Here is a 57,671-nt window from a genome sequence, read left to right on the forward strand (position 1 = left end):
GCTGCCTTCCATTATCCACGCATTATGAATACAGCCACTTACTATGCGAAGAAATACTACTATTGGTCGGTACTAACGCTCCTGCACTCAAGAATGTGCACGCTGTTAGCGACTATCCGCTGATACCTCAAATCACTCGTCCTCAGTTGTGGGAGCAATTTAAGGCGGCACATGCAGTAGAATCAACCGTTACCTATCACTCTGTAGGCTTTGAACATTTTTACCTAGCTTACGAAGCCGTCAAAATGGGAAAAGGACTCGCCTTACTTCCTGATTTTATGGCGCAGAATTCTATTTTAAGAGGGGATATCCAACATATTCTCAACCTAACTTTACAGAGTGGTTATGGTTATTACGTGATGATCCCGAATTATCGCCTATCGGCTAAGAAAGTGGCGGCGTTTTACGAATGGTTGAAGAGCAAACTAAGCTAATATTGTTTTCTTGAAATGCTTTTGGTAAACCAAAACAACTCAAAGACTTCAGTATCTGTCTGCTCCAAATTGTGGCATTCTCATTAACACTGTTTCAAAAGGATAAATGGATTGAAAGATATGGACAGCAATTCGCCCAAACTCTCATTACGTACCATTGAGCCAACGGATTACCCTGAGCTTGCAGAACTAATGGACTTAGTGTTTCCTGATGTTGGCGGCTCATGGCCACGGCTGACTATTATGGATCTCATTCATCAGTTTCCTGATGGCCAAATATGTATTGAAGATAACGGCAAAATAGTCGGTGCAGCATTGACCATTAAAGTGGACTACAACCGCTTTTCTCTTCCTCATCTATATACCGACATCATTACCGAAAACAACGTCATACAGAATCAAGTAACCGGTGATGCAATGTATGGTCTCGATGTATTTGTCCACCCGGACTATCGAGGGCTACGTTTAGGTCGACGTTTGTATGATGCGCGTAAAGAGCTTTGCCGGAGTAAGAACTTCAAAGCAATTTTAGCCGGTGGCCGCATCCCGAATTACCACAAATATGCTGACGAATTGAGCGTGGCTGAATACATCGACAAGATAAAACGCCGTGAGCTTCACGATCCTATTTTGTCTTTTCAGCTTGCAAATGACTTCGATGTAAAGCGTATTATGCGTGGTTACTTGCCAGAGGATAGTGCTTCTAAAGGCTACGCAACTCTACTGGAGTGGGATAACTTTTTCTACGAAGAGGATATTCAATCCGTCCATGATGTAGAAAAAACGCTGATTCGTATTGGTGTTGTGCAGTGGCAAATGCGCGCCATGAATGACTTAGAGGACTTGCTCGATCAGGCTGAGTTCTTCATTTCTTCTCTTGCGAACTACAAAGCCGATTTCGCCCTATTCCCTGAATTCTTTAACGCGCCGCTGATGGGATTGCAAAACGACCAAAATTCCGTCGAAGCAATTCGCTTTTTGGCTAGCTTTACAGAAGAGATCAAAAACCGCTTCTCGCAAATGGCAGTCACCTACAACATCAACATTATTGCTGGCAGTATGCCCGTCATCGAGGATGGCAAGTTGTATAATGTGGCCTACTTGCTGCAACGAGATGGTGAAATAAACGCTCAATATAAGATCCACATCACGCCCCATGAGCAAAAAGACTGGGTGATCGACGGTGGTGACAATGTTCAAGTGTTCGAAACCGATGCAGGCAAAGTCGGCATACTGATTTGTTATGACAGCGAGTTCCCAGAGTTGGGAAGAATGCTCGCCGAGCAAGGCGCACAAATTGTGTTCGTTCCTTTCTGGACAGACACAAAAAATGGCTACCAACGAGTACGAATCTGTTCCCAATCACGAGCCATCGAAAACGAATGCTACGTTGCAATTGGGGGCAGTGTCGGCAACTTACCTCGTGTTGATAATGTCGATATCCAGTACGCACAATCTGCCGTATTCTCACCGTCGGATATCTATTTCCCACACGATGCGACCTTGACAGAAGCAAGCGCCAACACCGAAATGATAATCTTCGCTGATGTTGATTTGACTAAGTTGAAACAGCTTAATACCGAAGGCTCTGTCACCAACTTACGTCATCGCCGCCTTGATTTGTATGGCGCATTCACCAAAGCCAAAGAGTCATAAGGATCTCCCTAGTTCGCCGCTACCAAAGAGCGTGGCGGCGAGTAAAGCCAGCTGCAGGTTGATTCTGCGCAATTATCAGAGGCATGTCAGTTTTTCTCAACGGTGAGAAACAAGAATTGACCCAATAGGACATTCGGAGTATCACTCCAACTTCGTTCCGCTTTTATTAGGGGAAAGCTTTTGGAACATATTAACGAACTTCTCATGTCAATGAAGCCTTTGCTGGAGCAATACGGCTACGTTGCGCTGATTGTCAGTATATTTCTAGAAGGGATAGGTATCCCGATGCCTGGTCAATCACTGATGATCGCGGCATCTTTGCTCTCGTCAGAACAAGTCATGAACCTAAGTATGGTAATGATGGTATCGTGGCTGAGCTGCTTTTTTGGTAATACCTGTGGCTACTTAATCGGTTATTACTTTGAGGGGTGGTTAGATAAAAAAGGCTACATTTCCGGCCCGAAGATGCAAACGCTTCAATTGACTATCCAGAAATACGGCCCTACGTGCTTGGTCGTCAGCCGCTTTATTGAAGGAATGAAGCAATTTATGCCTCTTGCATGCGGTATCGCGAAAATGCCACGTAGAGAGTTTTTGCTCGGTAACGCCCTCGCGGCGACGGTTTGGGTATTGGTATTCAGCTTGTTAACTCACTTTGCATTTGAGCATTTAAGCGTGTTGAGCAACCTGTACACCGAATACAAATATCTGGTATGGGCATTTGCTGCTGTCTTATTTACGTGGATGGTTTTAGGTATTGTTAAACGCAAAAAAGCCAAATCAATGCAATAACAACAGTCTCTTCATTAACGCATAACTAAAGCTCGTGGTATCAGTGAGATACGCAACACGAGCTTTTATCTTTTTCTTTACGTGTAAAATTTAAACAGCCATTTAGACGTCTAGACGTTGACAATGTAGAAGTGTGATATTAGTCTGCTCTTCTCTCTTATCATTAACATTGTCGTTTACATGTCCGGTTCCCAACAAACTACTAAAACAGTTGCACCGTCTGCGGTCGCACTGATCCCATTAATTGTATTCCTTGCGCTATTTATTGGCGTAGGCACTTACTTATCTTTGCAAGGCGTGGAATTTGCCTTCTACCAGCTGCCTGCACCCATCGCGGTGTTACCAGCCATCATCATTGCGTTTCTTTTAAGTAAAGAGAAACTTAACCGCTCAATCGAACACTTCATGCGTGGTGTTGGCCACCCAGACATCATCGCAATGTGTATGATCTATCTGCTTGCAGGTGCCTTTGCTGCGGTAGCAAAAGCCTCTGGCGGTGTTGATGCAACAGTGAACCTTGGTTTATCCGCTATTCCAACCAGCATGATTTTACCGGGCATTTTTCTGATTTCTGCTTTTATCGCAACAGCAATGGGGACTTCGATGGGTACCATCGCAGCCGTTGCCCCCGTAGCGTTGGGTATTGCTGAATCAGCAGGAATGAGCTTACCGTTAACCGCAGGCGTTGTACTGAGCGGCGCTATGTTTGGTGATAACCTTTCTATCATCTCTGACACCACCATCGCGGCGACACGCTCTCAAGGTTGTGAGATGAAAGACAAGTTTAAAGAGAACATTCGTATTGCTTTACCTGCGGCGTTGATCGCGATTGCAGTGTTCGCTTTCAACAGTACTGCGACTCAAGTGCCTGCAACTGGCGATATTGAGTGGCTAAAAGTCTTGCCGTACATCACTATTTTGATCCTAGCGGTATCTGGTGTGAATGTGTTTGTGGTTCTGTCGATTGGCATTCTTTTGGCTGGCGGCGTGAGCTTGGCATCGATTGACAATTACGGACTAACTAATCTAGCCCAAGACGTATACAAAGGCTTTGGTAACATGCAAGAGATCTTCTTGTTATCCATGCTGATTGGTGGCTTGAGTGAACTGATGCGTCGCCAAGGTGGTCTTGCTTTTCTAACAAATTTCGTTAGTAGCCTTATCCACGCGTTTGGCTCTAGCCATTCAAAACACGCGAACAGCCGCGCAAGTGAGCTAGGTATCGCGGGCTTGGTTTCTATGGTGAATGGTTGCACGGCAAATAATACGGTCGCCATCATCGTATCGGGTAGCGTGGCGCGTCAGTTGGCGGAAGAGAACAATGTCTCTCCTCGTCGCTCAGCAAGCTTGTTGGATATTTTCTCGTGCGTGGTACAAGGCATTTTGCCTTACGGCGCGCAAGTATTGTTGCTAGGCTCAGTATTTAACCTTTCTCCATTAGAAGTGGTTGCCAACTCTTACTACTGTTTCGCGCTGGCAATTGCAGCCATTGTGGCGGTGTTTATCAAACACCCAGCACGCCAACCTGCAGTGCAAACCGAAAACTAACGACAAATACCAAAAAGGCTCCGATGGAGCCTTTTTGCTTTCCGTTCTTCTTTATTTTCCTTGCTTCAAACAGATTCACTTTAAAACTGAACGCAAACTTTGCGCACTGTGTAAAGGAATCGCGAAGCAATGCGCCACATCGCGTAGAGCTTCCACCTGAGCCGCGTTACTGATTGCTAATTCGCCTGCCACATCGAAGTGGTTATTCTCAAACCCCACTCTCACATCGAATCCAAGTAACATCGCACTCGCTAAACAGTCTTGCTCTCGCGCACCAAAAGCACAAATGGCACATCGAATTTCTTCCTCGTCAAAACGCGCCAAATTCAAACCTCGTAAATCCCATGGCGAAGACTGTTGAGTTTGGTGATAACGCCCTAACACCACTAATGCATGCTGATACGTTTTAGGTAACACGCCCGCATCGCGTAGTTGGAAATAACGTTCAATGTCGGTTGTATCGTAGAGAATAATTTGGCTCACGATGTTGTGCTCTGCCAACCAATGGAAAAAGACATGCCCTTCTTTCTCACTTGCGCGATCGGGGATTAACTCCCTCAATGCGAAAGAAGCCGCTTCAGGTTTCACAGCTTTGACTAACGCCCTCTGTTGTGGCGGAGAATATAAACCCACCGCTTCTGTGGTGAGCTGAACCATCAAGGTTTCTCCCACCGCTTCTTTCACGGCATGGTAAATTGCCATGTTGTCGTCGATGTCTAATGAATGACATCCGTTGGCGTCTCTAGCATGCAAATGGATCATGGCAGCCCCTGCCGTTTGACAAGCGATAGCCTCTGCAACCAGTTCGTCTTTTGTCATGGGTAAGTTGGCGTGATCGTACTTAGTTTTTCTAGCACCGTTTGGGGCCACGATAATGGCGATAGGTTCTCGCAAATATTGGTTTGCTACTTCCATGTCTCCGCCACCTCTTTTAACGTCAGTGAGAGTTTACCGACTAGTTCATCAATATGATGAGACTGAATAATGAATGGCGGTGCGAGCAAAATATGGTGTCCATTAACGCCATCAATCGTTCCGCCCATTGGGTAGCACATTAAGCCATTTTCCATTGCTCGCTGTTTGATGCGTTTGTCTGCCAATGTGGCTTTACTCAGAGGCGCCTTGCTTTCTTTATCCGCCACCAGCTCAATGCCAACAAACAAGCCTTTACCACGAATGTCGCCAATGTACGGTAAATGGGCCAATGCAGAAGTAAGCTCATTACGCAGCAAAGCACTTTGCCGATTAACCGCCGTTAATAAATCATCTTGGAAGATGGTTTGAATGGTTGCCACGGCAGCAGCGCACGCCACAGGGTGCGCCATAAAAGTATGACCATGTTGGAAAAAACCGCTTCCATCAGCAATAGCTTGATAGACTCGATCATTCGCAACCACCGCGCCAATAGGTTGATAACCCGCACCAAGCCCTTTAGCCATACAAACCAGATCGGGCTCTGCCTCTTCTTGCTCAAACGCAAAAAAACTGCCACTTCGCCCAACGCCACACATGACTTCATCCAAGATCAATAACACATCGTATTGGTCGCATATTTCGCGAATACGTTTGAAGTAACCTTGAGTCGCAGGCACAGCTCCAGCGGTGGCTCCCACAATAGGCTCGGCGACAAAAGCCATGACATTCTCAGCCCCCAGCTCAAGAATTTTTGCCTCTAGTTCATTCGCCGCTCGCAATGAGTAATCCAATTCCGACTCATGACTCTGCTGATAACGATAAGCATAGCAAGGGGCAATGTGATGACTCGGATGCAAGATGGGTTTGAACGGTTCACGTCGCCATTCATTACCACCGACCGCCAGAGCTCCCAACGTATTACCGTGATAACTTTGCTGACGCGCGATGAATTGCTTCTTCTCTGGCTTACCTGATTCTACAAAATACTGCCGCGCCATTTTTAGTGCCGACTCCACCGCTTCTGATCCGCCACTGACTAAATACACATGGTTGAACTGCCTAGGCATTTGCTGACAAATCAATTCCGCTAGTCGCTCACTGCTGTCACTAGTAAAAAATCCAGTATGAGCAAATGGCACTCGCTCGATCTGTTCCAACATGGCTTTTTTAACGGCGTGATGACTGTGGCCAAGGTTTGATACCGCAGCACCACCACAAGCATCGAGATACTGCTTTCCATGCTTATCGAATAGATAAACACCTTCACCTCTATCGATGATTGGTAGCGTGGCATGGCAATGACGGTGAAATACGTAAGACATTTGAGTCCCTTCCAATGTGTAATACTTGCACACATCATCAGGAACAAACCCAAACGTGACAAGAGAATAAATCTCACCCTCTATGAGCTTTTGGAATACCACAAACCAAAAACACCAAAACCCTTGATATTTAAACAATAAAATAAAAATAGGCCAGCTTTTTTAAAGGCTGGCCTATGGGTAACCCAAAGCTAAAAACAGAATCGTTTTACGCGTTTAGTGCCTGTTCTAAATCGGCTAGAATATCGTCAATATGTTCAATACCCACCGATAAACGAATCATCTCTGGAGACACACCAGCTTGTTTTTGTTCTGCTTCGCTCAATTGACGATGAGTCGTCGATGCAGGATGGCAAGCCAATGATTTTGCATCGCCAATGTTCACCAAACGCTTAAAGATTTTCAAAGCATCATAAAAACGCACACCAGCGTCATAACCATCTTTTAAACCAAACGACAAAATCGCAGAAGGCTTACCTTTCATGTATTTTTCGGCGAGATGGAAGTGTTCAGAACTTGGCAATCCGGCATAACTTACCCAACTGACTTTGTCATGCTGTTCCAAGAATTCAGCCACTTTGAGTGCATTCTCAGTATGGCGTTCCATACGCAGCGGTAACGTTTCTAGCCCTTGCATAAGCATAAATGCATTCATCGGTGATAATGCCGAACCGGTATTACGCAATGGTACGGTACGCGCGCGCCCGATAAATGCCGCCTCACCAAACGCTTCGGTATACACCACGCCGTGGTAAGAAGGTTCTGGTTGGTTGAAAACGGGAAAGCGGCCTTTGTGCTGCGCCCAAGGGAATTTACCGGAATCCACAATCACGCCACCCAATGTGGTGCCATGCCCACCAACGTATTTAGTGAGAGAGTGAACTACGATATCCGCACCGAACTCGATGGGTTTGCACAGCACTGGTGTCGCGACGGTGTTATCCACAATCACAGGCACGCCTTGTGCGTGAGCAAGCTCCGCCACACGTTCTAAATCAATGATATTACCCGCAGGGTTACCAATGCTCTCGCAGTACACCGCTTTGGTATTTTCATCAATTAACTCGGCCAAACTTTCTGGCTTGTCATCTTTAGCAAACTTCACCTGAATACCTTGATTTGGGAGCATGTGCGCAAACAAGGTATAAGTACCGCCATAAAGTTGCGGCGTAGAAACGATGTTATCGCCCGCTTGCGCTAAGGTCAGAATTGCATAGTTAATCGCTGCACTCCCCGCACTCACGACCAATCCAGCAATGCCGCCTTCTAACGCCGCCATGCGTTTTTCCAGAACATCGTTAGTCGGATTCATGATGCGAGTGTAGATATTCCCCGGCACTTCCAAGTTAAACAGATCAGCGCCGTGCTGCGCGTTGTCAAACTCGTACGCGACTGTTTGATAAATCGGCGTCGCGACAGATTTAGTGGTAGGGTCAGTTTCGTAACCAAAATGGATGGATAGCGTTTCGTCTTTCATGTTCTTCCCTGTCTTTCATCACTCAAATAGCGGCAAGCAAAGCACTTACCTTGCTTAAAACTTATATTGCCCAATTTTTCAACAAATAACGTAGGGATGAATCACAGAGATAAAACGCTAATTCAACTGTCCAAGTAACCAGTGACGAAACGTTTCTGTCGCATTCGTACGTGTGTTCATGATCAAGTAATACCCTGCATTGGCAGGAATCGGTTTGAATGGAGAAACCAAACGCTCTGTCGTCAATTCATCCTCAATCAGTGCCATTCGTGCCATCGCAATCCCAACGCCTGCTTCGGCTGCAGACATCGCCATATCCGTTCGATTAAAAAAGTGTCCGATATCGGTTTTAAAATCCAACCCCATCGCTGACGCCCAATATAGCCACTCATAGTCACGCGTCGCTTTTTCCCATGGCATCGCATCGTGTAGTAGCGTCGCCTCTTGCCATTGCTTCACTGGCATTGAGTTTTTTTGCTCACCAAACAACGTTTTTAGCCAGCCATGATCCTCAAGGTATTTTGGACTCATCACCGGTAGCAGATGCTCATCCAAAATCAGCTCCGCGTTAGCATTTCTATAAGGATGAAGACCATAGTCAATTGCGACGTCATAGTCTTTTATCTCACTATTTACCAGCGCACCTTCCGCAAAGATTTGTACTTGGATATCCGGATTATCATGATGGAAGCTTTCGAGCTTTGGGACTAACCATTTGAAAGCAAAAGAAGGCGTCAACTTCAAACGAATTTCATTGGTTTGCTTTTCTACTTTGAGCTCATCAAGCAATTTGCTCAGTTCCGAAAAGTGAAACTGCGTCGCTTGGTGTAACTGAGTGCCTTTTACGGTTAAACGAATACCGCGAGAGTGGCGTTCAAATAAAGTAAAACCTAATAACGCTTCCAAATGAATAATTTGTTGGCTTATGGCACCAGTGGTGAGGTGTAAATGTCTTGCAGCACCAGTAAAGCTGTTGTACTCCGCGACTTGGCTAAATAAACACAAACCACTTATCAGATTACTTTTCATCCTTGAGCCTATAGTTTTTCTAAACGCTGTGTGTAATTTATATCGATTGTTAACAAAAGGTAAAGAAAAGAAACTGAGCACTCTGATAAATGTGTGGAGTGCATCAATGGAAGTCATCGTATTAGGCAGCGGCGTTATCGGCTTAACCTCTGCTTGGTATTTATCTCAAGCAGGCTATCAAGTTACCGTCATTGACCGCCAAGCAAGCAGTGCCATGGAAACGAGCTTCGCCAATGCCGGGCAGATCTCATATGGCTATTCTTCGCCTTGGGCTGCGCCTGGTGTTCCTGTTAAAGCCATTAAGTGGTTAATGGAGGAGCATGCTCCACTTAAAATCAAACCCACTCTGAATGCCGACATGATCCGCTGGGCAAGTAAAATGGTCGCGAACTGCACCCTACCTCGCTATCAAGTTAACAAGGCTCGCATGCTTTCGATCGCCAACCACAGCCGTATTTGCTTAGAACAGTTACGCCAAGAACACGCCATTGAGTATCAAGGACGTCAGTTTGGGACCTTGCAAGTATTCCGAACACATCAACAGCTGCAAGCCATTGAAAAGGACATGCAGCTCCTTGAACAAAGCGGAACCCGATTTAAGCTAATGGACGTCGAACAATGTATTGAACAAGAGCCAGGGCTTGCACTTGTGAAAGACAAACTGGTTGGTGGCTTGCATCTACCTGATGACGAAACGGGCGATTGCCATCAATTTTGCCAACAACTAACGGAGCTTGCTAAGGCACACGGTGTCCGGTTTGAGTTCGATACTGAAGTAAGCAATTGGGTTACAGTAGGCAAAAAGATCATAGGTGTCCAAACGAACCGAGGACAATTTAAAGCAGACCAATATGTGGTGGCCTCTGGCAGCTACTCTACAGCGCTACTCAAGCAACTCGATATTGATATTCCGGTCTACCCTGTCAAAGGCTATTCACTCACCATCCCGATGGAAGATGAACACTTCTCTCCTCGATCTACTGTGATGGATGAAACCTATAAAGTCGCTATGACTCGATTTGATGACCGAATTCGCGTAGCTGGCACCGCAGAATTAGCAGGGTTTGATGCTTCCCTTCCACAAAAGCGCAAAAACACCATCGAAATGGTCATCCGTGATCTTTTTCCTCGTTGTGGTGACTTCAGCCAAGCTGAGTTTTGGAGCGGCTTTAGGCCAATGACGCCTGATGGCACACCAATTATCGGCGCGACTAAATACGATAACCTTTTTACTAACACCGGACACGGAACTCTGGGCTGGACGATGGCTTGTGGTTCAGGTCAATTGCTAGCAAGCGTAATGAAAGGTGAAAAAGCAAAAGTGATGGATAATGCGGAGCTTAACCTTTGTCGTTACGCCTGAGCACATGACTGAACAAAAAACAGGCAGACACTTACTCCACAAAATGCATAACCATTGGCATTTTTAACTCATCAAAATCGCAGCACATTTAAATGACAATGTGCTGCATAATTAATCATCAGGCAAATCTTCTACCTAAAAGGAGCAAATAAGCAACAAGAACCAAATTTTAACAACTACTCTCCATTCTGTGTTCATCATCACGCTACAAAGGATTTGTAGCTAAAAAAGTTAACAATTGCATTACATAAAGGGTAATGTATTGTGTGAAAAACAACCACAAACACAACTAACAGGGAAAATACTCATGCAGTCATTAGTTGATTTTCTGAATGGAATTATTTGGAGCCCGGTACTGATCTATTTGTGCCTTGGCGCAGGTTTGTTCTATTCAATCATGACGCGTTTTGTACAAATTCGTCACTTCTTTGAGATGTGGCGCTTATTACTTTCAGGGAAGAGTTCAACAAAAGGGATATCATCATTTCAGGCACTTGCCGTTTCACTGTCTGGCCGTGTAGGTACAGGTAACATTGCTGGTGTTGCTGCTGCTATCGGTTTCGGTGGCCCAGGCGCCGTATTCTGGATGTGGGTCGTAGCCTTCTTTGGCGCTGCAACCGCATACGCAGAATCAACACTTGCACAAATTTATAAAGAAGAAGACGAAGGCGAGTTCCGTGGTGGCCCTGCTTACTATATTGAGAAAGCAATGGGACAAAAATGGTACGCTTGGATCTTTGCTATCGCGACCATCTTTGCTTGTGGTGTTCTACTTCCTGGCGTTCAATCGAACAGTATCGGTAACGCAGTAGAAGCCGCATTTGGCTCAGGTGACATGATTGAAACCGCTATTGGTACCTTCAGTTTTGCTAAAATTTTCACTGGTACGGTTGTTTGTGTCATTTTGGCTTTCATCATTTTTGGTGGCGTAAAGCGTATCGCGAACTTTACCCAAGTCGTTGTGCCATTTATGGCGTTAGCTTACATCATTACTGCGTTTGTCATCATCCTTCTAAACATTGGTGAGGTTCCACGCATTTTCGGCATGATCATTGGTGACGCGTTCACACCAATGGCAGGCGTTGGTGCAGCAATCGGCTGGGGTGTAAAACGTGGTGTCTACTCCAACGAAGCAGGTCAAGGTACTGGTCCTCACGCAGCAGCAGCAGCGAGTGTTGATCACCCTGCTCAGCAAGGTCTTGTTCAATCTTTCTCTATTTACATCGATACACTACTTGTGTGTTCAGCAACCGCGTTCATGATTCTTATCACTGGCGCGTACAACGTAAATGGTGCGATTGAAGGTACATTCCTGGTTCAAAACCTACCAGCGGATATTGGTGCAAATGGCCCTGTGTTTACACAGATGGCGATCGAAAGCGCACTACCTGGCGTGGGTAAACCATTCATCGCAATCGCTCTATTCTTCTTCGCGTTTACGACCATTCTGGCTTACTACTACATTGCAGAAACGAACATTGCTTACATTCGTCGTACGTTCAAAGTAAATGGACTGATGTTTATTCTGAAAGTCATCATTATTTCATCCGTGTTCTACGGAACCGTGAAAACCGCCAACTTAGCATGGGCGATGGGTGATGTAGGTGTAGGACTGATGGCGTGGCTAAACATCATCGGTATTTTGATCATTTTCTTTATGTCGAAGCCTGCACTCAAAGCACTGAACGACTACGAAGAACAACAAAAACGTGGTGTGACCGATTTTACATTTAACCCTGTTGCACTGGGCATTAAAGGCGCAGATTACTGGGAAGATAAGTACCGACGTAAAACGGGTAAAGCTCCAACGGCAGACAGCAATAGCGCAGAAACTGTTGAGCAACCATCAACATAGCGTTATCACATAAATAAGAAAAAGCAGTGGTCCGATTGAGGACATAAAAAAGGGGGATTAACCAATGGTTAATCCCCCTTTCTTCATTATGAGTAGCAGCTTAGGCGATAACCGCTTCAACTTTACGAGCGATTTTTGCTTTACCTACAGGTAACACTTCACGACCAAATTCGTTGTTCAGTACTTGTGCCATTGCGAAGTAAATTGCACTTGCGCCACAGAAGATACCCTCGAAACCAGCGATAGCACCGATCACTTCGCTACCAGTGAAATCACGAGCAGCAAGCAAGAAGAACAGGATAGTTAGAGAACCAAATACCACTTGCTTCGCTGTTGGGTAACATAGAGAACCAATGAACATGAAACCAGTGAAGATGCCCCAAAGCGCTAGGTACCAACCCATAAAGCTTGCAGGGCTTGCAGGAAGACCCATGTGAGGCATTACGATTAGACCAACCAATGTTAGCCAAAATAGACCGTAAGAAGTAAACGCAGTTGTGCCGAATGTATCACCGCGTTTAAAGCACATGATGCCAACGATTACTTGGCTAAGGCCACCGTAAAAGATGCCCATCGCTAGAATCATAGAGTCAATTGGGAAAAATCCTGCATTATGAATATTGAGCAGAATAGTGGTCATACCGAAACCCATTAGACCTAGCGGTGCTGGGTTAGCCAGTTTTGTCGACATGTACAAATACCTTTTTTCAAAAATGTTGATAAAAAATGCGCGCGAATTTTAATGGGCTGCAGAACAAAAGAGAAAAGCTGTTATTGAAAACTTAGATTCCATAAATAAACCACTACATATATAAAAAAAGACCCTGCAAAAAAGCAGAGTCTTTATAGATGGTTAGGTTGTTTTTTACTCGATCACTGACAAGAAATCTCGTCCCAGAACCAGTTGCTTTGCGTTGGGCTTTCCCACACTCCTGGGCCATTTTTCGCAACAAAACATTTGTTTTGGTACGTCACTTTATCGCCGTTAGCGACTTGCGTTACACCCGGCTCCCACTGAATAAAATTGCCTGTCACTGGTGGTTCTGGCTCGGTTACTGGCGGCTCAGGTTCTGTGACGGGCGGCTCTGGCTCAGTCACCGGTGGTTCAGGTTCCGTTGTAGGCGGCTCCGTAGGAGTGCCTGAAACCAGCTTCCACGGGTCTCCTTTCGTTGGCTCATTACCTTGTGACCACCATTTCGCTTCGTAAACAGCACCTTGGTAAGAAACTTGATCACCCGTGTTATATACTTTGCCAGAATCCCAAGCTGCCACACCACCTACAGGCGGCTCAACCGGATCCACTGGGTCTAACTTGTCAACTACACGAACTTCTGGCCAACCCGCATGAGATTGGTAGAAGTTAGTTACACATTTCTCATAATCACCCGCAACTAGCGCAGAGTAAGCCGTTTGGAAACCAACAAGCTCACATTCAAATGAGTGACCTCCAGGACGATCTGAGTAGTATTTCCAGTTACCATCCCAGTTGGTGTAAAGCACGTCTGTCGCACCATTTAGATTTAAGCTGCCGTAAGGCGTCTGCTGCCAACAGGTATTGGTCTCATCGGCTTCAATTGGAATTTGATAATGAGCGGCAAGTCCTTCCCAATAGCGAATACGGTTAACAGGTTGACCTTTATCCTTGTTTTGCTCACCACACTCAATACCACCATTGATCACGTTGATGGTGGTACCAAAGCCGTAACCAATGCCAGCATCAAGCTCACGCTGTGAAGGCACCCAAGTACGGTCAATCACATGTAGCATTGCAGGTTTCGGTGCTTGTGGGGTTAGGAAGAACCAGATAGCCGATGCTAAGTTCAGCCACGAATCCGCAACCAAGCCTGGATTTTTTAGCAATACAGATGCATCACCATCAAACATCACTTCAGAGAACGCGCCATAGTTAAAATGGTAAGAAAGCTGTTTTGCACCACGTCCAAAGTAACCTTGTCCAGGTTCACATGGCCAGCGTTTGTTTTGCCAGTCATTTTGACCACAACCTGTTGTGTAACCTTCTTGCCCTTCAGACCATCCCATTTCTCGCACATGAACCAAAGCTTGCTGCCACTCTTCCAACCCTAGCGGATTATCCGATACGTTATCGATCGAAATATGGCCACCGGTTTCTTGTGCAAAGTGAGCAAACGCTGTCACGATCGATTTTTTACAAATTGCATCCGAATCACGACCGTCTGTGTACTCACCACAGAATGCAGGGAACTTACCAATTGCACGTAGGAAACGCGTGTAAGTGTATTCAGGTGCCGCCATTTGAGTCAGGAAGTCCCACTCACTTTCGGGGAATACACGCTCTACACGCTTCACGTTTTCTGGGTTGGTTGTCGCCCCTGGAACAATCGCTTCAACTACTGAGTTCGGGCGTGTCTCTAATGCTTGTGACCAAATGGCATACATAGGATCAGAAGTTTTGCTTTGCTCTACGGCTTGAACGTCACCACGAGCAATAACATAACCATTCGGATTTTGCGGATCGGGCTGAATATTCATACTCGCATTCACTTGTGCTGCTAAGACACAACTCAATGCAAGAGGAAGATGTTTGAGTGCAAACATGTCTAGTCTCCGGATTTCAACAATACAATATACGAGGAATAACTAGACATATAGTGGATCATATATACGAAACACCGAGCCAAGTACGTTGATTCTGCGAGACAAAATGAATAAATAGGTCCTCACACACATTTTGTCACAAGAAAAATGTTACCTTGACTCAAAAGAAAAGCGGAGACCCTGTGAGCCTCCGCTTTGTGATGTTTCTCTCTTTATTGTTCTGCCGAAACCACCTCTAGCTTCGCGGTTGACTTTTGTTTAGACAGCACAAAATAAACCACACACTGAGAAATAATTGCGGCAAGCACAATCACTGGTGAGGCGTTGATTCCAGCTAAAAGAAAACACCCCAATGCGATCATTCCATTGAGTAATGCGTAAGGTAATTGTGTACGGAAGTGCTCATACTGTTCACACCCCGCTCCTGTCGACGACAAAATCGTAGTTTCAGAGATGGGAGAACAGTGATCGCCAAACAAGCCACCAGATAATACCGCACCAATACAAACCAACAGTGGTGCATCAATCGCGACGGCAGTTGGGATCACTAATGGCATCATGATGGCAAACGTCCCCCAAGATGATCCCGTAGCGAACGAGATAATACCGGCCAGTAAAAACGCAACCGCTGGCAATAACCAGTAAGGGAAACCGGCTTGAGCTTGTTCAGCAATGTATGCAGCTGCACCTAATTCTTTCCCAACCGAGCTAAGCGCCCAAGCCAATACCAGAATCACCGCCACTGACATCATGTTTGACATCCCTTTCAGATAAACCTGAATACCATCCGAAAGCTTTCTTACGCCATAAAACGCCATCAGCGCAATTAAAGTGAAGGCCGCGAAGAAATATGCAGAAGAAAGTGCAGCCCTAAACGTTGATCCTGCCACTTTTTGAAATGGAAAACCGTGTGGCACGAGGATGGTACATAGAACCACCAGCATAACGAGCAAAGATGCCCATACAAAACTAGATTTTGCATTTTTATGCGTAAACACATTCATAGACTCCTGCACTTTCCCAAAGTCGGAGCCCTGCTCTGCTAGTTGTTCAGCCTTCGCCATCGGTCCGAAATCTAATTTGAAGAAAGAGACAATCGGCACAATCGCGATCGCAAGAAAGGCGTAAAACTGATACGGGATCGCACCAATGAAAGCATCCCAATCACTCATACTGACATTCAGGGCAGTAAACTCTTTTTGAATCAATCCCATGATGTAAACGCCCCATCCGATAAAAGGGAGCAAGATTGCGACGGGAGAGGAAGTCGAATCGATAATAAAAGCTAATTTTTGGCGTGATACTTTTAACTTATCAAATAAAGGGCGAAAAACAGGGCCAACAATCAGTGGTGTACCAAGGTCTGAGAAGAAAATAACCACACCACCGAACCATGCGGACAGTTGAGCTTGGCATTTACTCGCAACCCATTGAGTAACCTTTTTAGCAAACGCCACACCACCGCCAGATTTCTCCATCAAGGCAACAAAGCCACCAATAAAGACCAAGAGCAAAATGACGCCCGCATTGTAGCTGTCAGTTAATTGCGGCAGTAGATAGCTTTTCATCAATGCACTAAACGAGTCTAGTGGCCCTTTTTCGACAAATGTCCCTTCAAGCATAGCGACACCACTCACCACACCGGCGAATAAACCAACAACGACATTTCTTGTGGTCAGCGCGAGGAAAAGAGTAATAAGGATGGGAATGAGAGAGGTAACGTCAGCCTGTTCCATAGCAATACCATTTATGATAATTAAACAATTAAAATGAATATATATTTAATTTAACCGCATGTATATATCTCTCAAAAAAAAGTTGAGCCACCTCTTCACAAACTTGAAGTACAAAAAAACCAGCCCGAAGGCTGGTTCTTATAAACTCAACTGTCTAGAGGAAAATTATTCCCACTCGAATATCAATGAGAAGGAAATAAGTCTATATAACAGCTAGTTAGAAAAGTGGTCCTTGTCGATACCATCATCGATACCATGCTCAGAATTTTTTTGTTTTTTTGCTACTCGTCGACGCTTTAGTTCGGCTTTAGCCCAGGCGGAGGATTCTTGCATATCACGACGAAGCTCTTGTATCTCTTCAACACTAAGCCGTCGCGGACCCGAGGTAATTCTATCCATCTTGTGCCTCCAACTTGTCGCTGTACATTTTAGATAGCGTATCAAAATATGAGTTACCAGCAAGAAATCTTGGGGATGTTTTTAGATTATTTTTCATACACATCTTGAAAGCTATACGCAGTGCCCAAAGATTATACAGCGAGGAATAACCTCATTAAAAAAGGATTAAATCATGGGTTTGAAACCAGGACCAAAGCCAATAGCCAAGTCGACCGGCAAGCCAGATAAACGTCGACGGGACAATAAAAACACCCCAGGAAACACTCCGGGCCTAAAGCCGAGTAAATCCTCTACTAAGTAACGCTACCTCAATTTAGAGTCAGGTTAAGTCGCACTGACTCTTGTTCTAAAATCTACAACATATTCTGTTCCGCTTAAACTTAGCAGAAGTTGCCAATTTTCCGGACAAGAAATTTAAACAGGCTCATTACGTTGAGCCTGTTTAAACATATTATTGCGAGGCAAGATCTGCCGAACAAGGTGTGATCCCTCCTTGATCGTTAATTAGTGCACGCGTTTGTTTAGCTGTGAGCACAACCTTAGTTTTTGAATCTTCATATACTTTACCTAGTGCGATGACATCTGATGATGTGTAAACCTTTTTATTTGGACTATTTTCCGTCATTTGAAGCGCTATTACGGATGGGCTGACACCTTCTTCTAACATACGTCCTGCACGTTCTGTAGTGTGACCAGCTCGTGCGCTAGGACTAGAAACTTTTTCTATTCCATCGTTTATCGAGTCAATAACGGTGTTGATCATATCTGTCATGGTTCATTCCTCATCTTTACCCCTAATCATGAAGCGTTCATTTACACGCCGGACTATAAGAGTTTTGTTTACTATGGATTAGCAAGTTAAGCACAAGCACGACCCTATAGTTCCCATTAGTGAAAAGAACAGCGTCAGTCAAAAATGGTATACTACGTGTGCAAAATAGTCCTAACTATCATTAAAATCACTCTATTGAGCTTGATAGTTATCCTACATGATAAAAGTAGACGAGCTATATACGCTCTAAGGGCATAATTAAATATCCCTACATTTCCCTTAATAGGTGTCGAGAATGACGAAGAAAAAATTGCATGGTTCAGTGATAAACAATTGGTTTAGAGAGTTAGATGCCGTTATCCGGCACGAGATTTTAAGTTATATCGTGGATCGCAAGGCTATTGAAGAAGGAAACTTGATGTGGGATGGCATTGATTTCATCAATAACTTGATTGCTGGTATGGACTGCACCGAAGATTACATTGACGCATTGCTTGATGTCGAAAACGATGAAGAAATTCTAGAGTTCGAGAGCTTAGCGGGATCGTTTTCAGGAGTGCATCAGGCTGAACGATTTCTCGAAGAAAAAGACTTTCTGATTCAAGTCATGGACAGCAATAACCTTGAGGAGCTTAGTTTTGAAGCACAGTACCGACTGGCCGTCACTTATCCATTGGCAAAGGAGACTGTAAAGCATTACCTCAAAACGATGAATAGCCATGAAGTGCCAAATTGCCTTCGCGCGTCAAAGCTGAATGAAGAGTTTCGTATTAATGACTTATGGCATACCAACGACCTCGCCGAAATAGTAAAATATCATATTCATGTGCTCGACAGAGTAACCAAAAAAAAAGACATCAAGCGGGAAAAACCCTCATTAGTGACGTCCGTTAAAAGGAATCGCTACATAGATATTTACCCTATTAAAGGTCGCAATTCTTTAGAATTGAATACAAGCTATAAATGGGATGTGATTAAAGAGCTTGGTGAGCCCCATCGTACAGAGGTATTGGCGTATTGCAGTGAGTTGGTTAACGTATATATGCACCACTTATCTTGTGATGGACTTGCAAACGATAGTCTTAGTCCTGATCATAAATCCCTACCAATACCACCGTCAGAAAAACTATTAGTGACTCGTTACGATCGCTATTTGCCAATATTGATTGGCCTTTACTGTATCAAGAATGAGCATCGATACAAGGAAATTGAGGGGCGCGAGTGGGAGGTAGAATTCGAGAGTTTTCGAGATTTCGTCGAACACGATCTTTTGGTCAATTTTGAATGTCTATATGAGCGCTACGTTATATATGCAAATGATCCGATAAAGACAGAAGAAATCGACATAGCGTATTATGTAAACGCTGTTTTATCGAGAAGCGTAAAGGCAAGTATTGCGGCAGCAAGAAAAGAAGTAGACCAAATAGAGATGGAATATTTTAAGTCCATAAACTCGTAAAAATCATACAGTCAGAAATACATTCAAGAAAGAGCAATATTAGATCATGCGTTTGAAAACAGAACCAAAACTAATTGCCAAATCGACTGTCAAGATAGCTCAACGTCGACGTGAGACAAAAAACCACCAAGTAACACTCCGTATCTAAAACCTAGTTAATCCTCAAATGATACGAACCAAATCTCCTCTGTAAATCCACAATGATTTCCGCCGGTTCTACATTTCTCAAAACTCATAACGCGTTATGTTGCCACTTTAATATGCTCACAATTTCATTAATCTGATACATCATGGCATAATCTTATTAAATCATGTTAACTCTAAGTACCAGAGTTTAATTAAATTTCTTTTTACACAGCTCGCATGTCAGCCAGGACGATCACTAGTAGCCATGTTTAATAAACTCACAGATAGTCGATTTTTCTATTGCTCTAAAGAAAAAATAAAGTCCTTTTTGAGGAGTCTTAAGTTCAACTTTTGGTGTACGCTCTCAAGGACAGTTTGGTCAATGGTCTCATTTTCTTTTAAAACTTTAGTAAACTGGATAGCTCATCCAGTCTCTACCTTTTTCGTAGTTATTATGCAATTAATTTTGGGGGCTTTGTTAGGTGTTCAATTCGGTTCTGCCCTGCAAAATATTACAAGTCAGAACTCCAGCTACTGGTATTTTCTTCCAGAACTTTGGAAAAATATACGACCAGAAATACAATCTATAGCTATTGTTGTTGTTGTCATATCATTAATTAAGGCGTTTGCAGATGCATTTCGTTCGCTTATCGAAAGACAAACAGAAAAGAAACGGATAGAGCAAGAACATTTGGTACCATCAGGACAGTACTTTGTGACAACTTATGCAGATACTGTACGAGAAGTCTTAAATTATAGATATCTGATTAATAGTAAAGATAAAGAACCATTAGATGTTATTCATGACACCCTCAACCAAATTCGACAGTTAGCTGCAAACTATGAAGATTTAGCAACAGACACGGTTAGCATCAACTTGATGCTATCGATGAGAACAGATGAATCAGAAAAACAAGTTGAAAAAAACTGGAAAAATGTGCATATGTTTTTTGATGGCGCAAGCGCAAAAGCAGCATGTGCTCAAATTGATGGTGTGTTGATACCTATTGCTGTAGCACACAAAGATGCAACTACTTTGTTTCTGGGTGAAGGAAGAGTAAAAGAAAACCCACTTCTACTTCCGATAGTTGAGAATGATGCCAACACAACAAAAACAAAACAACGGGTGATCGGGGCACCTAAAGCATTTTCAACAAACCACCCACAATACTATCCAAATTTCTTGAGTAGCGTTGATGATTGGCTATTCAGAGAACAAAGAAGGTATATTAATAGCGAACAAGCTGAATTACTGTATAAATACTATCTTGATGATGGATCTGCACGCTCATTACTATCAATTCCTATCAGCTCAGCCTATCAACAGGTAGATGAGAATGACCACGAACTTGAAGGTAAGACAACGAACTTAGTTTTGAATATTTATGCCAGACATGAAAACCTTCTCAGAGGAAACCCCAGTATTTTCATTGGATTAGCACAACCGTTACTAGATACCATTTCTTATGCCCTCGATATCTGGATGCTACGCCTCAAAGTACAGGAAACTGAAAATAATGACTCTGATTAATCTTTAACATATAATTAGACTCATTAAGTAGGAGAACAATCATGTCAGAAAAAAAGACAAACGAAAAAACTGTAGTCGTTATGGTTGTAAATGATGATGGCTCCCAGACAATAAAACGCGTACCTAGTTCAAGTACAAAGAAAAGCTCTTCCCGTCTACGTAAAGCTCCATCTAAAGCTTTAAGCAGAGCTGTGTTTGGTTAATAGAGTTACCTACTCACTAAGCTGTTAACTTTAAAGCTTAGCTACATTCATTTTTCAAGTCGCCTACTCCAAGGTGGTATGTAGAAATGCGGGCCGGTGCACCATCACTGGCCCGTGTGCTTTCTAACTACTTGCATCGGCCAAACGGCCAGCGTCTCATTTTATCGATTTGATCGACCAATCTCGTCATATCCTTGTAAGCAAGCCCGGCTAACCGGTTTGGGAATACCTCAATTTTGTCGGCAATAGCTTTCATCTTCGGGCCGTATACTGTGTTGTGCAGCCACTGTCCTAAAAAATAGAAGGCCAGCATCACAATGAACATCACGGCGAAGAAACCAAATACCTCCGCAAGGTTTTGGGGTGGAAAGTTAAACTCCATAATCAGTAATCCTTATCTAGTTAGGCCATACGGCCTTTTTAACAAAGTTGGCAACCTATTCGTTACGTTCCTGCTGTTGTTCTTGGGAATACGAAACGTAGTCCTCAACGTCGAAGGTGTGCTTTTCCGGGTCACGCTCTTGCCACTCAGCGTGTGCTTGGCGAGCTTCTTCCTGGTCCTCACAGGATAGGCCATCAAAGCCGCCGGTTTGATTCATCCAGCCAGTACCGACACCGCCTAAGTTGTCGTTGTCAAATGCAGGGGAAGCGTCGTCAATCGTCCTCCTTATCGCCGTCATCCCCGTCATCTTTCGTGCTGTTTCGGATCGAGCTGGCTAAACGGCCTCCGGTAGTGTGGCCAAGTCTTTCTCCGACCATATCCCCCATTCCCTTCATCAAATTCGCGCTAGTATCCGCTGCAATACGACCCGCTTTTACAGCGCTACCTTTAAAGCCGCCGCCAGAGGATTCGCCATTACTAGAAGATTGACCGGAAGCTTGGGAGAAGGAGCCAGCCTCGTCAGTATCACAGCTACCGCTAAATGCACTGCTAAGGCTCGACATCACGTCAGCATTGTTCGCTACGTTCTCACCTGCTTTTGCAAACGCTGCTTGAATAGCAGACGCACCGCCAGCGGTAGCCATTGCTGCACCGGCAGCCATACTACCAGTGGCAACAGCCGCTCCGGCCATCGCACCAGCACTGATGCTGCCAGCCCCCGCCGCCGCGCCGCCTCCAGGAACTAGGCTAGCAACCACATTGGGAACAGAGTGAATAAGCATTACGAGAACCAGTGAAACGACAAAGATCACCAGCAGTTCACGCATAGGGGCGTCATTGGATAGATCAGCATAAAAACCGTCCATAATCGACATGGCAATGCCAATGAGCAAAGTCATTGTCATCAGCTTCAAAGCAACGCCCAATACGCTTTTGAAGTAGTTGATTGCTATATCTGAAGTCCAACGCGAACCACCAAACCCCAGCACGAAAACACCGGCATATATCAATATCCAAGCTGTTACCAAAGCCAACAACACATTAGCCGCCACAACCGCCATACATGCCAAAATTGCTAGCGTGATGAAGAAGATAGACAAGTTATCTATAGGATTTGTGAAGCTGTAGGACTCACCTGCTTTAACAATAATGTCGAAAGCAATGCTAATAGGCTCTGAGGGGGTTAGGTCTCTCGGAAGGCCACCGGCTTGAGCACCGATCGTTCTCAACGAGTCGATGATTGACGTCGCAAAGTCCGGGCCGTTTCTGAGTAACCAGAGGAAGAAACCAAACGTCAGGATAAAGCGCATAAACTCGGCAAAGAACTCCCTCATATCAGCTTGTTTAAGGATTAAAGTCCCGCCAGTCCAAACAAGAGATATAGTGCCCAACGTCCAAAACAGCCACACGGCATGGTTTGTAATTACCGTACTCCAAGTGGCACTGGCGATCATGAAGCGCATAGCCACCTCATCCAAGACACCATTAGGCTCAATGGCCGCCGACGCAGTTTGCGAGGTAAGTAAAACAGCTAGTAGCATCACAAGTCGAATGCATATCTTGCTCATCATTAGAACCCCTTATTCTTGGAGCGATCCGCGTGCTCGCCCATATTCCAAAGACAGTTCCCTTCTTCCCTCTGCTCTTTCGTCAGGCTCGGGTTATTACAGTGGATCGTTGTAGACTTTGGCCCTCCATCTTCACCACACCCTACCAGAACGAAAGAGACCAACACGCTGACGATAAAAACTCGAATGATATTATTCATGATTAGAACCCCCTGTTTTTTGAACGGTCGGTTGGATCTCCCATATCAAATAACCTTTCACGGGACGCTTGATATTGAGCATCGCGATCGGCTTCAGCCTGCATTCGAGAACCAACAGCATTCTGCTGAGCAATCAACAAGCTACGGATTTGAAGGAGTTGGTTGGCTTGGTTACTAGCAAGCTGGTTAGCATAGCCAATAGCAGCTAACTGACCATCAGCTCCCTGGGCAGCTGACTGTAATCGGTGCAGCTGACGAGCGTCAGCCTGCAAGTTTTTATGCTGTAGCTTCAAGCCTTCAAAGAGAGCATCGTTGGCTGTTTTCTGGGATTCGGACGCCAAGCGACGGTTTTCTTCCATCCTCGCTTGCTCTGCAGGCGTACAACCTCCAGATCCATTGAAGCAAGGTGAACTGCGGTAGTAGGCCACATCCTGGAATTTGCTTAGGTAAGCATCAAGGCTACCAAGCTGGTTTTGATAATAAGCAAGCGTATTGGTGGCATGAGTTAAATCATCAATCGTCGATTGCGCCTGGTCCCAAATATAAGCCGCTGGGGCCATCGTGTTTTGCAGCTGGTTTTCATACTGCTGCAACTGAGTTTGGTACTGTTGGATCTGCTTGGCTGTTTGAGTGACAGACTCCATTGCTGACACAATATTTTGTGTCAGGTTCGTTCCATCAACAACCGGAATCCCAGCTACTACTGGTATGGGAGAGATAAGCGCTAATGAAATAGCAACCGTAGGTATTTTAGCCGCTAAAATACGTATTTTGTTCATGATTGAGTGCCCTTAGTATTGTCGTGACTAAGTTGCACCCACCAACCTGCATCGGCCTAAAATCTATAGATATCAGCCTCTACCCCTACTGAAAATCAGCGGTGAATGTGGACCTCTACAAAGATAGGTTGTCACTTTCTATCCTGGCGTCCGACCTGCGCGACACCTTAAAAACGCGCGGCCTTAGAGCTTTGAAACATAGGTGTCATTCCCCTTAAAACTGGTTAGGAGTCCAAGGGTTAAAATCGAGAATTAGATACCTCGTAGAGCAAGATGTCGTTGAGCCCGAAGGTGCGAATAAGTAATGAGTGAAATAGGAACCATCAACTTGTTGGTGGGCCTACTTCACCTATCTTGCCCGCACTTCGGCACTGTTTATCCATGTTTTGCTATCTGTATATTTCTGCAAAGACGATGAATCTTGTCTGTATTTGTATGTATATGTCTGAAATCACATGGGAAAGGCTTGTAATATTATTTCGATTCCAAATATATCCCGCCCCTCAAATGTCAATAAATGTTGAAACGCCAAGAAAATTAAATATTAAAGAAATTAATTTTCAATAACTTAAAAAACTCCCATGCCGCTCAAATCCGTTCTATTGACCGTTTCAGACATGTATAAATCAGCAGCACAAGTCAGTGTTTCATAAACTACATTGTTCCAATTTTCCAATTTCGAGATTCAAACCTCTCAATCTTTACCAAATTATCCACTGTGTTTTGCGCTTAACTACAGGTTATTTTTTTATATAGGTAAACCTACAGGAAAGTACTATAGGAGGTTCCACAACCATCTGTTATTTAAAAACTTTTTGGCCTTTCTCGGGACAGAACATGCGCACTCCGGGACAAAACATGCGTAAACCGGGACAAAACATGCGCAAAACTCCCCCTTTAAAGCGGGACAAAACATGCGTGGATAACTTTCTAATTTCCCAGACTTACTAACACCTAAAACGATGGTGTATACAGTTCCATTATGCTTCAATATCCCGTTCAATCTGTCGTTTTGTCCGTCGAGGTACTTGAGGAGCACTTGGCTTCAAAAGTAATCCTTTTTCGGTTGGAGTAGCATCTAGTTCTGGCCATGCCTGTTGTACCTTTTTAAGTCCACCATTGAACCGTCGTTTAAAGTCTTTGACATTGGCGTAATTCGCTCCCAATTGTCCCATCAAACCTAACCAAGGGATAATTGTGGCTCGCTTTAAATAACTCACCCGATAAGTCGCCCAGCAATATATATCTACGGCCATCGGAGAACGCTTAATCAACCGCAGAACTCTCATATCCAAAGGGACAGGTTTATCTGTAATAAGTTGAAAAAACTTAGGCGATAGTTCCACCCAAGACTCCCCTAATGAATCTTGATCGGATTGCTTTGTACTCCACCAAATATGGGAAATATCAGCAACCCTGGCTCCAGTTTCATCTTCACAAATATATCCACTTTCATCATTTAGTTCTGTATAACTGACACTGATCGTAGTTTTGAACAACCGCCGCATTTGGTCCCTAAAGGGGTCTATTGGCCCATTTTCTCCCCCACTTGAACGTACCCCTAGTTTTTTCATAAAACCTCTTTGAGAATCTCCCAGTTCAAGCTTGCGTGCTTCCTGTTCAGTGATATAACCATTGTCCAGTTTTGACTTATTTCTCACAGCTTGTGTACTTACCCAAACCAAGAGATAGCGTGCATAACAACCGAAAGGCAAACCTACAGATGATGGTGCCATCATGTGCATTGTAAAATTACCATTCTTCCGGCTCCACTCATTCGATTTTGGATTGCTGTGCGGCATGGTTGCTTGAATCAGAAGTCGAGCAATAAATCCGAGTTCATTAGCCTCCTGAGCACTGCATTCTTGAATCTCTATGATGGAGTCTACGTAGCTCGATCTCACCTCAACTTTTGTTTTACGACGCACTACTGGAACATTTTTTTTATTGTTTGATACAAGGAACTCTGTATCCATAAAATCTTCAAACGACATATTGATTACTGACTACCAAAAAAAGCCCGGTCTAGCTGCTTTGAATGCAGACCTGCGTTTTTCTTCTATCCAGTTTTCAACCTCCGCGAGATCCCACGCCACACTGCGGCTAGTAAGTACTATTCGTCGAGGAAACTCTCCCCGTTGCTCCATGTTGTAAATAGTCCGATCAGACAAAGGAATCATCTTGAGTAGTGTCTTGCGATTAATCAGGGTTTTATGTGCCAGATCCTGCATGTCTTTGCCTCCTCTTTGTTACTGAGACCTGACTATGCCAATATTTTTTAAACTCTGGATTGGACGTTTTGGCAGATTAAGTTGAGCCTTCATTTATTTTCATATTGAAAAAGGACCAGCTACCAATAAATGCAACTAGTTGCTATTATATTCATCACGTAACCATTAGTAACATGACACTGCAGTATGGGGGGACGGGAGTGGCAGATGGAATATGCTGAAATCGAAAAGGAAGCGAGTGATCGCTTAGGTACATACTTTATATCTGTGTGGGAAGATTGCGACGCCTTTGTCGCCGATGGCATACGGGAGTTTCGAGAGCGTTGGGCAAACTACACCGTACATTCAAGAAGAAAAGACCCTAGAAGCCATTTGAAAGGTGTTCTGGCCCACGACAAGCTAGAAACAGATAAACTCCCTATTGGAGATCTCATCTTAGAAGTTCTCGATCCCAAGGTGTCGGCGTTCCTTAGCTATCTTCCTGAGAGTCATTTTAATTTCTTTCCAAATCCCTATCTGAATATTGATCGCTCACCCTTGCCACGTTCAAAAGCTAAATTGACCATGACAGAACGAGTCACACGTGAGATGTCTCTTAAATATGGCTCCAAATTTAAAGAAGATACTCCATTAACCAATCTAGTCATGATGATGGGATTTAAAAACGCTCATGATGTGATCAAACAGCAACTACGACATTTTGAGAATACTGAGCATCAATATCGGCCTATAGATTTTAGGTTTCAAGCAACCGTAGATAATCTGCTCGAACTATTATGGCTGCTTCACCTGACACCTACGCGATTTAAACAACATAGTGCCGACACCAAACTTAATGCACGACGAAAGCAAACCTACTGTGAGCTATGTGGCCAAAGAAATGAACTCGCAGAATATTTCTATAAGCTAGACAACAATATGCCAAATGATGAATATCAGATAGATGATCATAACGAAAAAAATCCTGACAACAAGAAAAAACTGCAGCTCAGCCACCGGTATTGCTCTCGCCATAAACCGAAAAACATAGATGGCTGCACTTGGAATTCGACATACAAAAGTGCTCTGAAATCAAAGAGCCAATTTGAGAAGGAATTGCGACGATTGCAGCTTCACATTCTCAAAGTCGAAGAGCTTAAATCTGTATCAGGAGATGAACTAGTTGACCAGTATTTCTACCACTTCCTCCAAGATAAATCCGTAACCCAAAAGCAAGCTGACGTATTTTTCCATTACATTAGGAATAATTTCGAGTACCCGATAGAACTAAAGGGTGAAACAGAAAAACTCATTAATGAAGCAGCAGTGAGCTTGACTGGAGCTGGTACAACTCTTGGAGCAGATGATGAAGGAGCTTTACGTAATATAGCCCGAAGAATGGTCGATTCAAGACTTACTGACAATAAGAAAAGAATGCTAGCTCTGAAAAAGCAAGACCGAGGCCTTAGTCAGAAAGCGATTGCTCAAAAACTAACTGAACTTGGTAGTAAAAAAATAACTCCCCAAGCTGTGTCTAAAGCACTAGGAACTATTCGCGATGAGTTTCTCTTACCACGCTAGAAGAACTGACAGAATTTTAGCGGCTAAAATTACCATTCTATAAAATTAGCAAACAGGGTTGACAAATAGGCCACCCAAATTTATTCTATCCATAGTGCAGATGAAATCATCTGTAACGCTCTTTCAAAAGTTACCTTTATTGTGAGCCTGACATATGGCCTAACAGCCGTTCATTTGTAGCAATTCAAAATGAACTATCTTTCCAGCCCACATGAGGATTCATATTGGCACGCGGTTGTCATGAGCCAAAGCTCGAACCGAACGTCGATGGTCCTTATCGCTTAGTTGAATAACTTTGCTGATGGCAGGGGAGAACCAGAGATACACTTCTCTGGGGGTATTGGTTGGTTTGTCTACTGTATTTCTATTCGGCCACGATGTGCAAATTGGCAGGGGGTACATCCTGTATCCGATTAGTGCAACTATATAAGGTAATATATATGAACTTGAAAGAATCGATCGAGCGTCTTAAAGAGGCTCGTGAAAAATGCGTTAATACAGTAGACAAAAGCACACTTGAGAAAATCGATAATTCTATCGAGGAACTTGAGATAATGAGTAAAGTGGCAAGTAAGCCCAACAAAATGAAGTGGTTGTCAGTGGTTGTTCAGGTATTGAGCTTGATAAAATTGGCGGCTGGTTTCATTGACTTGGAGTAACAAAAGCTCACTAACTCTGTGCAACCAGCCAAATAAATCCTCCAATATTTAAGAGATATAATTATGTTAGCTATCGGTAAAACTATTAAAGAATTCAGACAACTACGTGGATTGTCTTTAAATCAGGTGGCTGAAGAAGCTAATATGGATAAATCTTATTTATCCAAAATAGAAAATGAAAAGCGAGATCCTTCCCTATCATCATTATCTCGAATCAGTAAAGCACTTAACATTCCTTTAAATATACTGATTTTGATGTGTGAAGAGCCCTCAGATAGTCCTTTCTCTGAGTTTACAGAAAGTCTAAAATCAATAGCGAGAGAAATCGTAAAAAGTGAACCTACGGCCTAAATACACACAAAAACCAATTGGTAGTATCGAAGCTTTAGCTAATTTATTGAATTTAACGTTACATGATCTTGATAAGCTAATACAATCATCAAACGATGACTATATCGTAGCTGATAAAATTGAGAAAGATGATGGCAGTATAAGAGTTACATACAAAGCGAAACCAAGACTTCGTACTGCTTTAGATTCTATAAAATCAAGAGTTTTTGATAAGGTTGAACATCCTGACTATATAACAGCAGGACAAATAGGAAAAAGTTATGTCGATAATGCACAAGCTCACATTAATTCACGCATGTTAATGTCTGAAGACATAAGAAATTTTTTCCCATCAATTAGCGTCAAAGAAGTAAACCGTATTTTTCAACACTTTTTCTGTTTCCCTCCTAAAGTATCAAATGCACTTAGCGAGCTAAGTACAAAAGAAGGCTTTTTAGTTCAAGGCAGTCCCCTAAGTGGTGAAATAGCCAATCTAATATTCTACCGAGATGAGCCAGAACTTGTTAAATTTTGCCAAGACCAAGGACTAAGATATACACGTTACTACGATGACATTCATATTAGCTCTGATGAAAAAGACTTCTATGAATTAATTCCTCACCTAAAATCAGAAATCTATCGAATTTTTGGAAAGTCAGGAGTAAAACCTCATAGAGCTAAGAAAAAAAGCCATTTTAGTACGTGTTCATCTCGACTTTCTGTACACGATGTTACTGTTAACTCAAAAAAAACTAATCCGTCCCAAAAAAGAATATCTAAAGTGAGACAGTTATTATTCACATATGAATATATGGTAGATAACAACTGTGATATAGAAGATATTATTAAAAAATACCGTTCTATTCACGGGCACATAAATACTCTTCAGCAACAAGGATACTCACAAGCAGGAAAGTTAAAAGAACACTTATCCTTGATAACTTGTAGAATAAGTGAGTATGAGGCAAAAAAATACGCTAGAAAATATCGAAAAGTTAAATCGAAGAAAGAATTAACCCAATTTAGTTCAAAAGTATCTATTTTAAAAAGAGTTAGTGGCAGAGTAGCTATGGTTATAAACTCAGAAAAAAAATCTGCTAATGATAAAATTAAGAAAAAGCTATCTCGTAATTCAAGTATGTAATCAACATTGACTAGCGTAACTGAGCTTCAACGAGTCCACTCATCAATCATATCAGCCCAATCCTGTAGCATTGATGCACGTTGTTCTCGATACTCGGCTTTGTTGTAAACTGCCCTCACCCCTTTCTGTTCGTGCGCTAGGCATTTTTCTATCCAATCCGTGTTGTATCCAGCTTCATGCAACAGTGTACTCGCTGTTCTACGTAGGTCATGCGGCCCAAACTTACTTAGTGACTGACCTTCCTTGTGCGCGGCCTTGTATGTCAAATCCATGACTCGGTTCATCGTCGCACTACTCATTGGAGCATCAGAGTCATAACGGGAAGGAAGAATGTAATCAGAACCACCGGCAAATGTCTTTAAGGCGATGAGAATGTCCATAGCCTGGCGTGACAAAAATACCAGGTGCGGGTTACGTCGTTTCATTCTCTCCTTGGGGATCGTCCACAACGCTTCACTAAAGTTAATTTCATTCCAGGTTGCATTGGTTAACTCGCTTTTGCGCACCATAGTCAACAACAGCAACTTTACCGAAGCACGAATCGAAGGGGTTGTACCTACCTTTTCCATGTAGCGGTACATCAAACCGATCTCAGCCGGCGTCAATGTTCGGTCTCTTGGTTCAAATCGAGCAATACTGGCGGGTCTCACCAAGTCTGCCGGGTTCTCAACTTTCTGCCCTCTCTCAATCGCCCATCGATACACCTGGAGTACAATGTCACGCGTATGCACAGCTGTTGCCGGTGCTCCACGCTCAACTATCGCGTCAGTCAATGCTCGCAGATCTTCATGAGTGATTTCTGTCAGCTTCTGATTGCCAAATTTACCCTCTAACTCTCGGGCATAGACTGAGCGACGCATATCCCGTGTAGAATCAGCCATCTGATAGCCACGCAGCCATTTCTGAGCCCAGGCACCAAAGGTTTCAGCATCTTTGGTTCTCGCCTTAGCACGGGCTTTCTCTTTGGCCGGTGACTTTCCATCAGTAACCATTCTCTTCGCTTCATTGAGACGCTCACGCGCTTCTGCTAACGTGATGCCTCCTACTCCATAGCGACCAAAGGTAATGGTTTCTTGTCTGCCATTGATCGAGTAATTGTAGCGAAAAGAGATAGAACCTGCGGTAGTAACAGCAACATAGAGGCCATCACGATCATTGACTTTGTAAAGTTTATCTTTGGGTTTGAGATTGCGTAGCTTGGTATCAGTCAGCATGTTTCGACCTATTATTCTTGTTTGATACCATGCTGAAAAACCTCTAAAAAACTAGAAATTAATCTTTATAAAACAGATAGATAGATATAAAATCTTAATACCATGCCCCATCAAAAACACTCAGCATGGTATCGGGCGTAATCCATGGCATTACCGATGAATCATACCCATCAAAATACCACGGTCAAACCGTGCTTGGCGTTGCCAGACATTGCCAAAAATGACTAAGCCAAAAACAAAAAAAGTCCGCAATTATGCGGACTTAAGTATGATTTAGTGCTCGTTAATGCCAGACCTTTCTTAAAGGAGCATTATTCCCACTCGATAGTCGCTGGTGGCTTACCAGAAATGTCGTAAACAACACGAGAAATGCCATCAACTTCGTTGATAATACGGTTAGATACCTTACCTAGGAAGTCGTATGGTAGGTGCGCCCAGTGTGCCGTCATAAAGTCGATGGTTTCTACTGCACGCAGTGATACAACCCAATCGTATTTACGGCCATCGCCCATTACACCAACAGAACGTACTGGTAGGAATACCGTGAACGCTTGAGATACTTTGTCATATAGGTCTGCAGCGTGAAGCTCTTCAATAAAGATAGCATCAGCACGACGTAGCAAGTCACAGTACTCTTTCTTGATTTCACCAAGAACACGAACACCTAGACCAGGACCTGGGAATGGGTGGCGGTAAAGCATGTTGTAAGGCAGGCCTAATTCTAGACCAATCTTACGAACTTCATCTTTGAACAGCTCACGTAGTGGCTCAACAAGACCCATTTCCATGTCATCTGGAAGACCGCCCACGTTGTGGTGCGATTTGATCACGTGCGCTTTACCAGTCTTAGATGCAGCTGACTCGATTACATCAGGGTAAATCGTACCTTGAGCTAGCCATTTCGCGTTTTTCAGCTTCTTAGACTCTTCATCGAATACATCTACGAATACGTGACCGATAGTCTTACGCTTCTCTTCTGGGTCAGACTTGCCTTCAAGTGCTTTGAGGAAGCGTTCTTCAGCGTCAACTTTGATAATGTTCAAACCAAATTGGTCGCCGAACATATCCATTACTTGTTGACCTTCGTTTAGACGAAGTAGACCGTTATCAACAAATACACACGTTAGCTTGTCGCCGATTGCACGGTGAACCAGCATCGCAACTACCGATGAATCAACACCACCAGATAGACCTAGGATAACTTCGTCGTCACCCACTTGCTCTTTAATGCGAGAAACCGCGTCTTCGATGATAGATTCCGAAGTCCATAGACGCTCACAGCCACATACGCCAAGAACAAAGTTCTCAAGCATTTGTAGGCCACCTTTTGTGTGTGTCACTTCTGGGTGGAACTGAACACCGTAGTATTTCTTCTCTTCGTTCGCCATCGCAGCGTAAGGACAAGTGTCTGTCTCACCAACTTTTACGAAATCGGCTGGGATCTCTACTACTTTGTCGCCATGGCTCATCCAAACGTCTTGAGTTGCTTCAAGATCTTTAAATAAGGCACATTCACCAGAAACTTTAACCTGAGCGTAGCCAAACTCACGTTCGTTAGAGCCCGCTACTTTGCCTCCTAGCTGTTCCGCCATGGTTTGCATGCCGTAACATACGCCAAGCAAAGGAACACCAGAATCAAACACATATTGAGGCGCGCGTGGAGAGTTCTCTTCCGTTACGCTTTCTGGACCGCCAGATAGGATAATGCCATCTGGGTTGAATTCGCGAATATCCGCTTCTTCTACATCCCAGCTCCATAGTTCACAGTAAACGCCGATTTCACGTACGCGGCGAGCTACTAATTGAGTGTACTGAGAACCGAAGTCCAAGATCAGAATACGTTGGTCATGGATATTTTTAGTCATTTTGAGCAGTCTTTTTAAGGCTAAGTGATTAAAACCGAGGCGAGTGTACTCGCCTCTTCTTAATGCTTCAAGGAAAAAGCAAACGTTTCCGTTGGGTAATTAGTTCCCTAGACGGTAGTTCGGCGCTTCCTTAGTAATTTGAACATCGTGTACATGAGACTCTTGCATACCTGCACCAGAGATACGTACAAATTCAGCTTTCGTACGCATATCTTCGATAGTTGCAGAACCAGTTAGACCCATGCTTGAACGTAGACCACCCATTTGTTGGTGGACGATCTCTTTTAGACGGCCTTTGTATGCGATACGACCTTCAATGCCTTCTGGTACTAGCTTGTCCGCTGCGTTGTCAGACTGGAAGTAACGGTCAGAAGAACCTTGAGACATAGCACCAAGAGAACCCATGCCGCGGTAAGATTTGTAAGAACGGCCATTGTATAGAATCACTTCACCCGGCGCTTCTTCAGTACCAGCAAACATAGAACCAACCATCACACATGATGCGCCAGCTACGATTGCTTTACAGATATCACCTGAGAAACGGATACCACCGTCAGCAATAACCGGAATACCATAATCATTAGCCACTTCTGCCGCATCTGCGATTGCAGTGATTTGTGGAACTCCCACACCCGTTACAATACGAGTTGTACAGATAGAACCAGGGCCGATACCAACTTTCACTGCGCTTACGCCAGCTTCGATTAGTGCTTTAGCACCAGCACCTGTTGCTACGTTACCACCGATGATGTCTAGATCTGGGTAAGCAGCGCGAGTTTCGCGGATGCGGTTTAGTACACCTTCAGAATGTCCGTGTGAAGAGTCGATAAGTAGAATGTCAACGCCTGCTTCAACTAGAGCAGCAACACGCTCTTCGTTACCAGCGCCAGCACCAACGGCTGCGCCAACACGTAGGCGACCACGCTCATCTTTACATGCGTTTGGTTTACGTTCTGCTTTGTGGAAGTCTTTCGCAGTAATCATACCGGTTAGTTGGAACTCATCATTCACAACCAATACTTTCTCTACACGAGCTTCGTGCATTTTCTCTTGCACTTCTTCTCGTGTTGCACCTTCTTTAACTGCTGCCAACTTCTCTTTTGGCGTCATTACTGAAGATACTTTCTTAGAAAGGTCCGTCACAAAACGAACGTCACGACCAGTGATAATACCAACAAGCTCATTGCTCTCAGTGACAACAGGGAAACCTGCAAAACCATGCTTTTCAGTGAGTGCAACAACATCAGCGATGGTCGCGTCAGGGTTTACAGTAACCGCGTCAGTTACCATACCAGCTTCGAACTTCTTAACTTTACGAACTTCGGCTGCCTGCTGCTCAATAGACATGTTCTTGTGGATAAAGCCAATGCCACCCTCTTGCGCTAGCGCAATTGCTAGACGAGCTTCAGTAACAGTGTCCATAGACGCTGAAATCATTGGGATGTTTAGGGTGATGTTCTTAGTTAGCTGAGTGCGAAGATCAGCTGTGTTTGGGAGAACGGTGGAGTGTGCTGGCACAAGTAGTACGTCATCGAATGTCAGCGCTTCTTTGGCAATTCTTAGCATTTGCAATATCTCACAATTAGAGGAGTAAAAAGAACAATCCAATCTCATCGTTTCGCATAATGAGGGTAACCTGCGTTAGCAACTAGCTACATTTGGATTAGATATTGCGGAGGGATTATACGGTTAACGCAATCGCTTGACCACAAATTTTTTAATTTTTTTCTTGCAATTACCCCCTTGCTATGTATTATATTGCCGCTAATTTCCATACTCACGTCTAAGAGATTAGCTGTGCTCTCCAAGACCAATCAAAACATCTTTACTGTTTCTCGTCTCAACGCAGAAGTTCGTTTACTCCTTGAAAACGAAATGGGGATCGTTTGGCTCGTCGGAGAGATATCCAACTTTTCAGCTCCTGTCTCTGGTCACTGGTACCTCACTCTTAAAGACTCTCGCGCTCAAGTTAAATGTGCCATGTTTCGTGGTAACAATCGCCGCGTTACTTTCAAGCCCGCTAACGGTAATCAAGTCCTAGTAAAAGCTCGTCTGTCTCTTTATGAGCCTCGCGGTGACTACCAATTGATCATCGAAAGCATGCAACCGGAAGGTGATGGCCGTCTTCAACAAGAGTTTGAAGAGCTGAAAATGAAGCTTGCCGCAGAAGGGTTGTTCGCGCAAATCAATAAGCAATCTTTGCCTGAGCACCCTAAACGTGTTGGCGTCATCACATCGAAAACTGGTGCCGCGCTTTACGATATCTTAGACGTATTGAAACGTCGTGATCCTTCCCTACCTGTTGTGATTTATCCGACAGTGGTACAAGGTGAGGACGCAGCCATTCAAATTGCACAAGCCATTGGTCGCGCTAACAGCCGTGATGAATGTGATGTGCTAATTGTGGGCCGAGGTGGTGGTTCATTAGAAGACTTATGGTGCTTTAACAACGAGATATTAGCTCGCACGATTGCAGCAAGCCAAATTCCTATTATTAGCGCCGTTGGACATGAAGTTGACGTGACAATAGCTGATTTTGTCGCCGACGTACGCGCGCCTACTCCATCAGCAGCCGCTGAGCTAGTAAGCCGTGATAACAGCCACAAAGATCAAGCTTTAGTTACCCGCCAGCATAAGTTAGCGAGCGCGATGCGTTACTACCTAGCACAACAAAAGCAGCAATCTGCTCAATTAGTGCACCGTCTAGAGAGACAGCACCCAAGCTATCGCTTGCAACGTCAGACGCAACAGTTAGATGAGTTGGACATGCGCTTACAGCGAGCGATGAGTCGTTTTATTGCCTTGCGTCAACAGCGAATCGAGCGTCAACATTATCGGCTGCAATTAAATTCTCCTGTAACACGCCTTAGCGAGCAGAAGTCGAAGCTAGAACGTGTTGAGCAAAAGCTCATGGATGCAATGGATCGCAAATTACTGACTATGCGCCATCAACTCGCGATTGCCGCAGAAAAGTTGGACACCGTCAGCCCACTAGCGACATTGAAACGAGGTTACTCAATTACTCAAACTGAGCAAGGTAAAGTAATTACGCAATCTTCAGATGTAAAGTCGGGAGATGTATTGATTACCTGGTTAGCCGAAGGCGACGTTCGTTCTACCGTTAACTGAATACAAACTCTGGTTAACTGACTTTCTGGAACTCAAATCGGACACGTGATTTTGATTTGAGTTCATTACACACATTACAAAAGTAACTCGCAGCACCGCATGCTTGCAGCTTCTCCAGCTCCGCCTCACAATCAGGGCAAAAACCTACTTTTTTAAAATCCGATTCACACTGTGCACAATGGTATTGTCCTGTCCATTCCAGTTCGACATTGCAAGTCGGGCAAATGTTCTGCTGCATATCCCGTTCCTCTCTCTAAACTAAGCAATTTCGAGTAACGCATGCTACTCAAAATAACGAACAAGTATGTTGATCTTCATCACCGCCCCAACAAGTTTCACGAGGCGTTAACCATACTTGATACGTAGGATCTTATACTGATCGTCTGATATTTACTCCTTGATCAGCGATCACCCCTTAAAAGAATATTTATATAACCACACACCGAAAGCATAAGTTACATATTCTGCATTCCAATTTAAGACAAAATAAAAAACCATAGAGAGATTTAATTAAACGAAAAATCAGAATTTAATAAAAAGATCTTATTCAAAAAGCAGTGTTTACATTGGTGTGCATTTCGATAGTTTGAGCGTCGAGCTCAACGAGTTTAACTTGGATAAAAGCAAACTCATTTAAATGGCTCGCATGCGTTCCACCACAAGGGATTACCGCTAATTGACCTTCCCCTAAATCGCACTTCCAATAGCGAGAATCCGTTAATCTTTCGCCGTGGCATTCCATGGTGATCATCGCATCTCTTTGAAGCCATTCAACCAGTTGGCCATTCACTTTTTCTGCAATCGCCTGGAGGTCATTCAGCATATCTGCACTGTTTAATCCTCTTTTACGAAGTGTTTTACCCAAACGGTACGTATCGAGGCACTTATCTGGAGTGACATAACTCGTGACTTGCGCATAGCTATTAAAGTCATAATAACCATGTGGGTCTTTGCGGTCTGCGTCTTTTCGCCAATAGTCTTCCGATAGTACTTTATTCAACGCCAAATACGCTAAGTGTCCTGCAGTGTGGCCTCGACTCAAAGCATTTTGATAGTCTTTATCTACCGCTAATGTCACCAAATCATCAGTAACAAGTGATTCCGTACGTGATAAAACATGCACGACGACAAACACCCAACCTTCAGCATCACGCTTTACAGGGATGTCACTACCCACATACAGAGCACCACTCTCCTGCTCCACTGCCCCAACTTGGCAATCTACCACATCATGCTCAGCCCCATTCACCTTCAACGTTCCTTTGTCTGCAGGGTGATCCGGCCATATGTGACTAACGGGATGGAACGGCGTGACATCTGTAATAACGTAAGTCACTTTTTCCGTAGATTGAACGAGCTGTATTTGTGCTTCTAATTGCCATGTTTGATGACAAAAACGAGTCTTTGTTGCTGTGATAGTCATTTTTACGATTACTTTTGATAAAAAAATACCCAAGTAGAAACTTGGGTATTCGAATTTCATTATTTATTGCGGTTTTTCACCATCGACATCATACGCTTACGTTTACGCTCTTGTGATAGCGTAAGCTTATTCGTACGGTTCTCGTATGGGTTATCACTGTTGTGGAAGTTAATGCGAATCGGTGTCCCCATAATTTCCAGAGACTTACGGAAGTAGTTCATCAGATAACGTTTATACGAATCTGGCAATTCACGAACCATGTTACCGTGGATAACAACGATCGGTGGGTTGTAACCACCTGCGTGTGCGTATTTGAGTTTGATACGACGACCACGAACCATTGGCGGTTGGTGATCATCCACAGCCATCTTCATGATACGCGTCAGTACTGACGTACCCACACGCGTTGTCGCCGAGTTATATGCTTCTTGAATAGATTCAAACAAGTGACCAACGCCAGTACCGTGCAGCGCAGAGATAAAGTGGATACGCGCGAAGTCGACGAATCCTAGACGGCGGTCCAGTTCTTTCTTCACGCTTTCTTTCACGTCACTGTCTAGACCATCCCACTTGTTAACGGCGATGACAATTGAGCGGCCAGCATTCAGTGCAAAACCAAGCAAGCTTAGGTCTTGGTCTGAAATATTTTCACGTGCATCAATCACCAGTAGAACGACGTTTGCATCTTCTACCGCTTTCAGCGTCTTAACAACAGAGAACTTTTCAACCGTTTCATTGATACGACCACGACGACGAACACCTGCGGTATCAATTAGTACGTACTCGCGTCCATCACGCTCCATCGGGATGTAGATAGAATCGCGCGTTGTACCAGGCATATCGTATACAACCACACGTTCTTCACCCAGAATACGGTTAGTCAGTGTCGATTTACCTACGTTAGGACGACCGATGATCGCCAACTTAATCGGCTGCTCTTGAAGGCGTTTGAACTCTGCTTCTGCGTCTTCTTCAGTGTAATCTTCAACAAGAGGCTCTTCGTCTTCGAATCCAGTCAGGTCTTCAATCTCACCCTCTTCAGACTCACTTGTTAGTAGATCATCAAAGAATGGAGATAAAGCACGCTCAAGCAAAGCGGTCACACCACGGCCATGAGCGGCCGCAATCTGGTACATATCATCCACGCCGAGCTGCCAAAAATCAGCACACGCCGCATCGGCATCAATACCATCGATTTTGTTTACTACCAGCATCGCTGGCTTTTCAATTTTACGCAGATGCGCAGCAATTGCTTCATCTGAAGGTGTCAGACCAGCACGACCGTCAACAAGGAACAATACAACATCAGCCTCATCAATCGCGGCTAATGACTGTTCTGCCATCTTTGTTTCCACGCCTTCTTCTGTGCCATCGATACCACCAGTATCAATCACAATGAATTCGTGCTCTTCACCAAGTCTCGCCTGGCCATATTTACGGTCTCGCGTTAGGCCTGGAAAGTCCGCAACCAACGCGTCACGAGTGCGAGTCAATCGGTTAAATAGTGTAGATTTACCTACGTTCGGACGCCCTACTAGAGCTACAACAGGTACCATAACAACCTCTACAATAATCTTTCTTCTGTAGTTATAGGTAACGACTTGCTCGATGCCAAATCAAACCAGCTTTTTACCTATAACCACGTCAGGGTTAATAAATTCAAACAACAAAACGGCTCCTAGCTGTCACCAGCCAGGAGCCGAATGTGAATTATATCACGATATTATTCGTTAATGGTTAGTTTCTTTACATCGCCGTTGCGAGTTGTAATCGCATAACCATCCGACAATAACGTCGGGCCAACTGCCAAGCCACTATCATCGACAAACTGCTGCGCAACAAATTCGCCCGTTGAACGATCCATCCAGTGAAGGTAACCAAGCGTGTCACCGACAACGAGATAATTGCCAACAATAACTGGCGCTGTAAGTTGTCGGTGCTCAAGCAAGCTGTTTTCCCACAACTCAGTTCCGCTTCGTGAATCAACGGCAACAACATGATCTTTTTCCGTTATCACAAAGATGCGGCTACCATCTGTAGAAATGTCTGTTGCAGATGAGTAATTACGCTTCCAAATCGGGTTCGCTGAACGCAAATCAATGGCGATAAGTTGACCATTGTATCCAATGGTGAAAAGAGTACCGCCTAGCACAATTGGCGATGAATCAACGTCAACCAAACGATCAATTTCTGTCGCGCCTTTTGGCGTACCAACAGGCTGTTGCCAAATCAACTGACCACGCTCAACGATAGCAGCTGCGAGTCGGCCATTTGCCGTTCCCCAAAATACACCGCCGCCAATTGCAGTCGGAGTACTGTCGCCACGTAAAGTTAAGTTCGGTACTTCTGTGCTCAATGCCCAGCGTTGCTCACCTGTACTCTCATTAAGGGCAATCAACATGCCTCGGCTAGTATTGATGATAATAAGGCCTGAATCTGCAACTGGCTTCGCCAGTACCTCACCACCAACTTTTACACGCCAAACAATTTCACCTGTTTCTTGGTCAAGAGAGATGACTTCACCATTCTCAGAGCCAATGTAAAGGTTTCCGTATGCCGCTGTGATACCACCAGAGAGACGAGCAATGACATCTTCTTCTAGGTCCGTTTGCCAACGTTGTTTACCATTCTCAGGATCCAGCGCTTTTACTAAGCCATCACGACTTGCCACGAACAATGTATCATTCGCAAATACAGGGGATAGTTTTGAAAAGTAATGACCAACACCATCGCCAACCGATGTGCTCCACTCACTACTGGTTGTAAACTGACTGTCTACCTGAGGTAGTGGCGCCATTACAATGGTGTCTTTCTCACCTGCACAACCGGCAAGTACTCCCATTGTTAACGCCCCTAGCAAGGCTTTCTTAAAGACTCTTTTCATCCAATGCGGTCCTTATTTCGCCAGATCGTCCAATTTCATTTGTAGTGTCGGGCTTGCATCTGCCGCTTGCTGAGCTTCAGTATACGCAGCGTACGCAGCATCTTTGTCACCTTGGCGAATCGCAATATCGCCACGAAGTTCAGCAATACGACCTGTCCATGCTGTATCAGTGACGTTACTTAGCTCTGCCGTTGCAGCGTCGAAGTTACCCATTTCCGTCTCAATACGCGCAATGCGGTAACTAATCAATGGTAACAACGCAGCATCTTGAGTGTTGCTTTGCGCCCACTTCAGTTGCTCCAATGCAGCAGAAAGGTCTTGAGCTTCAACTTGTGCTTTAGCAAGTTGTAGCGCAGCCAATACTGAATATTCTTTTACTTCATTTGACTCAATGAAAGCTTTCACGTCAGCTTGAGCATCAGTGCCTTTGTCTTGCAAAGCATTCATTGCTGTCGTGTAGCTTTGAGAAGCTGCTTCACTCGCCTGAATCACAGAATCCTGGTAGTAACGCCAGCCAAATAGACCACCTAAGCCAACAACCGCACCGATGATGACGGCTTTGCCGTTTTCCTTCCACCAGTCTTTAATGGCTTCAACTTGTTGCTCTTCAGTATCGTAAAGTTCCACTTCCTGTCCTCTTAAAACATGTAAATGGCAGCTTAGCTGCCATTGTTCCTATTTCGTTTAAAGGCTCCACATTTGGGAGCCTTAGCTTACGAACTAGGATGTAATTTTGTTAGATTACTAAAAGACTTAAATCAGTGCTGCGATCTTTTCTGCAACTTCTGCTTGGTTGTAAGTCTCTTGCTCACCACCAGCTAAGTCTTTCAGTACTACGGTATTATCCGCAACTTCGTTTTCGCCCAGAACCAATGCTACAACAGCACCAACTTTGTCTGCGCGTTTAAACTGTTTCTTGAAGTTACCGCCACCGAAGTGATTCATCACACGAACGCCTGGAACAGACTCGCGAAGCTGTTCTGCTAGCTTCATTCCTGCCATCATGGTGCCTTCACCCGCTGTGACTACGTACACGTCAACACTGCGACGAACGTCTGTCAGTTCCAACGTTTCTAGCATCAGTACTAGACGCTCTAGGCCCATTGCAAAACCAACCGCTGGTGTTGGTTTACCACCTAATTGCTCTACAAGGCCATCGTAACGACCACCGCCACATACAGTGCCTTGAGCACCTAGGCTCTCAGTGATCCACTCAAATACCGTGCGATTGTAGTAATCCAGACCACGAACTAGACGTTCGTTAACTGTGTATTTGATACCTGCGGCGTCTAAAAGTTCACATAGACCTGCGAAGTGTGCTTTAGACTCTTCACCCAAGTAATCTGAAAGGCGAGGTGCATCACCTAAAATAGCTTGAACGTCTGGGTTCTTCGTATCCAGAACACGCAGTGGATTCGTGTGCATGCGACGCTTACAATCTTCGTCTAGCACATCAATATGTTGCTCAAGGAATGCAACCAGTGCAGTACGGTAGTCTGCGCGGTCTTCTTGAGAACCGATAGAGTTCAGCTCAAGACGGACATGCTCATTGATACCTAGCTCACGCCATAGACGCGCCGTCATCATGATAAGCTCTGCATCAACATCTGGACCATTTAGACCAAACACCTCAACACCACACTGGTGGAATTGACGGTAACGACCTTTCTGCGGACGTTCATGGCGGAACATAGGCCCCATGTACCACAGACGCTGTTCATCACGGTTGATCAGGCTGTTTTGGATACATGAACGTACACAACCCGCCGTACCTTCTGGGCGAAGTGTTAGGCTGTCGCCGTTACGGTCATCAAAAGTGTACATTTCTTTTGAAACGACGTCTGTTTCTTCACCAACAGCGCGGCTGAATAGGTTTGTTTCTTCAACGATTGGCATGCGCACTTCGTTATAACCGTATGCGCTAATTACATTTTTCACTGTGTTTTCTAATTTTTGCCACAGTGGCGACTGAGTTGGGAGGCAATCGTTCATGCCTCGAATTGCTTGAATTGTTTTTGCCACAATACTTACCGTAATTCTCGTTGAGATTAATCTTGTACTTTAACTTCGATGCGGTTTTCGCCATTCATCATAGCTGCTTTCGCACGGATCTTAGCTTCTAGCTTATTCACAAGGTCATCGTTATCAAAGCGCTCTTTCTGGCGTTTACCATCTTCGTAGAATGCGCTCTTCTTGTTACTACCTGCTAGACCTAAGTGAGAAACTTCTGCTTCACCAGGGCCGTTTACCACACAACCGATGATAGACACATCCATTGGCGTGATGATGTCTTCTAAACGTTGCTCCAGTGCATTCACCGTACCAATCACATCGAATTCTTGGCGTGAGCAGCTTGGGCACGCAATAAAGTTGATGCCTCGAGAGCGAATGCGCAGAGATTTAAGGATGTCAAAACCGACTTTGATTTCTTCAACTGGATCGGCAGCCAAAGAGATACGCAGCGTATCGCCTATCCCTTCAGATAACAGCATACCTAAGCCAACAGATGACTTAACAGCGCCAGCTCGAGCACCACCCGCCTCTGTGATACCTAAATGAAGAGGCTGATCGATTTTCTTCGCCAGCAGACGATATGAATCCACCGCAAGAAAAACGTCTGAAGCTTTCACGCTAACTTTAAATTGGTCAAAGTTAAGACGATCGAGATGATCTACGTGACGCATCGCCGATTCAACCAAGGCTTCTGGCGTTGGCTCACCGTATTTCATCTGTAGGTCTTTTTCCAAAGATCCACCATTGACACCAATACGGATCGGGATGTTTTTATCGCGAGCGCAATCGACAACAGCGCGAATGCGTTCTTCATTGCCGATGTTACCTGGGTTGATACGTAAACAGTCAACTCCGTACTCCGCAACTTTCAGCGCGATACGATAGTCGAAATGAATATCAGCCACTAATGGTACAGAAACTTGCTGTTTAATCAGTTTGAAAGCTTCTGCTGCGTCCATCGTAGGCACAGAAACTCGAACGATATCTGCGCCGACTTTTTCTAGTGCTCGGATTTGAGCGACTGTCGCTTCTACGTCAGTCGTGCGAGTGTTAGTCATTGACTGTACTGCAATTGGCGCACCATCACCAATTGGCACATCACCCACATAAATACGCGTCGATTTACGACGAATAATTGGAGATTCGTGTTGCATAATTTTTTATAACGGTAGAGTGAATCTAGCTACTTTGCCTGAAGTATACCCAGAAAGGTCGACAGGTTCACTTGCAAATGTCATTGTAACCCCTTCCGGTGCGCCTAATATCACTTTAAATGGCGCTTTTCCGGTAAGTTCTACATCTTGTCCTGGCTTATGAGTACCACTTACCAGCGTTTTACCATTGGTGTCTTTTACTTGAATCCAACAGTCCGCTTTAAACTTCATAGTAAGAAGTGTCATGCCTTCAGGTACTACTGGCGCAGGCTGTTCCTCTTCCGCCGCTTCAATCACGGCAACAGGTTCTTCAGAATCTACGCTTGTTGTATTTTCAGTTTCAGTCAGCAAAGGATCCGCCCCTTGCTCAACGGATGCTTCAGTCGATTCAGCAACGCCTTCATTAGTTGAAGCAACTTCTTCAGGAGTGCTTGCGATTAACTCTTCAGCCGTCATCAAATCGATATCAGCTAATTCTTGAGCAGTGGGCTGCGGCGCTTCAACACTTGAATCCGTTACTTCCTTAGTTAGGCTATTCTCTTGTTGGTTTTGCCACCACCATGCCGCTGAAATGCCAATAATGACCAGCCCGATAACCCAAGTAAGGAGCATAATACGGCTATTGTGCTTCTCGTCTTTTGTTTTACGAGAGAAGCTTTGCATTTCAATTTCTTGCTCTTGAGGCTGAGCATCGGCAGTCTGCTCTAACGCCGTCAAAACCACCTTCTCATCAAGACCCACGAATTTAGCGTAAGAGCGTAAGTAACCACGCGTAAATGTCGCGACTTGTTGAGATTCAAATCGGTTATTTTCAATATCTTCAATCACAGAAATGCGAAGCCTCAGGCGATCGGCAACTTGCTTTTGGCTCATTCCCAAGGATTCACGTTTGTTTTTCAGTAATGTGCCAGCTTCAATAGAGAGTGGCACTTCATTCGTATTTTCGTGTTCTGTCATAATGGCGGTATTTAATCTGTTTTAGTGGCTAACGTGGTCATGTATTTTCGTTATTGTTCTTAAGCCTCTTTAAAAGATAGCTAGCCTAAACGCGTTAACCAAAAATAATAATTTTAAGAAACTCTCAGCGATCTGAGTGCGAATACCCGTTTTGCAAAAATCAGCAAAACGTATGTGAGAAAGTGCTGAGAATTATCGGTGTCATCGTTAGTGTTACATATCATGATAAGCGAATGCGCAACGAAGACAAAAACTCTTTACACTCAAACTAACAGATAGCTCAAGCTTTTGTCCAAACTTTGACAAAGGAATTCGAAATTATACCCAAATAACCTTAGGTTGAAGAGTGATAGTCCCAAATCTTGGCGAAAATGTCCTAAACAATAAACAAAATAGCCAGAGCGAATGGCTCTGGCTATTTTTGAATTCCGGTCGTTTATACAGCTTTCACTTCAATGGTATCGGCACCGCGTGACGCTTTCAGCATTGCCGTACGTTTAGTTCGGTCAATTACATCACCGACCAACTGACCACATGCGGCATCAATGTCATCACCGCGCGTTTTACGAACCGTAACTGTGTGCTCGTATTGCATCAATGTTTTTTGGAAGCGATCAATACGTGAGTTACTTGGTTTCTTGTAAGGTGAACCTGGGTACGGGTTAAACGGAATCAAGTTAATCTTACATGGTGTGTCTTTCATCAATTCAGCCAGCTCGCGTGCATGGTCCATGTCATCGTTCACATGATCAAGCAACACGTACTCGACTGTTACTTTGCCACGGTTTGCATTAGATGAAGCAATGTAACGACGAACGGATGCTAGGAAATCTTGAATATCCCAACGATCGTTAATTGGCATGATTTCACTACGCAGCTTATCGTTTGGCGCATGAAGAGAGATCGCCAACGCAACGTCGATTTTGCCCGTCATCTGATCAAGACCAGAAACCACACCTGATGTTGATACGGTTACGCGACGCTTCGACAAACCAAAGCCAAGGTCATCCAACATTAACTCCAGTGCTGGAATCAAGTTCTTCATATTAAGAAGCGGCTCACCCATACCCATCATCACGACGTTCGTAATTGGGCGACGGCCTGTTTCTTTCTCAAGACCAATTTCACGTGCAGCACGCCAAACCTGACCGATGATCTCTGAAACTTTCAAGTTACGGTTAAAACCCTGCTGTGCTGTTGAGCAGAACTTACATTCCAATGCACAACCTACTTGAGAAGATACACAAAGCGTTGCGCGATCATCTTCTGGAATGTAAACCGTTTCTACATCCTGATCACCAACCTTCATTGCCCACTTGATCGTGCCGTCTGAAGAATGCTGAGCTTCTGCTACAGTTGGTGCTTTAATTTCACACTTGTGTAAAAGCTTTTCGCGCAGCTTCTTGTTGATGTTTGTCATTTTTTCGAAGTCATCTACACCGAAATGGTAGATCCACTTCATAACCTGATCGGCACGAAACGCTTTCTCGCCAAGTTCTTCCGCGAAAAACTGACGCATGCCTTTGCGATCAAAGTCGAGTAGATTGATTTTTTCAGTGGTCATGTTGCCTCTCAATGACTGAAACAAGAATAAGGGCGCGAATTGTACAGCCTTTATGCAGCTACAACAAGGGGTGTAAGACCCTGAGTTTGCTAAGGCATTAAAATAAAAACGATTAAATTTTAATCAGACTTTACGGTGAGAATAATGATTAGACAACCGACAACAAAAGCGTAGAAGTGGTACAGAGAAAACAGTGAGAACAAACACACGTAACTAATCTTTCACCTCTGTAAAATGCTCAGATTAGCCAATATCTTCGCGAATAATTACGAATGAACTCGCCGGTGAAATGGAGAATGCGGAATAAAAAACCTCGGACAATTCCGAGGTTATTACGAACTAGATCATCACGCAAAAGTGATGCATGAACGAGTTAGCGAGAGAAAACTTCTGATTCAGGGAAGAAAAACTCAATTTCACGAGCGGCAGACTCAGGGCTATCTGAACCATGAACTGAATTGTGACGCATGCTGAGTGCGTAATCAGCACGCAAAGTGCCACATGCCGCGTCCTCTGGGTTGGTTTTACCCATTAGCTCGCGGTAACGTGCAATCGCATTTTCGCCTTCCAATACCTGAACCATAATAGGACCAGATGTCATGAACTCTTTTAGAGGAGGGAAAAACTCTTTACCTTCATGCTCTGCATAAAAGCCGCTTGCCTGATCTTCTGTCAGGTGAACCATTTTGGCAGCGATGATACGTAGGCCAGCCTTTTCAATACGATTGTAGATTTCACCAATTAGGTTTCGCTCTACAGCATCAGGCTTAATGATTGAAAATGTTCTTTCTAGAGCCATAAAATTTCCTTTCTGTACTTGTAATAATAGTTGTGCTTTTAAAGTGACTTACTGGGTAAGAGCAGCACTCAAACAAGAGAGTGCTGCAATCAATCTTATTTTCCAGCTTGCTCATTGAGGAAACGAGCAAGTGTACGAACACCCATACCCGTTGCTCCCGCAGCCCATTTATCAGAAGCGGCTTTACGATACGTACCCGCACAGTCGAAATGTAACCAGCCTTTTTTGTAGTCCTCAACGAAGTAAGACAAGAATGCAGCTGCAGTACTTGCACCCGGAGAATAATCACCAGAGCTGATATTCGATAAATCGGCAAAATTAGATGGCAGCATTTCTCGATGGAAATCAGCAAGTGGTAGCGGCCACAAGCCTTCTTTTTCCTGGTTTGCCGCCGTAAGCGCTTGATGCGATAGCTCATCATCAAAGCTCATTAGCGCATGGTAATCGTTACCTAACGCATTCTTCGCTGCGCCTGTTAGCGTCGCGCAGTCAATAATTAACTCAGGCTTTTGCTCACTAGCGTAGATAAGACCGTCTGCAAGCACCAAGCGACCTTCCGCGTCGGTATTCATAATCTCAACGGTTTTGCCGTTTTTGTAAGTGATGATGTCGCCAAGCTTAAGGGCACGGCCAGAAACCATGTTCTCAGCACAACACAAGATCAGTTTTACGCGCTTGTTCAAACCGCGTAAGATAGCTAACCCTAGGCCACCAGTGATAGTACCCGAGCCACCCATATCTGCTTTCATTGCACTCATGAAGTTAGAAGGCTTCAAGCTGTAACCACCGGAATCAAAGGTGATGCCTTTACCCACAAGACATGCGAATACAGGTGCGTTTTCGTCACCAGTTGGGTTGTAGTCTAACTGAAGCATCGCAGAAGTACGCTCAGAACCACGGCCTACTGCGTAAATACCTTCCCAACCTTCTGCCAACAAGTCTTTGTCTTTGACGATACGTGCTGTCACCGTGCCTTTCGGCGCAACAGATTTGATGAATTCAGCAGCCATTGTCGCTAGCTGACGAGGAGCAACTTCTTCTGCCGTTTTGTTGATAATATCGCGGGTAAAATCAGTCGAAGTAATACGAGCTTGAAGCTCTGCTTGATCTTCATCAGACAATGCTGCCCACTCAACTGAGCCATGTTTTTTAGGGTTACGGAACCCTTGGTGGAAAGCCCATACGCTCTCTAGATCCCAGTTATCACCAGAAAGAAAAATAGAACGAATTCCTTGGCCATCTAGCTGACGAGCTGCACGTTGAATTGCGCCGAGATCATGACCTTGACCTAAGTGAATAGTTGCGCCGTTTTCAGCGAATGAAAGCAGTGCTTTTTCACCCCAATGTGGTGCTGCCGACTCTTGACTTAAAAATACAGACATCTGTGTAGACATGGTTTCTCCTTGTCTTATAGCAGCGTTGCCTACGCTGCTTCTTTTTAATAACTCACGGATGTTAGCATTATGTAGGGCAAAAATGTCAATTGGATAAAAAAACGGACCTAAAGGTCCGCTTTTTTTAGTAAGAATTGTTAACTAGGCTGTGTTTTACAGACTTAGTCTGCTTCGTCCATCCAGCACATGATAACGGCTTCTAGAATCTTTTCATTAGAACGGTTTGGCTCATCGTCAAACTCATCTAACTCCATGATCCATTGATGAAGATCGGTAAAACGCACTGTTTTTGGATCGACATCTGGAAACTTGTCACAAAGTTCAATCGCGATATCGCGAGAATCTGTCCATTTCATTGCTCATCTTCCTTTTGCTTCTTCCCTATATTGGGAAGATAGTTTTAGTGATCTTCTGAAGCGTGGTTTAGTGTGTATTTAGGAATTTCTACCACCAAGTCTTCATCAGCAATTCTCGCCTGACACCCTAGGCGTGACTCAGGCTCTAGACCCCACGCTTTATCTAGCATGTCGTCTTCTAGTTCTTCACTTTCTTCTAGTGAATCAAAACCTTCACGGATGATTACGTGGCAGGTAGTACACGCACATGACTTCTCACACGCATGTTCAATACCGATACCGTTTTTTAGCGCTACGTCTAGAACGGTGTCACCAGAGTTTGCTTCCAACACTGCACCTTCTGGGCACAAATCGTCGTGTGGTAATACAATAATCTTAGGCATAACTACTTATCTCTTATATATCGTCTACTGATTGACCTGACAACGCAGCTCGAATCGATTTATCCATACGGCGTGATGCGAAATCTTGGCTCGCTTTATCGGTATCTTTAATGCCTTGCTCTATCGCATCTGCATCATCACCATTACGCAGCTCAATCAAGGCTTCGATGGCTTTAATCAAGTTTTGTTTCTCTTGTTCTGATAGTAAGTCATCACCATCAGCTTGCATCGCTGCAATCAAACCTTCTATCACTCGGTCGGCTTCAACACGCTGCTCAGCTAAGGCACGAGCTTGCATGTCTTCTTTTGCGTGCGTCATTGAATCACGCAACATATCCGCCACTTCATTGTCACTTAAGCCGTAAGAAGGTTTTACTTGAATCTCTGATTGAACACCAGTGCTCTTCTCCATTGCCGTAACAGAAAGAAGGCCATCAGCGTCAACTTGGTAAGTCACGCGAATATGTGCCGCACCCGCTGCCATCGGAGGAATACCTTTTAACGAGAAGCGAGCAAGTGAACGACAGTCATCAACCATTTCACGTTCACCTTGTACCACATGAACACTCATCGCCGTTTGGCCATCTTTGAATGTGGTAAATTCTTGCGCACGCGCAACGGGAATCGTAGTGTTGCGGGGGATGATCTTCTCGACCAAACCACCCATGGTTTCAATACCGAGCGACAGTGGAATCACATCAAGAAGCAACATTTCAGAGTCAGGCTTGTTACCCGCGAGAATGTCTGCTTGGATACCCGCGCCGATTGCAACAACTTCATCAGGGTTAATGCTTGTCAGGGGTGTGCGACCAAAAAACTCGCCTACCATTTCACGAACCAGCAATGTACGGGTTGAGCCACCAACCATGACGACCTCGAGTACTTCATCTGCGTCGACATCCGCATCTTTCAGCGCACGGCGGCAAGACATCAGGGTTTTCTTCACTAGCGGACGAATCAGATCTTCGAACTGCTCGCGAGTCACGGTGCCTTTCCAACCAAAAACGTCAACGTCAACACTGTCTTGCTCAGAGAAAGCAATCTTAGCTTCAGTAGCAATGTTCAACAGTGTACGGTTCTTTTCTGCAGAAAGCGGAGCTTCTAGACCCGCTTGCTCCATTAAATAATCGGCAAATAGATGGTCGAAGTCGTCACCGCCTAATGCAGAATCGCCACCTGTTGCTAATACTTCAAATACGCCTTTCGATAAACGTAGGATAGAGATATCAAAAGTACCGCCACCTAGATCGTAAACCGCAATCACACCTTCTTGACCTGAGTCTAGGCCATAAGCAATTGCCGCAGCGGTTGGTTCGTTAAGTAGACGGAGAACATGAAGACCAGCTAATTTCGCCGCATCTTTTGTACCTGCACGTTGCGCGTCATCAAAGTAAGCAGGAACGGTAATAACGACACCAGCTAACTCACCACCTAACGTATCTTCAGCTCGCTTACCCAATACTTTTAGGATGTCCGCAGATACTTCAATCGGGTTTTTGTCACCTTGAGGTGTTTGCAGAATTGGCAGGCCGTTTTCACTCTCTTTAAAACGATAAGGAAGTGAAGAGTAACGGGACTGAATGTCCTTTAATGAACGACCGATCAAACGTTTTACAGAGATAATCGTGTTCTCTGGTTCAAACTCTGCTTTGGCTTTGGCTTCGTGGCCGACCGTTAACGTTTCCTCAGCGTAATTAACGACTGAAGGTAAAATAGTACGGCCCTGCTCGTCCGCAAGTGGAGTTGCATCGCCGCTACGTACAGAAGCAACCAAAGAGTTGGTAGTACCTAAGTCGATACCCGCTGCTAACTTATGCTCATGAGGTGCCGAGCTTTGGCCCGGTTCTGCGATTTGAAGTAGTGCCATGATAGGTCCTTGTCACGCTTACTAGCCGAGGAGTTTGTCTTCGACTAGCTCAATTTCGTTCTTTAGTTTGGCAATGAATTTTAGCTTACGAACTCGGTCTGCGGCTTCAGCCCATAGACCATCATCAAGCTCTTGCTCGACGCTTGCCAGATGCTGTTTGTACATTTTGCTGACCTTAGAATCGAAGTCAAAAAGCGCCGATTCAGGATCGGTGCTGTCAGCAATTTCTTCCAGTTCTTCGCGCAGCTCCATTTGCTCCATTAAGAACATTGGATCTTGCATTGTCTGCTGTTCACCTCGGATCTCAACACCCTGCTCTGCGAGGATGTACTCGGCACGGGAGATAGGATTTTTCAGAACTTGATAGGCATCGTTGATTTGCGCTGCCTTTTGCACCGCCATCAAACGGTCACGTTCAGATCCCGTTGCAAAGTTATCTGGGTGGAAGCGTTTTTGTAGTTCTCGGAACTGAGAAGAAAGAAGGCTACCATCCAGCTTAAACTGACTTGGTAGCCCAAATAATTCAAAGTGATTCATTAAGTTCGGGTCCTAGTAAAGCCTTCCGGACTCGCTTGCCCAGAAGGACAATCAATTAGACGTTGAAGCTTTCACCACAACCACATTCACTTTTCGCGTTAGGGTTGTTGAATTCAAAACCTTCATTCAACCCTTCTTTCACGTAATCCAATTCGGTACCGTCTAGGTACACTAAGCTTTTTTTGTCGATGATGATTTTCACTCCAGAGAGTTCAAATACTTCGTCTTCTTCATTGAGCTCATCAACAAACTCAAGTACGTATGCCATGCCGGAACAACCAGTCGTCTTCACTCCAAGACGTAAACCGATACCTTTGCCTCGGTTATCTAGGAATGCTCTTACGCGACTTGCCGCTGATTCTGTCATTGTGATGGCCATACTGCACCTTAGTCTGTCTAAATTTCGATTGGAATGGGAGCGTCAAAGCTCCCATTATATTACGGAATAATTATTCTTGGTGTTTTTTCTTGTAGTCAGCAACCGCTGCTTTGATTGCATCTTCAGCAAGAATAGAACAGTGAACTTTCACTGGTGGAAGCTCTAGCTCTTCAGCAATCTCAGAGTTTTTAATTGCTGCCGCTTCATCAACTGACTTACCTTTTACCCACTCAGTTACTAGTGAGCTTGATGCGATTGCACTACCACAACCGTATGTTTTGAACTTCGCATCTTCGATGATACCTTCAGGTGTCACTTTGATTTGAAGCTTCATTACGTCACCACACGCAGGAGCGCCAACCATGCCGCTACCTACTGATGGATCTTCTTTATCGAATGAACCAACGTTACGTGGGTTCTCGTAGTGATCAATTACTTTTTCGCTGTATGCCATGATAAATTACCTCGAATCCTCTATTTCAATCCCTGAGATTAATGGTGAGCCCATTCAACAGTGCTCAAATCAATCCCTTCTTTGTACATATCCCATAGAGGAGACATGTCGCGTAGCTTAGTCACTGCAACGCGGATTTGTTCAATTGCGTAATCAATTTCTTCTTCAGTCGTGAAACGACCAAACGAGAAACGAACCGAGCTGTGAGCCAATTCGTCATCCATGCCTAGGGCACGAAGAACGTAAGAAGGCTCAAGGCTTGCAGACGTACAAGCACTACCAGAAGATACCGCTAGATCTTTAAGCGACATTAGTAGTGATTCACCTTCTACGAATGCGAAACTGATGTTTAGGTTGTGTGGTACACGCTGCTCAAAGTCACCGTTTACCGTCACTGCTTCTAAGTCTTTCACGCCATCAAAAAGACGGTTACGAAGCGCTAAAGCATGATCGTAATCTTTTTGCATGTCTTCTTTTGCAATACGGAATGCTTCACCCATACCTACGATTTGGTGAGTAGGTAGTGTACCAGAGCGGAAACCACGCTCATGGCCGCCACCGTGCATTTGCGCTTCAAGACGAATACGAGGCTTACGACGAACGTAAAGTGCACCGATGCCTTTAGGGCCATAAACTTTGTGAGCAGAAAGCGAAATTAGGTCAACTTTCATCTCTTGAACGTCGATTGGTAATTTACCTGCAGATTGCGCTGCATCCACGTGGAAAACAATTTTACGCTCACGACACAATTCGCCGATCGCTGTAATGTCTTGAACCACACCAATCTCGTTGTTTACGTGCATAATAGACACAAGCACTGTGTCATCACGCATTGCCGCTTTAAGCTTCTCTAGATCGATCAAGCCATTTGATTCTGGCTCAAGGTAAGTCACTTCAAAGCCTTCACGCTCAAGTTGACGACATGGGTCAAGAACGGCTTTGTGCTCTGTTTTACAAGTGATTACGTGCTTGCCTTTCTTCGAGTAAAAGTGCGCTGCACCTTTAATAGCAAGGTTGTCTGATTCTGTCGCACCAGATGTAAATACGATTTCGCGAGGATCTGCATTTAGAAGGTCAGCAATTTGCTCACGAGCAGTATCGACCGCTTCTTCTGCCTGCCAGCCGTAACGGTGCGAACGCGACGCTGGGTTGCCAAATGTGCCATCCATTGTCATGTACTGAACCATTTTTTCAGCAACACGTGGATCAACTGGACATGTAGCGGAATAATCAAGATAAATCGGCAGTTTCATTCTCTACTCCAATGTAAAAAGCTGACCGCTAAGAGCGGACGTTTACACCGATGGGCGCGGCGGTTGTATTTTTGTTTGATAGCCCATGGGTTACCGCCAGATCAATGTCCTGACGATCAGAAATTTCGAGTACTTCATTGTCTGTCATCAACTCACCAAGAGTGATGTTATTCAAAAAGTCACTAATGCGAGAGCTTAGGTCACGCCACAGCGTGTGAGTAAGGCAACGTGTTCCACCTTGGCAATCTCCTTTACCTTGGCATTTGGTTGCATCTACTGACTCATCAACGGCAGCAATCACGGTACCAATAGCGATACTGTGAGCGTCGGCACCAAGTCGGTAACCACCACCAGGACCACGAACGCTGGCAACGAGACCTGCTTTACGCAATTTTGAAAATAGCTGCTCTAAGTAAGAGAGCGAGATCCCTTGACGCTCTGAAATATCAGCCAGAGGTACAGGGTTTTGTTGCGAATGCAGTGCCACATCCAGCATGGCTGTCACCGCATATCTTCCTTTAGATGTAAGTTTCATACCACACCGTATCCACATGGTTTGTAATGGTTAAGATTTTTCCATACCTGAGTAATTTGGTCAAGTATTTATTTGACCATTTTACTCAGGTATTCATCCTCACACCTAAAGTGGTTATTATTCACTCAGAACTTCTTTTCTATCGAAGTCAAAACGCCTCGTAGAATATTAAGTTCTTGGGTTTCTGGTCGAGCACGAGAGAACAAACGGCGCAACTTATTCATCACCTGTCCAGGTTGCTCTTTGTTAATAAACTGGGTCTCAACCATCACCTTTTCAAGATGCTCGAAGAACATTTCGAGTTCTCGATGACGCGGGTATTCTTCCGATTCATTTGGGGAAAACTGGCTTTGCTCTAAGTTCAAGTGTGCAACTCGCACTTCGTAACTGAGAGTTTGTACAGCCATCGCTAGGTTAAGCGAGCTGTACTCAGGATTAGCGGGAATACAAACATGGTAGTGGCACTTTTGTAGCTCTTCGTTTGTCAAACCAGTTCTTTCTCGGCCAAACACGAGCGCAACCGGATGCTTTCGGCCTTCAACTGCAAATTTCTCACCGCATTCACGTGGCTCGAGCATTGGCCATTCTAATGTACGAGAGCGGGCGCTAGAACCCACAACAAGGCCACAATCTTCAACAGCTTCTTCTAATGTGCCGACAATCTTTGCATTTTGAGCAATATCACCAGCACCCGCAGCTAAAGCAAGAGTTTGTTCATCCACTTCACATTGTGGATCGACTAATACTAGTTGGTTTAAACCCATCACTTTCATTGCTCGAGCTGCTGAGCCAATATTGCCTGAATGAGAGGTACCTACGAGTACAATTTTTACTTGATCCAACATCTGTGTTTGCTACCTAAATTAAAACCGCAGAATGTTATCATAGTTTTTTAAGACACCCTAGAGGCAAGCAGACCTCTCTTCTCATTCTTGGTTATTGTTCTCGTCCGCAGTATGCTCTGTACACTCAACCAGTCGCATTTAGAACAAAAAATAACCACTTCCCTTTTTAATTATCTCTGGTATACTCGCCGCCGCTTTCATTTGTTCTTTAACATCCGTTGGGAAATTCGTATGCATCCAATGCTAAACATTGCTATTCGCGCTGCGCGAAAGGCAGGCAATCATATTGCTAAATCATTAGAAAACACTGATAAAGTAGAATCTACTCTTAAAGGCACTAATGACTTTGTCACTAACGTAGACAAAGAAGCAGAATACATCATCATCGATACTATCAAGCAGTCTTACCCTGAGCACTGTATCGTTGCTGAAGAACAAGGTCTTATCGAAGGTAAAGATAAAGACGTACAATGGATCATCGACCCACTGGATGGCACCACTAACTTTGTAAAAGGTTACCCAACTTTCGCGGTTTCTATCGCTGTTCGTATTAAGGGCAAAACTGAAGTTGCTTGTGTTTACGATCCAATGCAAAACGAGCTATTCACTGCACAACGCGGTGCCGGCGCTCAACTAAACAGTGCACGTATTCGTGTTGCTCAACTAAAAGACCTTCAAGGTACTGTTCTAGCAACAGGCTTCCCATTCAAGCAGAAACAACACGCTGAGTCTTACATCAAGATCGTTGGTGCGCTATTCACTGAGTGTGCTGATTTCCGTCGTAGCGGCTCTGCTGCTCTAGACCTTTGTTACGTGGCAGCTGGCCGTGTTGATGGTTACTTCGAACTAGGCCTAAAACCTTGGGATATGGCAGCAGGTGAGCTTATTGCTCGTGAAGCTGGCGCAATCCTAACAGACTTTGCTGGCGGCACTGACTACATGAAGTCTGGTAACATCGTTGCTTCAAGCGCTCGTGGCGTAAAATCTATCCTTAAGCACATCCGCGAAAACGGTAACAGCGCGATCCTTAAGTAAGATTTGAAAGTCATATTTAGCCCGTCACGCTGATGACTTTAGAAAGCCCCGCTCAATGAGCGGGGCTTTTTTGTATCTACCGAACCGTATCTACTTAGCTGCAATGTAAGGCTCTCCATACAATGAGGTTCGGCAAGCTCACGACTCTATTCAGATACAAAAAAACCGCTGATTGTTCAGCGGTTTTTGTTTTCGGTTCTCAATCTGCCTTATGGCATTTCGTCGAACTCTGCACCTTCTTTTTCTACTTGAGGTGGCATCAAGTGCTCTTTCTGGATACCCAGTTTTAGAGCCAGTGCTGATGCTACGTAGATAGAAGAGTAAGTACCTACAGTGATACCGAGTAAAAGTGCGGTTGCAAAGCCGTGAATCATAGCACCACCCTGCATGAACAGTGCAATTACTACGAACAAGGTTGTACCCGACGTAATCAATGTACGGCTCAATGTTTGAGTGATTGAAGCGTCCATGATATCCGAAGGTTCACCCTTACGCATCTTACGGAAGTTTTCACGAATCCGGTCAAATACAACGATGGTATCGTTGAGTGAGTAGCCCACAACCGTCAGTAGCGCAGCTACGATGGTCAGGTCAACTTCAATTTGTAGAAACGAGAAGACACCTAGCGTGATAATTATATCGTGAGCCAATGCCATTACCGCACCAGCCGCTAGACGCCATTCAAATCGCATCGATACATAAAGCAGGATACAGATCAGCGATACCAAGATCGCTAGACCACCAGCTTCTGTTAGCTCATCACCAACGTTGGGACCTACGAACTCAATACGACGCATTTCTACGCTTTCGCCAGTACCATCTTTGATAGCACCAATGATTTGGTTACCTAGCGTTTCACCAGAAACGTCATCACGTGGACGAAGACGGACCATGACTTCACGAGCACTACCGAAGTTTTGTACTGTCGCATCACCAAAGCCTTTTGAATCTAGTGCTGCACGAATCTCTTCAAGGTTTGCTGGCTGTTCAAAACCGACCTCGATAAGCGTACCGCCAGTGAAATCTAGACCCCAATTAAGCCACTTGGTTGACAAAGTGAAGATAGAAGCAGCAATCATTATAATTGAAAAAACGAATGCTACTTTCGACCAACGCATAAAGCCGATCGTCTTCTCTGCTTTTAGAATTTGAAACATATTAATTCCCAGCCTTAGATCGACAATTTATCAACGCGTTTGCCACCGTAGATCAGGTTCACGATACAACGTGTACCAATAATGGCGGTGAACATTGAAGTTAAGATACCGATAGATAGAGTAACTGCGAAACCTTTCACCGCACCTGTACCGACCGCAAATAGAATGATTGCAGTAATTAGTGTTGTGATGTTCGCATCAGCAATCGTGCTGAATGCATTCGCGTAACCTTGGTGAATCGCTTGTTGTGGACTACGTCCATCACGAATTTCTTCACGGATACGCTCGAAGATCAGTACGTTCGCATCAACCGCCATACCGACTGTTAACACGATACCGGCTATCCCCGGAAGCGTCATGGTAGCGCCTGGAATCATCGACATAACACCAATGATAAGCACCAAGTTTGCCATTAGAGCGATGTTTG

At 44.5% G+C, this 57,671-nt stretch carries 55 protein-coding genes (2 of these 55 only partly in view); 15 read left to right on the forward strand and 40 right to left on the reverse strand.

Annotation, left to right across the window (positions count from 1 at the left end; genetic code table 11):
- From R7Q48_RS12110 to R7Q48_RS12125, 4 genes are all read left to right on the forward strand, one after another.
- Positions 1–434: the end of a LysR family transcriptional regulator gene (locus R7Q48_RS12110; protein ID WP_213967875.1), read on the forward strand. 445 nt of this gene lie to the left of the window's left edge; only the last 434 of its 879 coding nucleotides appear in the window; its start codon lies beyond the left edge, outside the window; the stop codon is at positions 432–434.
- 120 nt (positions 435–554) lie between these two features.
- Positions 555–2,090, forward strand: coding sequence for a bifunctional GNAT family N-acetyltransferase/carbon-nitrogen hydrolase family protein (locus R7Q48_RS12115; protein WP_047102129.1), 1,536 nt, complete (start codon positions 555–557; stop codon positions 2,088–2,090).
- Positions 2,091–2,294: 204 nt separating this feature from the next.
- Positions 2,295–2,882: a DedA family protein gene (locus R7Q48_RS12120; protein WP_005383738.1), complete on the forward strand. Its 588-nt coding sequence runs from the start codon at positions 2,295–2,297 to the stop codon at positions 2,880–2,882.
- Between the two features lie 180 nt (positions 2,883–3,062).
- A complete protein-coding gene (locus tag R7Q48_RS12125; protein ID WP_167426846.1) occupies positions 3,063–4,430 on the forward strand; it encodes a Na+/H+ antiporter NhaC family protein in 1,368 nt (455 codons plus the stop codon).
- 75 nt (positions 4,431–4,505) lie between these two features.
- Here the strand turns inward: R7Q48_RS12125 and R7Q48_RS12130 are convergent, their stop codons facing one another.
- The 4 genes from R7Q48_RS12130 to R7Q48_RS12145 form a co-directional block, all read right to left on the reverse strand.
- Positions 4,506–5,345 carry a 3-keto-5-aminohexanoate cleavage protein gene (locus R7Q48_RS12130; protein WP_206975485.1) on the reverse strand — a complete coding sequence of 280 codons (840 nt, stop codon included), beginning with the start codon at positions 5,343–5,345 and terminating at the stop codon, positions 4,506–4,508.
- Positions 5,336–6,667, reverse strand: coding sequence for an aspartate aminotransferase family protein (locus R7Q48_RS12135; protein ID WP_213968977.1), 1,332 nt, complete (start codon positions 6,665–6,667; stop codon positions 5,336–5,338). The genes R7Q48_RS12130 and R7Q48_RS12135 overlap by 10 nt, the downstream gene beginning before the upstream one ends.
- A gap of 208 nt (positions 6,668–6,875) precedes the next feature.
- The gene (locus tag R7Q48_RS12140; protein ID WP_225473439.1) at positions 6,876–8,144 is read right to left on the reverse strand and encodes an O-acetylhomoserine aminocarboxypropyltransferase/cysteine synthase family protein; all 1,269 of its coding nucleotides are present in this window, start codon (positions 8,142–8,144) and stop codon (positions 6,876–6,878) included.
- A gap of 117 nt (positions 8,145–8,261) precedes the next feature.
- Positions 8,262–9,173: a LysR substrate-binding domain-containing protein gene (locus tag R7Q48_RS12145; RefSeq protein ID WP_017635708.1), complete on the reverse strand. Its 912-nt coding sequence runs from the start codon at positions 9,171–9,173 to the stop codon at positions 8,262–8,264.
- A 106-nt stretch (positions 9,174–9,279) separates the two neighbouring features.
- On the opposite strand from R7Q48_RS12145, the gene R7Q48_RS12150 reads away from it, so the two are divergent.
- Together R7Q48_RS12150 and R7Q48_RS12155 are read left to right on the forward strand one after the other, a co-directional pair.
- Positions 9,280–10,536 carry a D-amino acid dehydrogenase gene (locus R7Q48_RS12150; RefSeq protein WP_005383728.1) on the forward strand — a complete coding sequence of 419 codons (1,257 nt, stop codon included), beginning with the start codon at positions 9,280–9,282 and terminating at the stop codon, positions 10,534–10,536.
- Between the two features lie 307 nt (positions 10,537–10,843).
- Positions 10,844–12,391, forward strand: a complete 1,548-nt coding sequence (locus R7Q48_RS12155; protein ID WP_005381681.1) for an alanine/glycine:cation symporter family protein — start codon at positions 10,844–10,846, stop codon at positions 12,389–12,391.
- 100 nt (positions 12,392–12,491) lie between these two features.
- Here R7Q48_RS12155 and R7Q48_RS12160 read toward each other — a convergent pair whose 3' ends face one another.
- From R7Q48_RS12160 to R7Q48_RS12180, 5 genes are all read right to left on the reverse strand, one after another.
- A complete protein-coding gene (locus tag R7Q48_RS12160; protein ID WP_005381682.1) occupies positions 12,492–13,082 on the reverse strand; it encodes an acetate uptake transporter in 591 nt (196 codons plus the stop codon).
- A 182-nt stretch (positions 13,083–13,264) separates the two neighbouring features.
- On the reverse strand, positions 13,265–14,968 hold the full coding sequence (locus R7Q48_RS12165) for a chitinase (RefSeq protein ID WP_151514544.1): 1,704 nt from the start codon (positions 14,966–14,968) through the stop codon (positions 13,265–13,267).
- A 212-nt stretch (positions 14,969–15,180) separates the two neighbouring features.
- On the reverse strand, positions 15,181–16,704 hold the full coding sequence (locus R7Q48_RS12170) for a Na+/H+ antiporter NhaC family protein (RefSeq protein ID WP_318132311.1): 1,524 nt from the start codon (positions 16,702–16,704) through the stop codon (positions 15,181–15,183).
- 213 nt (positions 16,705–16,917) lie between these two features.
- Positions 16,918–17,103 (reverse strand): hypothetical protein, encoded by a 186-nt coding sequence (locus tag R7Q48_RS12175; protein ID WP_054730032.1) that lies wholly within the window; start codon positions 17,101–17,103, stop codon positions 16,918–16,920.
- 451 nt (positions 17,104–17,554) lie between these two features.
- Positions 17,555–17,875, reverse strand: a complete 321-nt coding sequence (locus tag R7Q48_RS12180; RefSeq protein ID WP_054730031.1) for a hypothetical protein — start codon at positions 17,873–17,875, stop codon at positions 17,555–17,557.
- 295 nt (positions 17,876–18,170) lie between these two features.
- Here R7Q48_RS12180 and R7Q48_RS12185 point away from each other — a divergent pair, with 295 nt between their 5' ends.
- The 3 genes from R7Q48_RS12185 (at position 18,171) to R7Q48_RS12195 (ending at position 21,194) form a co-directional block, all read left to right on the forward strand.
- Positions 18,171–19,334 (forward strand): hypothetical protein, encoded by a 1,164-nt coding sequence (locus R7Q48_RS12185; RefSeq protein ID WP_054730028.1) that lies wholly within the window; start codon positions 18,171–18,173, stop codon positions 19,332–19,334.
- 508 nt (positions 19,335–19,842) lie between these two features.
- A complete protein-coding gene (locus tag R7Q48_RS12190) occupies positions 19,843–20,991 on the forward strand; it encodes a hypothetical protein (protein WP_054730025.1) in 1,149 nt (382 codons plus the stop codon).
- Positions 20,992–21,032: 41 nt separating this feature from the next.
- Positions 21,033–21,194 carry a hypothetical protein gene (locus tag R7Q48_RS12195; protein ID WP_258485527.1) on the forward strand — a complete coding sequence of 54 codons (162 nt, stop codon included), beginning with the start codon at positions 21,033–21,035 and terminating at the stop codon, positions 21,192–21,194.
- A gap of 127 nt (positions 21,195–21,321) precedes the next feature.
- Here R7Q48_RS12195 and R7Q48_RS12200 read toward each other — a convergent pair whose 3' ends face one another.
- The 6 genes from R7Q48_RS12200 to R7Q48_RS12225 form a co-directional block, all read right to left on the reverse strand.
- A complete protein-coding gene (locus R7Q48_RS12200; RefSeq protein WP_054730023.1) occupies positions 21,322–21,576 on the reverse strand; it encodes a hypothetical protein in 255 nt (84 codons plus the stop codon).
- Positions 21,577–21,631: 55 nt separating this feature from the next.
- Positions 21,632–21,874 carry a conjugal transfer protein TrbL gene (locus R7Q48_RS12205; protein WP_406827359.1) on the reverse strand — a complete coding sequence of 81 codons (243 nt, stop codon included), beginning with the start codon at positions 21,872–21,874 and terminating at the stop codon, positions 21,632–21,634.
- On the reverse strand, positions 21,849–23,144 hold the full coding sequence (gene trbL, locus R7Q48_RS12210) for a P-type conjugative transfer protein TrbL (RefSeq protein WP_318132317.1): 1,296 nt from the start codon (positions 23,142–23,144) through the stop codon (positions 21,849–21,851). Before trbL ends, R7Q48_RS12205 begins: the two co-directional genes overlap by 26 nt.
- Positions 23,145–23,346: 202 nt before the next feature.
- Entirely contained in the window at positions 23,347–24,123 is a 777-nt protein-coding gene (trbJ, locus tag R7Q48_RS12215) for a P-type conjugative transfer protein TrbJ (protein WP_085609993.1), read from the reverse strand.
- 980 nt (positions 24,124–25,103) lie between these two features.
- Positions 25,104–26,117, reverse strand: coding sequence for a replication protein RepA (locus R7Q48_RS12220; protein ID WP_045604582.1), 1,014 nt, complete (start codon positions 26,115–26,117; stop codon positions 25,104–25,106).
- A gap of 12 nt (positions 26,118–26,129) precedes the next feature.
- Positions 26,130–26,354 (reverse strand): helix-turn-helix transcriptional regulator, encoded by a 225-nt coding sequence (locus R7Q48_RS12225; RefSeq protein WP_017633904.1) that lies wholly within the window; start codon positions 26,352–26,354, stop codon positions 26,130–26,132.
- Between the two features lie 207 nt (positions 26,355–26,561).
- Between R7Q48_RS12225 and R7Q48_RS12230 the strand changes: the two genes are divergently transcribed.
- The 4 genes from R7Q48_RS12230 to R7Q48_RS12245 all read left to right on the forward strand — a co-directional run bounded on the left by R7Q48_RS12230 (position 26,562) and on the right by R7Q48_RS12245 (position 30,047).
- On the forward strand, positions 26,562–27,914 hold the full coding sequence (locus R7Q48_RS12230; protein WP_318132312.1) for a hypothetical protein: 1,353 nt from the start codon (positions 26,562–26,564) through the stop codon (positions 27,912–27,914).
- A gap of 440 nt (positions 27,915–28,354) precedes the next feature.
- Positions 28,355–28,573, forward strand: coding sequence for a hypothetical protein (locus R7Q48_RS12235; RefSeq protein ID WP_062853956.1), 219 nt, complete (start codon positions 28,355–28,357; stop codon positions 28,571–28,573).
- A gap of 63 nt (positions 28,574–28,636) precedes the next feature.
- Positions 28,637–28,924: a helix-turn-helix domain-containing protein gene (locus R7Q48_RS12240; protein WP_062853957.1), complete on the forward strand. Its 288-nt coding sequence runs from the start codon at positions 28,637–28,639 to the stop codon at positions 28,922–28,924.
- Positions 28,908–30,047, forward strand: coding sequence for a reverse transcriptase family protein (locus R7Q48_RS12245; protein WP_318132313.1), 1,140 nt, complete (start codon positions 28,908–28,910; stop codon positions 30,045–30,047). The genes R7Q48_RS12240 and R7Q48_RS12245 overlap by 17 nt, the downstream gene beginning before the upstream one ends.
- Before the next feature lie 26 nt (positions 30,048–30,073).
- Here R7Q48_RS12245 and R7Q48_RS12250 read toward each other — a convergent pair whose 3' ends face one another.
- The 3 genes from R7Q48_RS12250 to guaB form a co-directional block, all read right to left on the reverse strand.
- A complete protein-coding gene (locus R7Q48_RS12250) occupies positions 30,074–31,261 on the reverse strand; it encodes a tyrosine-type recombinase/integrase (RefSeq protein ID WP_318132314.1) in 1,188 nt (395 codons plus the stop codon).
- Between the two features lie 311 nt (positions 31,262–31,572).
- Complete coding sequence (gene guaA, locus R7Q48_RS12255; protein WP_256903226.1) at positions 31,573–33,126, reverse strand: glutamine-hydrolyzing GMP synthase; 1,554 nt, start codon at positions 33,124–33,126, stop codon at positions 31,573–31,575.
- 99 nt (positions 33,127–33,225) lie between these two features.
- A complete protein-coding gene (gene guaB / locus R7Q48_RS12260; protein ID WP_017633908.1) occupies positions 33,226–34,692 on the reverse strand; it encodes an IMP dehydrogenase in 1,467 nt (488 codons plus the stop codon).
- 231 nt (positions 34,693–34,923) lie between these two features.
- Here guaB and xseA point away from each other — a divergent pair, with 231 nt between their 5' ends.
- Entirely contained in the window at positions 34,924–36,255 is a 1,332-nt protein-coding gene (gene xseA / locus R7Q48_RS12265) for an exodeoxyribonuclease VII large subunit (RefSeq protein ID WP_256903225.1), read from the forward strand.
- Between the two features lie 13 nt (positions 36,256–36,268).
- On the opposite strand, the gene R7Q48_RS12270 is transcribed toward xseA, so the two are convergent.
- From R7Q48_RS12270 to trmJ, 20 genes are all read right to left on the reverse strand, one after another.
- Complete coding sequence (locus R7Q48_RS12270; RefSeq protein WP_005381691.1) at positions 36,269–36,493, reverse strand: zinc ribbon domain-containing protein; 225 nt, start codon at positions 36,491–36,493, stop codon at positions 36,269–36,271.
- A 309-nt stretch (positions 36,494–36,802) separates the two neighbouring features.
- A complete protein-coding gene (locus tag R7Q48_RS12275; protein WP_256903243.1) occupies positions 36,803–37,678 on the reverse strand; it encodes an alanyl-tRNA editing protein in 876 nt (291 codons plus the stop codon).
- A gap of 59 nt (positions 37,679–37,737) precedes the next feature.
- Positions 37,738–39,234: a ribosome biogenesis GTPase Der gene (gene der, locus R7Q48_RS12280; RefSeq protein WP_017820569.1), complete on the reverse strand. Its 1,497-nt coding sequence runs from the start codon at positions 39,232–39,234 to the stop codon at positions 37,738–37,740.
- A 167-nt stretch (positions 39,235–39,401) separates the two neighbouring features.
- Positions 39,402–40,562 carry an outer membrane protein assembly factor BamB gene (gene bamB / locus R7Q48_RS12285; RefSeq protein WP_256903224.1) on the reverse strand — a complete coding sequence of 387 codons (1,161 nt, stop codon included), beginning with the start codon at positions 40,560–40,562 and terminating at the stop codon, positions 39,402–39,404.
- Between the two features lie 12 nt (positions 40,563–40,574).
- Positions 40,575–41,189, reverse strand: a complete 615-nt coding sequence (locus tag R7Q48_RS12290; RefSeq protein ID WP_005381697.1) for a YfgM family protein — start codon at positions 41,187–41,189, stop codon at positions 40,575–40,577.
- A gap of 126 nt (positions 41,190–41,315) precedes the next feature.
- On the reverse strand, positions 41,316–42,584 hold the full coding sequence (hisS, locus tag R7Q48_RS12295; RefSeq protein ID WP_005381698.1) for a histidine--tRNA ligase: 1,269 nt from the start codon (positions 42,582–42,584) through the stop codon (positions 41,316–41,318).
- A 26-nt stretch (positions 42,585–42,610) separates the two neighbouring features.
- Positions 42,611–43,729, reverse strand: coding sequence for a flavodoxin-dependent (E)-4-hydroxy-3-methylbut-2-enyl-diphosphate synthase (ispG, locus tag R7Q48_RS12300; RefSeq protein ID WP_005381699.1), 1,119 nt, complete (start codon positions 43,727–43,729; stop codon positions 42,611–42,613).
- 6 nt (positions 43,730–43,735) lie between these two features.
- Positions 43,736–44,686, reverse strand: coding sequence for a cytoskeleton protein RodZ (gene rodZ, locus R7Q48_RS12305; protein ID WP_005381700.1), 951 nt, complete (start codon positions 44,684–44,686; stop codon positions 43,736–43,738).
- A 436-nt stretch (positions 44,687–45,122) separates the two neighbouring features.
- Positions 45,123–46,250, reverse strand: coding sequence for a bifunctional tRNA (adenosine(37)-C2)-methyltransferase TrmG/ribosomal RNA large subunit methyltransferase RlmN (locus R7Q48_RS12310; RefSeq protein ID WP_017633913.1), 1,128 nt, complete (start codon positions 46,248–46,250; stop codon positions 45,123–45,125).
- A gap of 373 nt (positions 46,251–46,623) precedes the next feature.
- Complete coding sequence (gene ndk, locus R7Q48_RS12315; RefSeq protein ID WP_005381702.1) at positions 46,624–47,049, reverse strand: nucleoside-diphosphate kinase; 426 nt, start codon at positions 47,047–47,049, stop codon at positions 46,624–46,626.
- A 95-nt stretch (positions 47,050–47,144) separates the two neighbouring features.
- On the reverse strand, positions 47,145–48,443 hold the full coding sequence (gene pepB / locus R7Q48_RS12320; RefSeq protein WP_054575091.1) for an aminopeptidase PepB: 1,299 nt from the start codon (positions 48,441–48,443) through the stop codon (positions 47,145–47,147).
- A gap of 161 nt (positions 48,444–48,604) precedes the next feature.
- Positions 48,605–48,799: a Fe-S cluster assembly protein IscX gene (iscX, locus tag R7Q48_RS12325; RefSeq protein ID WP_005381711.1), complete on the reverse strand. Its 195-nt coding sequence runs from the start codon at positions 48,797–48,799 to the stop codon at positions 48,605–48,607.
- A 44-nt stretch (positions 48,800–48,843) separates the two neighbouring features.
- Positions 48,844–49,182: an ISC system 2Fe-2S type ferredoxin gene (fdx, locus tag R7Q48_RS12330; RefSeq protein ID WP_005381713.1), complete on the reverse strand. Its 339-nt coding sequence runs from the start codon at positions 49,180–49,182 to the stop codon at positions 48,844–48,846.
- A 13-nt stretch (positions 49,183–49,195) separates the two neighbouring features.
- On the reverse strand, positions 49,196–51,049 hold the full coding sequence (hscA, locus tag R7Q48_RS12335) for a Fe-S protein assembly chaperone HscA (protein ID WP_017820567.1): 1,854 nt from the start codon (positions 51,047–51,049) through the stop codon (positions 49,196–49,198).
- A 21-nt stretch (positions 51,050–51,070) separates the two neighbouring features.
- Positions 51,071–51,586, reverse strand: a complete 516-nt coding sequence (gene hscB, locus R7Q48_RS12340; protein ID WP_012842113.1) for a co-chaperone HscB — start codon at positions 51,584–51,586, stop codon at positions 51,071–51,073.
- A 55-nt stretch (positions 51,587–51,641) separates the two neighbouring features.
- The gene (iscA, locus tag R7Q48_RS12345) at positions 51,642–51,965 is read right to left on the reverse strand and encodes an iron-sulfur cluster assembly protein IscA (protein WP_005391554.1); all 324 of its coding nucleotides are present in this window, start codon (positions 51,963–51,965) and stop codon (positions 51,642–51,644) included.
- Positions 51,966–52,035: 70 nt separating this feature from the next.
- Positions 52,036–52,419, reverse strand: coding sequence for a Fe-S cluster assembly scaffold IscU (iscU, locus tag R7Q48_RS12350; RefSeq protein ID WP_005381718.1), 384 nt, complete (start codon positions 52,417–52,419; stop codon positions 52,036–52,038).
- Between the two features lie 38 nt (positions 52,420–52,457).
- On the reverse strand, positions 52,458–53,672 hold the full coding sequence (locus R7Q48_RS12355) for an IscS subfamily cysteine desulfurase (protein ID WP_025768862.1): 1,215 nt from the start codon (positions 53,670–53,672) through the stop codon (positions 52,458–52,460).
- A gap of 28 nt (positions 53,673–53,700) precedes the next feature.
- On the reverse strand, positions 53,701–54,207 hold the full coding sequence (iscR, locus tag R7Q48_RS12360; RefSeq protein WP_005381720.1) for a Fe-S cluster assembly transcriptional regulator IscR: 507 nt from the start codon (positions 54,205–54,207) through the stop codon (positions 53,701–53,703).
- A 125-nt stretch (positions 54,208–54,332) separates the two neighbouring features.
- Positions 54,333–55,052, reverse strand: coding sequence for a tRNA (cytosine(32)/uridine(32)-2'-O)-methyltransferase TrmJ (gene trmJ, locus R7Q48_RS12365; protein WP_005383693.1), 720 nt, complete (start codon positions 55,050–55,052; stop codon positions 54,333–54,335).
- Positions 55,053–55,283: 231 nt separating this feature from the next.
- Here trmJ and suhB point away from each other — a divergent pair, with 231 nt between their 5' ends.
- Positions 55,284–56,087 carry an inositol-1-monophosphatase gene (gene suhB / locus R7Q48_RS12370; RefSeq protein ID WP_005381722.1) on the forward strand — a complete coding sequence of 268 codons (804 nt, stop codon included), beginning with the start codon at positions 55,284–55,286 and terminating at the stop codon, positions 56,085–56,087.
- 209 nt (positions 56,088–56,296) lie between these two features.
- Here the strand turns inward: suhB and secF are convergent, their stop codons facing one another.
- Both secF and secD read right to left on the reverse strand, forming a co-directional pair.
- Complete coding sequence (gene secF, locus R7Q48_RS12375) at positions 56,297–57,244, reverse strand: protein translocase subunit SecF (RefSeq protein WP_005383689.1); 948 nt, start codon at positions 57,242–57,244, stop codon at positions 56,297–56,299.
- Positions 57,245–57,258: 14 nt separating this feature from the next.
- Positions 57,259–57,671, reverse strand: partial view of a protein translocase subunit SecD gene (secD, locus tag R7Q48_RS12380; protein WP_005381724.1) — the end only. 1,444 nt of this gene lie beyond the right edge of the window; only the last 413 of its 1,857 coding nucleotides appear in the window; its start codon lies off the right edge, out of view; the stop codon is at positions 57,259–57,261.

The organism is Vibrio sp. 378, from assembly GCF_033339435.1.

Bases quoted from the DNA above. Each gene is read 5' to 3' on its own strand.
- R7Q48_RS12115 (WP_047102129.1), top strand. From the start codon at position 555: ATGGACAGCAATTCGCCCAAACTCTCATTACGTACCATTGAGCCAACG.
- R7Q48_RS12120 (WP_005383738.1), top strand. From the start codon at position 2,295: ATGTCAATGAAGCCTTTGCTGGAGCAATACGGCTACGTTGCGCTGATT.
- R7Q48_RS12125 (WP_167426846.1), top strand. From the start codon at position 3,063: ATGTCCGGTTCCCAACAAACTACTAAAACAGTTGCACCGTCTGCGGTC.
- R7Q48_RS12130 (WP_206975485.1), bottom strand. From the start codon at position 5,345: ATGGAAGTAGCAAACCAATATTTGCGAGAACCTATCGCCATTATCGTG.
- R7Q48_RS12135 (WP_213968977.1), bottom strand. From the start codon at position 6,667: ATGTCTTACGTATTTCACCGTCATTGCCATGCCACGCTACCAATCATC.
- R7Q48_RS12140 (WP_225473439.1), bottom strand. From the start codon at position 8,144: ATGAAAGACGAAACGCTATCCATCCATTTTGGTTACGAAACTGACCCT.
- R7Q48_RS12145 (WP_017635708.1), bottom strand. From the start codon at position 9,173: ATGAAAAGTAATCTGATAAGTGGTTTGTGTTTATTTAGCCAAGTCGCG.
- R7Q48_RS12150 (WP_005383728.1), top strand. From the start codon at position 9,280: ATGGAAGTCATCGTATTAGGCAGCGGCGTTATCGGCTTAACCTCTGCT.
- R7Q48_RS12155 (WP_005381681.1), top strand. From the start codon at position 10,844: ATGCAGTCATTAGTTGATTTTCTGAATGGAATTATTTGGAGCCCGGTA.
- R7Q48_RS12160 (WP_005381682.1), bottom strand. From the start codon at position 13,082: ATGTCGACAAAACTGGCTAACCCAGCACCGCTAGGTCTAATGGGTTTC.
- R7Q48_RS12165 (WP_151514544.1), bottom strand. From the start codon at position 14,968: ATGTTTGCACTCAAACATCTTCCTCTTGCATTGAGTTGTGTCTTAGCA.
- R7Q48_RS12170 (WP_318132311.1), bottom strand. From the start codon at position 16,704: ATGGAACAGGCTGACGTTACCTCTCTCATTCCCATCCTTATTACTCTT.
- R7Q48_RS12175 (WP_054730032.1), bottom strand. From the start codon at position 17,103: ATGGATAGAATTACCTCGGGTCCGCGACGGCTTAGTGTTGAAGAGATA.
- R7Q48_RS12180 (WP_054730031.1), bottom strand. From the start codon at position 17,875: ATGACAGATATGATCAACACCGTTATTGACTCGATAAACGATGGAATA.
- R7Q48_RS12185 (WP_054730028.1), top strand. From the start codon at position 18,171: ATGACGAAGAAAAAATTGCATGGTTCAGTGATAAACAATTGGTTTAGA.
- R7Q48_RS12190 (WP_054730025.1), top strand. From the start codon at position 19,843: ATGGTCTCATTTTCTTTTAAAACTTTAGTAAACTGGATAGCTCATCCA.
- R7Q48_RS12195 (WP_258485527.1), top strand. From the start codon at position 21,033: ATGTCAGAAAAAAAGACAAACGAAAAAACTGTAGTCGTTATGGTTGTA.
- R7Q48_RS12200 (WP_054730023.1), bottom strand. From the start codon at position 21,576: ATGGAGTTTAACTTTCCACCCCAAAACCTTGCGGAGGTATTTGGTTTC.
- R7Q48_RS12205 (WP_406827359.1), bottom strand. From the start codon at position 21,874: ATGACGGCGATAAGGAGGACGATTGACGACGCTTCCCCTGCATTTGAC.
- trbL (WP_318132317.1), bottom strand. From the start codon at position 23,144: ATGAGCAAGATATGCATTCGACTTGTGATGCTACTAGCTGTTTTACTT.
- trbJ (WP_085609993.1), bottom strand. From the start codon at position 24,123: ATGAACAAAATACGTATTTTAGCGGCTAAAATACCTACGGTTGCTATT.
- R7Q48_RS12220 (WP_045604582.1), bottom strand. From the start codon at position 26,117: ATGTCGTTTGAAGATTTTATGGATACAGAGTTCCTTGTATCAAACAAT.
- R7Q48_RS12225 (WP_017633904.1), bottom strand. From the start codon at position 26,354: ATGCAGGATCTGGCACATAAAACCCTGATTAATCGCAAGACACTACTC.
- R7Q48_RS12230 (WP_318132312.1), top strand. From the start codon at position 26,562: ATGGAATATGCTGAAATCGAAAAGGAAGCGAGTGATCGCTTAGGTACA.
- R7Q48_RS12235 (WP_062853956.1), top strand. From the start codon at position 28,355: ATGAACTTGAAAGAATCGATCGAGCGTCTTAAAGAGGCTCGTGAAAAA.
- R7Q48_RS12240 (WP_062853957.1), top strand. From the start codon at position 28,637: ATGTTAGCTATCGGTAAAACTATTAAAGAATTCAGACAACTACGTGGA.
- R7Q48_RS12250 (WP_318132314.1), bottom strand. From the start codon at position 31,261: ATGCTGACTGATACCAAGCTACGCAATCTCAAACCCAAAGATAAACTT.
- guaA (WP_256903226.1), bottom strand. From the start codon at position 33,126: ATGACTAAAAATATCCATGACCAACGTATTCTGATCTTGGACTTCGGT.
- guaB (WP_017633908.1), bottom strand. From the start codon at position 34,692: ATGCTAAGAATTGCCAAAGAAGCGCTGACATTCGATGACGTACTACTT.
- R7Q48_RS12270 (WP_005381691.1), bottom strand. From the start codon at position 36,493: ATGCAGCAGAACATTTGCCCGACTTGCAATGTCGAACTGGAATGGACA.
- R7Q48_RS12275 (WP_256903243.1), bottom strand. From the start codon at position 37,678: ATGACTATCACAGCAACAAAGACTCGTTTTTGTCATCAAACATGGCAA.
- der (WP_017820569.1), bottom strand. From the start codon at position 39,234: ATGGTACCTGTTGTAGCTCTAGTAGGGCGTCCGAACGTAGGTAAATCT.
- bamB (WP_256903224.1), bottom strand. From the start codon at position 40,562: ATGAAAAGAGTCTTTAAGAAAGCCTTGCTAGGGGCGTTAACAATGGGA.
- ispG (WP_005381699.1), bottom strand. From the start codon at position 43,729: ATGCAACACGAATCTCCAATTATTCGTCGTAAATCGACGCGTATTTAT.
- rodZ (WP_005381700.1), bottom strand. From the start codon at position 44,686: ATGACAGAACACGAAAATACGAATGAAGTGCCACTCTCTATTGAAGCT.
- R7Q48_RS12310 (WP_017633913.1), bottom strand. From the start codon at position 46,250: ATGACCACTGAAAAAATCAATCTACTCGACTTTGATCGCAAAGGCATG.
- ndk (WP_005381702.1), bottom strand. From the start codon at position 47,049: ATGGCTCTAGAAAGAACATTTTCAATCATTAAGCCTGATGCTGTAGAG.
- pepB (WP_054575091.1), bottom strand. From the start codon at position 48,443: ATGTCTACACAGATGTCTGTATTTTTAAGTCAAGAGTCGGCAGCACCA.
- iscX (WP_005381711.1), bottom strand. From the start codon at position 48,799: ATGAAATGGACAGATTCTCGCGATATCGCGATTGAACTTTGTGACAAG.
- fdx (WP_005381713.1), bottom strand. From the start codon at position 49,182: ATGCCTAAGATTATTGTATTACCACACGACGATTTGTGCCCAGAAGGT.
- hscA (WP_017820567.1), bottom strand. From the start codon at position 51,049: ATGGCACTACTTCAAATCGCAGAACCGGGCCAAAGCTCGGCACCTCAT.
- hscB (WP_012842113.1), bottom strand. From the start codon at position 51,586: ATGAATCACTTTGAATTATTTGGGCTACCAAGTCAGTTTAAGCTGGAT.
- iscA (WP_005391554.1), bottom strand. From the start codon at position 51,965: ATGGCCATCACAATGACAGAATCAGCGGCAAGTCGCGTAAGAGCATTC.
- iscU (WP_005381718.1), bottom strand. From the start codon at position 52,419: ATGGCATACAGCGAAAAAGTAATTGATCACTACGAGAACCCACGTAAC.
- R7Q48_RS12355 (WP_025768862.1), bottom strand. From the start codon at position 53,672: ATGAAACTGCCGATTTATCTTGATTATTCCGCTACATGTCCAGTTGAT.
- iscR (WP_005381720.1), bottom strand. From the start codon at position 54,207: ATGAAACTTACATCTAAAGGAAGATATGCGGTGACAGCCATGCTGGAT.
- trmJ (WP_005383693.1), bottom strand. From the start codon at position 55,052: ATGTTGGATCAAGTAAAAATTGTACTCGTAGGTACCTCTCATTCAGGC.
- suhB (WP_005381722.1), top strand. From the start codon at position 55,284: ATGCATCCAATGCTAAACATTGCTATTCGCGCTGCGCGAAAGGCAGGC.
- secF (WP_005383689.1), bottom strand. From the start codon at position 57,244: ATGTTTCAAATTCTAAAAGCAGAGAAGACGATCGGCTTTATGCGTTGG.